The organism is Streptosporangium sp. NPDC000563, from assembly GCF_040299985.1.
Taxonomy (GTDB): domain Bacteria; phylum Actinomycetota; class Actinomycetes; order Streptosporangiales; family Streptosporangiaceae; genus Streptosporangium.
Map to the genome: position 1 here is coordinate 1 of NZ_JBEPDA010000037.1, position 53,467 is coordinate 53,467.

The window sequence follows — 53,467 nt, forward strand, 5'->3', positions numbered from 1 at the left end:
CTCCGGCCGGCCGTCTCAGTTGCTCCCCGGCGTTTCAGGCCTCCGGCCTGCTCGGGCGCGACGGTTGCGGGCTTTTATACGCCGGCCGGAGCACCCACCCACCTCCGCGCACCTCCACCCCGCCGTACCGCGTGCGGGCCGTAGTCGCTCACTCTCCGGCCGCCCAGCCTGCTCTCCGGCGCTGAAGCCCTCGTGACGGGACCGCTCAGGGCTGATCGCCGTAGCTGACGCGTGTCTCGCGCACCACTTCAGGGGCGATGCCGTAAGAAACCACTACGGGGCCGATGCCGTAAGAAACCACTGCGGGGCCGATGCCGTAAGAAACCACTTCAGGGGCGATGCCGTAAGAAACCACTACGGGGCCGATGCCGTAAGGACCGGCAAGGCGTCAGCGAGGAGAACTCGACCGGCCGTTCCTTCATCAGGTGCGGGTGGCATGGTCGACGTCACCAACAGGTGTAAGACACCGACCGGTTCGGTTTCCGGGCCGGGTCATTCGTCCAGGCCGGGGTCGCCGAGCCTGCGGCCCAGGTCGTCGACACCGAAGTCACCGCCCCTGTCTCCTCGGTCTCCCCTGCTGCCTCCGCCGCCATCGCCGCCGAGGTCCTCACCCCTGCCTGGCCCGGGACCGTCCGTTCCTCTGCCGGTGTCCTCGGGGGCCGAGGTCCGGTCGGGGCCTGGAGTCTGCTGATCGGGGGTGGCGCTCTGGTCGGGGCCGGGGGTGGCCGCCTCGTCGGGGCCGGGCGTGGTCGTGTCCTGACCGCCGGTCTGGTCGTCACCGTGCTGGTCGCCCGAGCTGTAGTCGTACGGGGCGTAGCCGTAGTTGGACGGCTCCTTGAACTCCTTGACCGGCTTGCCCTCCATCGCCTCGGTCATGAAGGCCCGCCAGATCTGCGCGGGGTAGGAACCGCCGTACAGGGCACTGCCGTTCACCGTCACCGGCTTGTTGTCGTCACGGAACATGTCGACCGCCACGGCCAGTTGCGGGGTGAACCCGGCGAACCACACGGCGGCCGACTCGTCGGTGGTGCCCGTCTTGCCCGCCACGGGACGGTCGTAGAGGCGGGCGGCGGAGCCGGTGCCCCCCTCCACGACCTGGGTGAGGGCGTAGGTGGCGTCGACGGCGGCCTGCTCGCCGAAGGCACGCTTGCCCTTGGTCGAGCTCTTGACGACGTTGCCCTCGGCGTCGGTGACCGAACGGATCACGTGGGCTTCGCGGTGGACGCCCTCGGCGGCGAAGGCGGCGTAGCCCGAGGCGTTCTGCACGGCGCTCACCGAGGCCACGCCGAGTGGGAGCGTGGCGGCGCCCCGGTGCGGGTCGAGCTGCTTGCGGGGGATTCCGACACTTTCCGCGACCTTGACGACCTTGCTCAGGCCGACCTTCTGGCCGAGGTCGACGAACGCGGTGTTCACCGAGCTCTGGGTGGCCTTGACGAGGTTCACTTCGCCGTAGGAGTAGCCGCCCGAGTTGGGGATGTCGGCGGAGGCGATCCTGAGCGGGGAGTTGCCGTCGACCCTGGTGTCGAGGCCGAAGCCGTTGTCCAGGGCCGCGGCCAGCGTGTACGTCTTGAACGTCGATCCGGCCTGCACCTTGGCCGAGAAGGAGTTGTCGAACTTGTTGGCGGCGTAGCTGCGTCCGCCGTAGAAGGCCACGACCTCACCGGTGGCGGGGTCGACGGCGGCGAGCCCGGTGCGGACCTTCTTGGGGGTGTCGTCCGGCAGGATCGAGGTGACGGCACGCTCGGCGGCGGCCATCAGGTTCTTGTCGAAGGTCGAGACGATCTTCAGCCCGCCCTGGTTGATGACCTCGTCGGTGTAGCCCCTGTTTTTCAGCTCGGCCGTCACCTGGTCGAGCATGTAGCCCTCCTGCCCCTTGGGCGCGAAGATCGCCTTGGGCTTGCGGAGGGTGGGGAAGGTCAGCGCGGCGGCCTCCTCCGAGGTGACGGCCCCGGTGGCCACCATCCCGTCGACCACCGACCTCCAGCGGTCCCTCGCCGCGTGCAGGTCGGGGCCCCGCGGGTCGGCGAACCTGGAGGGCTGCTGGATCACCGCGGCGAGGTAGGCGCCCTCGGCGACGCTCAGCTTGCTCACGTCCTTGCCGAAGTAGGCGTCGGCCGCCGCCTGGACCCCGTCGGCGCCCCGGCCGAAGTAGATCGTGTTGAGATACTGCTCCAGCACCCAGTCCTTCGACTTCGACTGGTCCACCTTCAAGGAGATCATGACCTCCTTGAGTTTCCTGATTATGGAACGTTCCTGACTGAGACCGCTGTAGTAGTTGCGGACCATCTGCTGGGTGATCGTGGAGCCACCCTGGAGCTGCCGGCCGCTGATCGTGGACCACATGGCGCGGAAGGTGCCGGAGAGGGAGACGCCCTGGTCTTCGTAGAAGGAGCGGTTCTCCGCGGCGATGACCGCGTTCCGCAGGCTCTGCGGCACCTTGTCGAGGGTCACGCTCTTGCGGTTGACGCCCTGTCTGGCCAGCACGGTCTTGCCGTCACGGTAGTAGATCACCGACCCCTGCGCGGTGGCCCTTGGCTGCGTGCTGTCAGGGATGGGAGTGATCGCCCACACCACCCCGAGCAGGCCGATCGCCGAGATGATACCGACACCGAAGACGATGAGTGTGATTCTCAGGAGTTTCCTCCTGCGACTGCTCGTCCCGCCCTTTGACACGCGTGACCCCCCGATAGGACCCGCCGCTGACCCCCGACGGTTGCGGACCGTTAAGGGTAAACGATGGATAACGGTGTCTGGCCCCTGCTTGGCATGGTACGGCTAGCCCTTCCCCTTGCGCGGGACATCGGCCACCAAAGGCAGAACACGGTATGGCACAGGGGTGTCCAAGGCGATCACCGACGAGGTTCTGACCACGCCCCGGACGTCAACGATCAGGTCAATTACCCGCTGCAGGTCGGCATTGCTGCGTGCCACCACCCGGCAGTGCATGTCGTCACCGCCGGTGATCGTGTGCACCTCCAGCACCTCGGGAATGGCGGCGAGCTGATCGGCGACCGGATCGTACCCGCTGACCTGGCGGATCTGCAGGGTGACGAACGCCATCACGTCGTAGCCGAGCGCGGCGGGGTCGACGTCGGGGCCGAACCCGGTGACCACCCCCCGGGCGGCGAGCCGGTCGAGGCGTGCCTGCACGGTCCCCCTCGCCACACCGAGCCGCCGTGAGCACTCCAGCACCCCCAGCCGGGGCTCCGCCGCCAGCAGGGCGATGAGCCGGGCGTCGAGCTGGTCGATCGTCATGATGTACAGATGCTCCGCGATGGACGGCGAGTAGGTGTGCATATTGTCTGGTCTTCGAAGACAGTGTTGCACAAACAGCCCAACAAAACAGACAGTATTCGCATGAGCGACAACTTTCCTGTGAACGGTATGGACTGCGTGGTCTTCGCGGTAGGCAACGCCAAGCAGGCCGCCCACTACTACTCCACCGCGTTCGGCATGCGGCTCGTGGCCTATCGAGGCCCGGAGAACGGCAGCCGCGACGAGGTGGCGTACGTCCTCACCTCGGGCTCCGCCAGGTTCGAGTTCCGGGGGGCGGTGCGGCCCGGAACCGGGGTCGCCCGCCACGTCGCCGAGCACGGCGACGGCGTGATCGACCTCGCCATCGAGGTCCCCGACGTGGAGGCCGCCTATGCCCACGCGATCGCCCAGGGCGCGCGAGGGCTCGTGGAGCCGCACGTCATGGAGGACGACCAGGGCAAGGTGGTGACGGCCGCGATCGCCACGTACGGCGAGACCCGGCACACCCTGGTCGACAGGTCCAACTACAGCGGCCCGTACCTGCCCGGCTACGTCGCGGCGAAGCCCCTGGTGGCGGCCCCCGACGTGCGCAACGGCCGCCTGTTCCAGGCCGTCGACCACTGCGTCGGCAACGTGGAACTCGGCAGGATGGACGAGTGGGTGGAGTTCTACCGGCGGGTCATGGGCTTCACCAACATGGCGGAGTTCATCGGCGACGACATCGCCACCGAGTACTCGGCACTGATGTCCAAGGTGGTCGCGGACGGCACCCGCAAGGTGAAGTTCCCGCTCAACGAGCCGGCGATCTCCAAGAAGAAGTCACAGATCGACGAGTACCTGGAGTTCTACGGAGGCCCCGGCGTGCAGCACATCGCGCTCGCCACCAACGACATCCTGAGCACCGTCGACCACATGCGCGAGGCCGGTGTGAGCTTCCTGGACACCCCCGCCTCCTACTACGACGACCCGGAGCTGCGCGCCCGCATCGGTGAGGTCCGCGCGCCGATCGAGGAGTTGAAGAAGCGCGGCATCCTGGTCGACAGGGACGAGGACGGCTACCTGCTGCAGATCTTCACCAAGCCGGTGCAGGACCGGCCGACGGTGTTCTTCGAGCTGATCGAGCGGCACGGCTCACTCGGCTTCGGCAAGGGCAACTTCAAGGCGCTCTTCGAGGCGATCGAGCGCGAGCAGGACCTGCGAGGGAACCTGTAACCGGCTTCCTCCCCACGTCCGAGGGCGAGGTCTCCGCGCCGAAAGGAAGACGATAACCGTCCTTGGCTTTGCGATGGCGACCCTGAGGTGATCATCCTTGGATGGGATCAGTACCGCCACCGCCGGATGACCGGGGATCGGACCCGTGGTCCGATCCCGAGCCGCTCAGGCCGGGCCACGAGGGCTCGAACCCCGGCCAGGGGCCCGGCTTCGGTCCCGGCCATGGCCGGGAACACGGGCGGGGGTTCGACCCCGTCTTCGGCTACACGGCCGAGGGGTATCCGCCCGGTGATTTTCCCCCGTCGGACGCCATGAGGCTGGGAGGCCGCTGGCGCCGCCTCTTCGCGGGAATCCTCGACCTTCTCATCGTCGGGCTCATCTCCTCGCCCTTCACCTACCGGACCGTCAACACCGTCACGGGCGCCGCGAGCGGGCTGTCGGTGCAGGTACCCTACGCGGAGACCTTCCTGGTCACGGTGATCGGCTTCCTGTACTACTGGCTGCTGACCGCCTACTGGAACGGGCAGACGCTCGGCAAGAAGATCTTTCGGCTGCGCGTGACGGACACCGAAGGGCGGAGGGCCGGTGTCGGACAGGTCGCGCTGCGCGAACTGGTCTCCTGGCTGATGTACTCCACCTGCTGCCTGGGCTGGATAGATGTGGCTTTCATCCTTTTCCACCCACGCAAGCAGGCCGTGCACGACCTCGCCGCCAGGACGCTTGTCATAGACGCCTGATCGACGCAGGTCGGTCGCGTAGTGTGCCATTCCACGGGGCTCGGCCGTCCGGCCGGGAAAGGGGCTTTAACGCATGGCGTCCAAACGGCTGGCCGCGGCGACCGCCGCTCTTCTCAGCACGCTCGCGACCGTTGGCACGGTCGCCTGCTCGGCGTCGAACGGGGAGAGCGTCCCGCCGACGGGCTCCGTGAAGCCGGTCGCCTCCGACGTCGTCGCCGGTGGCGGTGGTGGCGGTGAGGCCGCGCCCGGCGCCGCGGGGATCGGCGACCCCGACTTCCCCACCGACGGCAACGGCGGCTACGACGTCGGCCACTACGGGCTCAAGCTGAGCTATGACCCGCCCTCCAAGCACCTGTCGGGAGTGACCAGGATCGAGGCGCGGGCCACCCAGAACCTGGCGAGCTTCAACCTCGACCTCTCCGGCTTCACCGTGAGCCGGGTCACCGTGGACGGCAAGCCCGCGAGTTTCGACAGGGCGGGGACCGAGCTCAGCGTCACCCCGGCCGCGTTCATCCCGAACGCCGCCGCGTTCACCGTCGAGGTCGCGTACGCCGGTGAGCCCAAACCGGTCAGGGGTTCCTCCAACCTGGGCACGTACGGCTTCATCCCGACCAAGGACGGCGCGTTCGTCACCTGCCAGCCCAACGGCGCCAAGACCTGGTTCCCCGGCAACGACCACCCCTCGGACAAGGCGAGTTACGACTTCGAGATCACCGTTCCCGCCGGGCTGACCGCGCTGGCCAACGGCGAGCTCGTCGGCACGCCGAAGAGCGCCGGGGGCAGGACGACCTTCCAGTGGCGGGAGAGCCACCCGATGGCGAGCTACCTCGCCACCGTGACGCTGGGCAGGTTCGAGATGCTCCAGGGCACGACCCCCGGGGGTGTGAAGAACCTGGCGGCCGTCGATCCGAGGTTCCGCGGTTCGCTGAAGAAGCTGTACGACGTGTCGGGCAGGGTCACCGACTACTGGAGCACGGTCTTCGGCCCCTACCCCTTCTCCTCCACCGGAGGCGTGGTCGACGACTTCCCCGCCGGTTACGCGCTGGAGAACCAGACCAAGCCCATGTACGGCGGGTTCGACCCCGACGACGCCATCATCGCCCACGAGCTCGCCCACCAGTGGTTCGGCGACAGCCTCAGCATCACGCGCTGGAAGGACCTGTGGCTCAACGAGGGCTTCGCGACCTACGCCGAGTGGCTCTGGTCGGAGCACGAGGGCGAGGCCACCGCCGAGCAGCTCTTCCGCAGGCACTACGGCGCCGGGGCCGAAGATCCCATCTGGGGCTACACCCCGGGCCAGGCCAAGCCCGACGACCTGTTCAACGACTCCGTCTACACCCGGGGCGGCATGACGCTCCACGCTCTCAGGCAGCGGATCGGCGACCCGGCGTTCTTCAAGCTCCTCAAGGAGTGGAACGCCACCCACAGGTACGGAAACGTCACGACCCCGGAGTTCGTCGCGATGGCCGAGAAGATCTCCGGCAAGAAGCTCGACGCCCTCTTCGACGCCTGGCTGTTCACCGCGAGGAAGCCCACCACCTGGTAGGAAGGCCGTCCTGGTCAGGGCGGTCGTCCTGGCCGGGAAGGTCGCCCGTCCACTGCCGCGCCCTCACGTGACGATGATCTTGTATCCCTCGACGCGCAGGGAGCCCAGCACCTCCTCGGAGTGCACCGGCCCCTTGGTCTCCATCTGGAGCTGGACCTCGACCTCCCCCAGGTGCATGCCCAGCCGCCCGTGCACGATGTCGAGCACGTTCGCGCCGAGTTCCGCCAGCCGCGACAGCAGCGCCGCCAGCGCGCCTGGCCGGTCGGAGAGCCGGACCCGCAGGGTGAGATAGCGCCCGGCGGCGGCCAGGCCGTGCCTGAGGACCTTCGCCATCAGCAGCGGGTCGATGTTGCCCCCGGAGAGCACGGCCACCACCGGCGGCTCGAAGACGTGCGGGTGGGCCAGGATCGCGGCCACCCCGGCCACGCCCGCGGGCTCGACGACCTGTTTGGCGCGTTCGAGGCAGAGCACCAGCGCCTGGGAGATCTGGCTCTCGGTGACGGTGACGACGCTGTCGACCAGATAGTGGATCAGTTCGAAGGGCAGCTCGCCCGGACGGCCCACCGCGATGCCGTCGGCCATCGTCGAGGCGGGCCTGACCTCCACCGGATGCCCGGCGGCCAGCGACGCCGGGTAGGCGGCGGCCCTCTCCGCCTGGACCCCGACGATCCGCACGCCCGGCCGCAGCGACTTGACCGCGAGCGCCACCCCGGCCGCCAGACCGCCCCCGCCCAGCGACATCACGATCGTGCCGACCTCGGGCAGCTGCTCCACGATCTCCAGCCCGATCGTGCCCTGCCCGGCGATCACGTCGGGATGGTCGAACGGGTGGATGAACACGGCGCCGGTCCGTGTCGCGTGCTCCCGCGCCCGTTCCAGCGCGACGTCCACGGTCTCGCCCGCGAAGAGCACCTCGGCGCCGTACGACCGGGTCGCGGCCACCTTGGGCAGCGGCGCCCCCAGGGGCATGTAGACCGTCGCCCCGGCGCCGACCAGCCCCGCCCCGAGCGCGACCCCCTGCGCGTGGTTGCCCGCGCTGGCCGCGACCACCCCCCGACGCCGCTCCTGCTCGGTCAGCCCGGCGATCCTGACGTACGCCCCCCGGATCTTGAACGACCCGGAACGCTGCAGGTGCTCGCACTTGAGATGGACGGGCCCGCCGATGATCTCGGAGAGCACGTGGGAATGGAGCAGAGGGGTACGCAGAGCGACGTCGGCCAGCAGCTCACGCGCGGCGACCACGTCGTCGTAGGTCACCTGGGTGCCTGACATGCGGATCATCGTACGACGAGCGCACCCGCAGTCCGGACGGCGCGGTGGTCGCGGGAACCGGAGGTCCGGCACTCTCAAACTCATCGCCGACTTCGGGCGACGAACAGCTCAAGGTCGGCTGAGGTCAGGAGCCGCCGGCCGGTTGGTGGGAGGAGAAGACCAGGACCGAGGCGGTGAAGCCGTGGACGTGGTTGTGGCCGCCCACCGGGCCCACCTCTCCCGCGGCGAAGAACCCGGCCACCCCGATGGGACCCAGGGTGTCGCGGACGGCGACGGCGTCGTGGTCGGCGCTGCCGAACATGGCCGAGCCCCGGCCGTTGCAGGAGAACAGCAGCGCGCCGTCCACCCGGCCGAACTCCGCGCGGTGCGCGTCCAGCAACTCGTACAGGTCCTCGTCGGCGGTGGCGGCGTCGCGGACCTGGAAGCGGACGGTGCGGCCGATCTCGACGACGTCGCCGATCGCCACGGCCTCCCGCTCGGGGTCGATGCCGAGCACGCCCCGGATCAGGAAGTCGCCGCGCTCGTGCTTCTCGGCGTACTCGTCCATCGCGACGCCGATCTGCAGGCCCGAGGCGACCAGGTCGCGGTCGTCCTCGTCCAGGGCACTGACGATCTCCTCCAGCCGCGCCAGGGCGGGCTGCCCGGCGAGTTCGAGCAGGAGGTTGTCCTCGACGGAGGTGACCGTCATCGTCGGGCCGATCGGGCGGCAGCCCTGGCTGACCACGGTGCTGACGTTGAGGGCGCCGCTGAGCAGCACCCCGACGGCTCCCTCGGTGTGGATCTCCCCGTCGGCGAACAGCCGGACCGCGCCGCGGCCCTGGATCGCGTTGGCCAGGCCGCCGATCAGGGGAAGGTTCCCCATGACCTCCTCGGAGCGCTCGACGAAGCCGTCGGTGGGGAAGCTGTAGGGATCGGCGAGCAGGATGGCCGCGTGATCGTCGGGGGCGCGGTCGGGCAGACCCACCACCACGAAGCGGTCGTCGGCCCTCAGCGTGTCGAGCGCGAAGGTCGTCAGCCGGGCCCCGCCCAGGGAGGCGGCCCAGGCGCTCACCGCGGGGGTGACCTCGACCCCCTGCCCGTCGCCGATGACCCCGGTGGCGCTGCATCCGAGGACGGCGGCGCCGGGGGCCATGCTCATCGCGCGCAGCCCCGCGCGGGAGACGTCGTCGGGATCGTCGCCGCAGATGAAGAAACAGAGCAGGTCGGCCGGTCCGGACAAGCCGGACAGGGCTTGGCGTACCGCCGCCTCGGCCGCGGAGACCAGATCGGCCCCCACCGCGAGGCCGTCGGCGAAGCGGCTCGTCATCAACGCCACTTGTCTCGCCTCTCCCTCTTGTCCCTCGTCGTGTGGCTCGCCGGAGAGTGTCCGGATCTCGTCCGAAGCCCGTCCTGAAGCCCTGAAGCCTGCCATGAATCGTTGTGAACCGACGTTAGCCGAGAGCGTGAGGCCCGTCAGTGCCGTGCGACCGCGAATGCCGAAGACCCCACGTGGCGGCCCCTTCCGGGGTGCCCCGGCTCCCCGGCGGGGGAACCGGTCGATACCTTGTCTTGGAGCGATTCTCCCCACTGGGGAGACAAGCACTCACGTTGTCCCTCACGCAATCGTCAAGATCCGAAAGAGGGATGAGAGTGCCGGATCGGGCGTTGTGGACGTAGGCTCGGTCCCGTGCCTCAAATCCCAGAGCCACGTACTCTGCGCGAGCTGCGCGCGAGCGGCCATATTCACCGTACGGTAAAGGCCGAGATCCGTGAGAATCTCCTGACCCGCCTGCGGGCAGGAGAGCCGCGGTTCCCCGGCATCGTGGGCTTCGACGACACCGTCCTGCCATACCTGGAGCGAGCGCTGCTCGCCGGGCACGACCTGGTCCTGCTCGGTGAGCGAGGGCAGGGCAAGACCCGGCTGATCCGCACCGTGACCGGGCTCCTCGACGAATGGACCCCCGCCGTCGAGGGCTGCGAGATCAACGACCATCCCTACGAACCCTCGTGCGTCCGTTGCCGCCGCCTGGCCGACGAGATGGGCGAGGAGCTGCCGATCTCCTGGAAGCACCGGGACGAGCGGTACGGCGAGAAGCTCGCCACCCCCGACACCTCCGTCGGCGACCTGATCGGCGACATCGACCCGATCAAGATCGCCGAAGGGCGTACGCTCGGCGACCCGGAGACCGTCCACTACGGCCTGGTCCCCAGGAGCAACCGCGGGGTGTTCTCCGTCAACGAGCTGCCCGACCTGGCGGAGCGCATCCAGGTCTCGCTGCTCAACGTGCTGGAGGAGCGCGACATCCAGGTGAGGGGCTACAACCTGCGCCTGCCCCTGGACATCCTGCTGATCGCGAGCGCCAACCCCGAGGACTACACCAACCGCGGCCGGATCATCACCCCGCTGAAGGACCGCTTCGGCGCCGAGATCCGCACCCACTACCCGCTGTCGATCGAGACCGAGCTGGTCCTGATCCGCCAGGAGGCCGCGCTCGACCAGGTGGGCGCCGACCTGCCCGACCACCTGATCGAGGTGATCGCCCGCTTCACCCGGCTGGTCCGCGAGTCCACCGCGGTGGACGCCCGTTCCGGGGTCTCGGCCCGCTTCTCCATCGCGGCCGCCGAGACCGCGGCCGCCTCCGCCGTACGGCGTGCGGCGCTGACCGGCGAGGATCACGCGGTGGCGAGGGTCGCCGACCTGCCGGGGATCGTGCACACGCTGCGCGGCAAGGTGGAGTTCGAGGTCAGCGAGGAGGGCCGGGAGACCGAGGTGCTCGCGCACCTGCTGCGCAGGGCGGTGGCCGAGACGTTCCGCGGCACGCTCGGCGGCAGCGACCTGAACCCGCTGCTGGAGAAGTTCTCCGAGGGCGTCCAGGTCGAGTCGGGCGTGGCGGTACCCGCGGGCGAGCTGCTGCGCAGGGTCGGCCCCGTTCCGGGCCTGGCAAAGATCATGTCCCAGCTCGGCATCGGCGACGAGTCCCCCGGGCACGCCGCCGCCGCGCTGGAATTCGCCATGGAGGGCCTCTACCTCCTGCGTCGGCTGTCCAAGGACGAGGTGGACGGCACGACGGTCTACCGCACCTGAGGTGTCCGCATGAGCTATCGCTATGGCGAATACCGGGACGGGCCCGACCCGCTCGCCCCGCCGTACGACGTCCGTTCCGCGCTGGACCGGATGGGTGACGCGATCCTGTCCGGCTCCAACCCGTCCCACGCCCTGCGCGACCTGCTCAAGGAGGGCCTGCCGGGCGCGCAGGATCGTCGTGGCCTTGAGGAGCTTCTCCGCGAGGTGCGAAGGCGGCGCCGTGAGCTGCGCGAGCGCGGCCGTATCGACGGCACGCTGGAGCGGGCCAGGGCGCTGCTGGACAAGGCGATCGGCCAGGAGCGGGCCGAACTGTTCCCCGACCCCTCCGACGAGGCCCGGCTGCGCGAGGCGGAGCTGGCCGCTCTTCCCGACGACACGGCGAGCGCGATCCGGGAGCTGGGCGCCTACCGGTGGCGCTCGGCCGCCGCCGGGCAGACCTTCGAGGAACTGCGCGACCTGCTGCGCAGGGAGGTGCTCGACAGCCAGTTCCGCGGCATGCGGCAGTCTCTGGCCAACCCCGACCCGGCCGCCATGGAGCGGGTCAGGGAGATGATGTCCGATCTGAACGACATGCTCGACCGGGATGCCCGGGGTGAGCACACCCAGGCCGACTTCGAGCAGTTCATGTCGAAATATGGGGACATGTTCCCGGAGTCGCCCCGGAACCTGGAGGAGTTGGTCGACACCCTGGCCCGGCGGGCGGCGGCCACCCAGCGCCTGCTCGCCTCCCTCACCCCGGCCCAACGCGAGGAGCTCGACCACCTGATCGAGCAGACCCTCCAGCAGGCCGGGCTGGACGAGCAGATGCGCCGCCTGGGCGAGTCCCTCCACGCCCGTCGTCCCGACCTGGCCTGGAACACCCCCGAGCGGCTGAGCGGCGACGAGCCGATGGGGATGTCCGACGCCGTGAGCGCGCTGGACGAGCTCGCCGACCTGACCCAGTTGGAGGCCGCGCTCCGCCAGGACTACCCCGGCGCCCGCCTGGACGACATCGACGAGGCGGCGATCCGGCGCGCCCTGGGCCGCTCCGCCGTCGACGACCTGGAGGCGCTCAGGCAGGTCGAGCGCGAGCTGGAGCAGCAGGGCTACCTCCTGCGCCGGCGCGGCAAGCTGGAGCTCACCCCCAAGGCCGTACGACGCCTGGGAGAGACCGCGCTGCGCCGTGTCTTCTCCTCCCTGGAGAGCGGGCGCCGCGGCGACCACGACCAGGTGGACGCGGGCTCTGCCGGTGAGCTCACCGGGTCATCACGGCCCTGGCGGTTCGGCGACGAGCAGCCGATCGACGTGGTCCGTACCGTGATCAACGGGGTCCGGCGCGGCGGGGGCGGCGCGGTGACCCTGTCGGTCGACGACTTCGAGGTCGCCGAGACCGAGCGGCGCACGGCGGCCGCGGTGTGCCTGCTGGTCGACCTGTCCTACTCGATGGCGCTGCGCGGCACCTGGGCCGCCGCCAAGCAGACGGCGATGGCGCTGCAGGCGCTGGTGGCCTCGAAGTTCCCCCAGGACTCGGTGCAGATCATCGGCTTCTCCAACTACGCCAGGGTGCTGCAGCCCGACGAACTGGCGGGGCTGGAGTGGGACATGGTCCAGGGAACGAACCTGCACCACGCCCTGCTGATCGCCGGACGCCACCTGGACCGCCACCCCGACTTCGAGCCGGTCGTGCTCGTGGTCACCGACGGCGAACCCACCGCCCACCTGCGGCGCAACGGCTCGGCGGCCTTTGAGTGGCCACCGACCCAGGAGACGCTGGAGCTGACCCTCGCGGAGGTCGACAAGATGACCCGGCGCAGGGCGACGCTCAACGTCTTCATGCTCGCCGACGACGAGCGCCTGAAGGAGTTCGTGAACGAGGTCGGACGACGCAACGGCGGCCGGGTCTTCTCCCCCGGCGCCGACCGCCTGGGCGAGTACGTCGTCAGCGACTTCCTGCGGGCCCGCCGCACCCGCTGAGACGGGCCCGGGGTGATTGGACTCCCGGCCCGAGGCGGACCAGGCGTTGACGTGTTCCTGCGGGCCCGCCGCACTCGCCGAGGCGGGCCCGGGTCGACGTGGGCTCGCGGCCCGAGGCGGGCTCAGGCGTTGGCGTAGGCGGCGTATCCGTCGAGCGCCAGATCGAAGCCGTCGCGATAGTGGCGGTAGGAGCGGTAGCAGGGCCGCCATGCCGTGCTGTTGCCGACGCCCGCGCGGGCGTCGGCGATCGCGGAGGGGACCCGCTCAGGGGAGGGCAGGAGACCTCCGCCGAGATAGCGGGCGTCGGCGAGGACCGTGGGGGTGGCGGGGTCGCCGCTCGCGTAGCGGCCACGGCGCCAGCCGCTCTCCTCGTCCCAGACCAGCGCGTCGCCGCCGGTCAGGCGAATGGTGACGGTGCGCGGGTCGCAGGGACCCTGCCACCAGCTCTCGACCGCCTCGCCCAGCGCCTCGACGACGAGGCCGGCATAGCGGGACGGCTGGTCGCGCCACTCCTCGGTATACGGCTCAACATGTTTGACACCCACGGCGGGCACTCCCTTGTGCCGTCTTGCTCTGTCTGGTCGAACGCCCGTCCGGCACGACCACGGTTTCACCACCGCCGGTCTCATCACACGGTAACGAGCTCGCCCACGATCCTACTAACGCCTCGGACGTGCTCCGCGCGGAACGCGAAGATCGACAATCGCGTACCGTCAATTCCACCTCTCACCTCAACCGTGACCTTTTCGTGACAACCGCATCGATGTCCGCGCTGTCTACCCGATAAAGGAAGAACACCGTTGTGGAGGGGGAAGAAGTGAGCCCGATGCTCGCGGGAATTCTCGTGGTGCTGATGCTCATCGTCTGCGTCTGTTTCGAGGTGTGCATGGTGCCACACGCGCGCGAGGAGAACGCGATCTCGGACCATGAGCGCGATGACGACCGTCCGGGCAGGTACGACACCGTCGAGGGTGAACCGTCCCTGTCGTGAACGGCGGCGACATCTCGACCACGGGGCCGGCGAAAAGGCGGAGGACGAGGAGCACGTCCGCCCATTCCGCGGGAAGACCCTTCAAACGATCATCAAGGAAGACCACGCCGTCGGGTGACACCGTGCGAGCCGTACCCAGACGAGATCACCGGATACTAATGTCTGGCGCATGACAGACCACCTGCTGCTCTGGTTGCACATCGGTTTCGCGATCTTCGCCCTGGGGCCGATCACCGCCGCCACGATGTCGACTCCCAGATTCATCCGCACCAAGAACGTCGATGTCCTGCGTTATCTCCACAAGACCACGCGCATCTACGGTTTCGCGTCCGTCGGTGTCTTCCTGTTCGGGGCGCTGCTGGGCCGCGAATTCCTTGGAAGGCCGTATCTGTCGGTATCCATGACGCTTTTCATCGTCGCCGCGGTGCTGCTGGTCATGGTGGAGCGGGACCAGCGCACCGCCATCCGGGTCCTCACCAATGAGAGCCCGGACGACGACGCCAAGGTGCAGGTCGGCCGGATCGCCGCCCTCTCCGGCGTGATCGTGCTGATCTGGATGGTCATCCTGGTGCTGATGGTCTGGGGAAGCCCGGCCTGAGCCCGCGTTTTCCCACCGCGCCCCTTTCTTGGCCGCAGCCGTTTCCTGGCCACGGCCGCTTCCCTGCCGCGCCCGTTTCCGGGCCACGGCTGCCCCCTGCCGCGCCCGTTTCCGAACCCGGTGGCCGCCGCCTGCCCGGCGCCGGTTCCCGGCCGGGCGCCCGCACCCGGTCCGGCACCCGATCCCGGCCGGACGCCCGTTCCCGGCCCAGGATCCGGCTCCTGGACCGGCGCCCGCTCCTAGCCCAGCGCCTGGCTGAGGTCGGCCAGCAGGTCGTCGATCGACTCGATGCCGACCGACAGGCGCACCAGGTCGCCGGGCACCTCCAGCGGCGAGCCCGCCACCGAGGCGTGGGTCATCAGACCGGGGTGCTCGATCAGCGACTCCACGCCGCCGAGCGACTCGCCCAGGGTGAACAGCTTGGTCCTGTTGCACAGCTCGACGGCCTCGGCCTCGCCTCCGGCCATCCGGAAGGAGACCATGCCGCCGAAACGCCTCATCTGCTTGGCCGCCACCTCGTGCCCCGGGTGGTCGGCCAGGCCCGGGTAGAGCACCGAGGACACCCGAGGATGGGCGAGCAGCAGGTCCACCACCCGTTCGGCGTTCTCGCAGTGGCGGTCCATCCGCACCCCGAGTGTCTTGAGACCGCGTAGCGTCAGCCAGGCGTCGAACGGCCCGGCCACCGCGCCCATCGCGTTCTGGTGGTAGGCGAGCTCCTCGCCCACTCCGGCGTCCCGCGCGACGAGCGCGCCGCCGACCACGTCTGAGTGGCCGCCCACGTACTTGGTGGTGGAGTGCACGACGATGTCCGCGCCCAGCGCGATCGGCTGCTGCAGGTACGGGGAGGCGAAGGTGTTGTCCACCACCAGCAGCGCGCCGCACTCGGTCGCGAGCTGGGCGAGTGCCGCGATGTCGGCGATGCCGAGCAGCGGGTTGGTGGGCGTCTCCACCCAAATGATCTTGGTCTTCTGGGTCACGGCGGCCGCCACCGCCGTCAGGTCGCCCAGCGGCGCCGGGTCGTAGTGCAGCCCCCAGCGCTCGTGGACCTTCGCGAACAGACGGTAGGTGCCGCCGTAGGCGTCGTTCGGGATGATCACGTGATCGCCCGGCCTGCAGATCGCCCGGAGCACCGCGTCCTCGGCGGCCAGCCCCGAGGCGAAGGCCAGACCACGGCTGCCGCCCTCGACGGCGGCCATGGCCTCCTCCAGCGCGGTCCTGGTCGGGTTGGCGGACCGGCTGTACTCATATCCGGCGCGCAACCCGCCCACGCCGTCCTGCTTGTAGGTGGACACCGCGTAGATCGGCGGCACCACGGCCCCGGTGTAGGGGTCGGGTTCCTGACCTGCGTGGATGGCCAGCGTCTCGAATCCTTGGTTCATGGGGTCAACGTTACTCGCGGCGGCGGGTGCCTCAGGGCAGCCGAAACCACCACCTACGGCCCCGCCGCTATTCCGCGCGCTCCCCGCCGATCCGCGAGAGCAGGACCGGGTCGGCGAGCGTCAAGGCCGCACCGACCACGAGCCCGGCGAACAGGAGCACTATCCCGATGATGGTCATCTCTTTCCCCCTTCGACCTCTCAAGCATCGGCGACGAGTTCCCCGCGCCGCTTCCGCTGAAGGACCGGTTCCCCGGGGAACGATTCGGCCGAACGGCCGATATGACCACTCCTCCGCGAGGCTTAGGCTCGGGGACCGTGGGAGAGACGAACCGGCTGATCTACTGGGTCAAAAGACTCAGCGAGATCGCTTTGATCGGTTGGCTCGTCCTGCTCCTGCTGATCGACGTGATGGTGGTCTCGGCCATCATGTCGTCGAGGGGCGGCCTCAACCCGGCGATGCTGCTGAGCCCCGTGTGCGGCCTGGTGGGCGTCGTGGCGGTGGCGCGACGCCGCCGCCGGCGGGTCGGCGGGCTCGTCACCCTGCTGACGGTGTCGTTCCTGTCGTCCCTGATCATCGGGATCACCGACGGCGACGGCAGTCCCGGCGTGGCCGAGATCGGGTCGCTGCTGGTCCTCACCGTCGGCGGGCTGCGCGCGATCGAGCCGGTGCGGCGGGCCGCGCTGTTCTCCCTGGCGACGATGATCGTGCTCGAAACCTCCTCCGTCCGCCTGAACTTCATGAGCGGGGAACCGGCGACGGCCTCGGGCTTCCTGCTCTTCGTCTGCTGGTCCTGCGCCGCCGGTATCGGCGCCTACCTCCGCTTCCAGCTGGAGCGCCGCAGGGAGGCCGTCGACACGGTACGGCGGTCCGAACGCCTGGAGCTGGCCAGGGAGCTGCACGACCTGGTCGCCCACCACATCACCGGGATCGTGGTGCAGGCCCAGGCCGCCAAGGTCGTCGCCGAGCAGAAACCCGAGGCCGTGGTCCCCTCCCTGGAGGCGATCGCGAACGCGGGGGCCGACGCGCTCACCTCGATGCGCCGCCTGGTCAGCGTGCTGCGCGCGGAGGACGGGGCCGCCCGCTCACCGGGCAGCACGCTCATGGACATGCGCACGATGGTCGAGCGTTTCTCCGCCGCGGGCCCCCAGGTCACCTTCGACATCGGCCAGGGCATCGCCGAGGGCACCGTCGCCCCGGAGGTGATGACCACCCTCCACCGGGTCCTTCAGGAGTCGTTGACCAACGTCCGCAGGCACGCCCCCGGCACCGACTGGGTCGAGGCGGACCTGAAGCTCACCGACGGCTCCGACCTGCGCGCCTGGGCCGAGAGCGTACGCGTGAAGACGGGGAACGACCAGGACCCGCGGGCCCGGCGTACCGCCTCCGCCCCGGCGGGCCCCCCGCCTCGCGAAGGCGCCTCACCCACCGGGGGCGCCGTGCGGCTGCGGGTGCGCAACTACGGCTCGTTGGCCGACGTCAGGGTCGCCCGCCTCGGCGGCGGGTTCGGCCTGGTGGGCATGGCCGAGCGCGTCGAGGCTCTCGGCGGCCGTCTGCTGGCCGGCCCCACCCGCTCCGGGGCCTGGGAGGTGACGGCGGAGTTTCCCCTCTGACCCCGCCCTCCCCTGAAGAACGGGCTAGTGGCTGGCGAGGAAGGCGAGCAGGTCCTGCCGGGTGATCAGGCCGACGGGCTTGCCGTCGTCGAGGACGACCGCGGCGTCGGCCTTCTCCAGTGCCTCGACGGCGATGGAGACCGGCTCCCCCGCGCCGATCGTCGGCAGCGGCTGCGACATGTGGGCGGCCAGCGGGTCGGTCGGCCGCACCCGGCCCCGGTACAGGGCGTCGAGCAGATCGCGCTCCAGGATCGAGCCGACCACCTCGGCGGCCATGACCGGCGGCTCCTCCTTCATCACCGGAAGCTGCGACACCCCGTACTCGCGCATGATCGAGATGGCCGTGTCGACCGACTCGTGCGGGTGGGTGTGCACGAACTCCGGCATGCCGGAGCTCTTCTGGGTCAGCACGTCCTTGACCAGGCCCTCCTCACTGGAGGTGGTGAGGAAGCCGTAGTCGGCCATCCACTCGTCGTTGAAGATCTTCGACAGGTAACCACGTCCGCCGTCGGGCAGCAGCACCACGATCACGTCGTCCGGCCCGGCCCGCTCGGCCACGCGCAGCGCCGCGACCGTCGCCATCCCGCAGGAGCCGCCCACCAGCAGCGCCTCCTCACGGGCCAGGCGGCGGGTCATGGTGAAGGAGTCCTTGTCGGAGATCGCGATGACCTCGTCGCAGATCGTGGTGTCGTAGTTGGCCGGCCAGATGTCCTCGCCGACGCCCTCCACCAGGTACGGCCGCCCGGTGCCGCCTGAGTAGACGGAACCCTCGGGGTCGGCTCCGATGATCTTGACCCGGCCGCCGGAGACCTCCTTGAGGTAACGGCCGGTGCCGCTGATCGTGCCCCCGGTGCCGACGCCCGCCACGAAGTGGGTGATCCTGCCCTCCGTCTGGTCCCAGATCTCCGGCCCTGTGGAGTGGTAGTGGCTCTCGGTGTTGCGCGGGTTGGAGTACTGGTCGGGCTTCCAGGCGTTCGGCGTCTCCCTGGCCAGCCGGTCGGAGACCGAGTAGTAGGAGTCGGGGTGGTCGGGGGAGACCGCCGTCGGGCAGACCACGACCTCGGCACCGTAGGCGCGCAGAACCGAGATCTTGTCCTGGGCCACCTTGTCGGGCACCACGAACAGGCAGCGATATCCCCGCTGCTGGGCCACGATGGCGAGGCCGATCCCGGTGTTACCCGAGGTGGGCTCCACGATCGTGCCCCCGGGACGCAACTCTCCCGACTGCTCGGCGGCGTCGATCATCCGGACCGCGATGCGGTCCTTCACCGACCCTCCAGGGTTGAAATACTCCACCTTCGCCAGCACTTGGGCGGAAATGCCCTCTGTCACCTTGTTCAGTCGGACGAGAGGGGTGTTGCCCATCAGTTCGACAAGCGAGTCATGTACGCGCACCGGGATATCACCTCGAAATACCAAAGCTCGGTCGGCTTGTTGTCGTAATCGCCGCGATCCCCGTAGGGGTGGCAGGGACTCGGCTGTGTCACCAAAGGCAACGCTACCGCCCCGTACGGAGGGAGCGACGCCACGTGAGCTGGACACCGGGTACGGCGCGAGTCGCCCGCCGCGTCGCCGCGGCGGCCGCCCTGGGCGGAGGGGGCCTCACCGCGCTCGGCGCGGCGACCTACGGCCTGCTACTGGCCGAGGCGCTGGTGGCCCGCCGCACCGTCGGCCGCCCGCACGGCATGGAGGGACCGCCTTCGGACGGGGTGTACGGGGCCTTCGACGGCGAGCCCGTCAGGATGGTCATGCTCGGCGACTCCACCTCCGTCGGCCTGGGCACCTCGGAACCCGCGGAGACACCCGCCGTGCTGATCGCGAACGGGCTGGCCGTGATCGCCGAGCGGCCGGTGCGGCTCACCGTGACGGGCAGGTCGGGAGCGACCTCCGCGGAGCTGGGCGAGCAGGTGGACAAGGCGTTGAAGGCCAGGCCCGAGATCGCGGTCATCTTCATCGGGGCGAACGACGTCACCTCGCAGAGCAGGCCCGCCCACGCCGTACGGCACCTGCGCAAGGCGGTCGAACGGCTGCGGAAGGCGGGGGCGGAGGTGGTCGTGGGCACCTGCCCCGACCTGGGCACGGTCCGGCCGATCGCACAGCCTCTGCGCTGGGTGACGCGGCGATGGAGCCGCCAGCTCGCCGCCGCGCAGACCGTCGCCGTGGTCGAGGCGGGTGGGCGGACGGTGGCCTTCGCCGACCTGCTGGGGCCGGAGTTCGACACGAACCCCACGGAGATGTTCGGCCTTGATCGTTTTCACCCATCTACCCAAGGCTATCTCCAGATCGCTTACGCGGTGCTACCTTCCGTATGCAGTGCGTTGGAACTCTGGCCCGAGCCCCGGGTCCGGCGCACTGAGTCGATCTACCTCGCGGCGGCCAAGGCCGCGGAGGAGCCCGGCGCCGAGGTCTCCGCGACCCGTGTCGCCGGGCGAGCGACCGGACCTCACGGACGGTGGGTGACCATACTCGGCCGAAGGCCGTGGATGCGGCCCAACGACGCCTGAACACGGTCACCCTCCGCTGCGAAGCCGTAACGCCTCGCCCGCATTGGAGTGGAATACCCGTGATCCGGCCCCTCGCGAAACCGGCCCTGGTGCTCGCCGGAGCTTTGACCCTGGGCGGCTGCTCCGGCACTGAAGCGGCCACCCCCGACCATCCCACCTGGCACAACACCGAGGTGAACGCGGTCAGCCGCACCACCGCCGCCGGTGGCGTCGCCACGACGACCTCCATGAAGCCCGACGGCACGCTGGAGACGGTCGCCCTCGACCTCGCCACGGGCAGGAAGCTGTGGGCTCACCCCTCGACCATGGCGGGCCGCCTGCCGGGCATGGGGGTGCCCGCCCCCGCGATCGTCGAGACCTCCACCGGACAGACCGTCGCGGTGACGATCGACCCCGCCAGACGGGGCCGCTGGAAGGCCACGCTCGTCGGCCTGGACGCCAGGACCGGGGCCCGCAGGTGGCGTCGCCCGGTGCACTCCACCTTCGGCCCGCAGCGGTGCGGGGCGTTCGTGTGCGTGTCCGAGAACACCGCGCTCGCGAGCGCCCGCGTCGTCGTCCTCGATCCGGCCACCGGCAAGGCCATGTGGAAGATCCCCGGCATCGCCGAGGCCGAGTGGTCCGACGCCTCGCGCGTGGTGTTCCTCCGTCTGGCCCGCCACCCCGTGCTGGAGGCGCACGACCTCAAGACCGGCAAGGCCGTCTGGCGGCTCCCCGTCGAGCAGCCCCTCGGCGCCGGAGTCGACCTGTCGGGAGGCTGGTCCTTCGGCGCGACGGCGGGAAACCTCGTCGGATACGTCGCCCCCTACACCAATCCGAAGACGAGCAAGGTCTCCGCCTTCGGCCTGTTCTCCGTCAAGCTCTCCGACGGCACGGTCAACTGGATGCGCCCGTCGGTGGTCCGCGTCTATCCCAGCGGCAGTCCCGGCTTCGCCCCGGTGGTCCGCCCGGTCGACCAGGAGGGCCGGTACGGCGGGTTCGCCAGACTGGAGGCGGGGAGCGGCCGGGTGCTCGGCCAGATCTCCGCCGATCAGGTGCCCGAGGCGGGCTGGTGGCTCGCCTTCCCGCCTCGCATGGAGAAGGTCGGCTTCCTGCGGCACGGCGAGCCGGGTAGCGCCTTCGACCTTCCCACCGCCCGCGCGGCCGACGTCAAGGACGAGCGCGCCTGGTCCTTCTGCGTGACCGACCCCAAGCCGCTCGCGCTCAAGGGCCAGAACCCCGGTTTCTACTCGGTGGCCTCGCTGTGCGAGTACAGGCTGGCCGACGGCAAGCGGGTGTCCGGCTCGGGCGCCCCGCCCCTCTGGTTCACCGGCAGTCAGAACGGCTGGCGGATGTGGCGCGACGAGAAGGGCGCTCTGCACGGGATCAGGGACGGCGACGGCACCTCCCCCGGCATGTACGGCTGACATCCGGCCGTACCGCCGTCACCCGTCACCGACAGGGCGACCGGGCCCCTTCCTCCGGTCGGGAAGGGGCCTCGCGCTCCCCGTACAAAGTTCTGTTTCAACGCCCCTGGGCGCGGTTTTGGGCATACCGCGCGGTACGCTCCGCAGGAGGAGCAGACATCAACCCAGGAGAGCCACATGCCCGAGGCAGTCATCGTCGCGACCGCGCGCTCGCCCATCGGACGCGCCTTCAAGGGGTCCCTCAAGGACATCCGCCCCGACGACCTGACCGTACAGATCATCCAGGCCGCGCTCGCCAAGGTCCCCCAGCTCGACCCGACCACGATCGACGACCTCATGCTGGGCTGCGGCCTGCCGGGCGGCGAGCAGGGCTTCAACATGGGTCGTGTGGTCGCCACCCTGCTCGGCCTGGACGGCGTGCCGGGCACCACCGTGACCCGCTACTGCTCGTCCTCGCTGCAGACCACCCGGATGGCCCTGCACGCGATCAGGGCGGGCGAGGGGGACGTGTTCGTCTCCGCGGGCGTGGAGTGCGTCTCCCGCTTCGCCAAGGGCAGCTCGGACTCGCTGCCCGACACGACGAACCCGCTCTTCCTCGACGCCCAGGCCCGCTCGGCGAGTGCCGCGGAGGGCGGCAGGGGAGTCTGGCACGACCCGCGCGAGGACGGCCTGATGCCCGACGTCTACGTGGCGATGGGCCAGACGGCGGAGAACCTCGCCGGGCTGAAAGGCGTCTCCCGGCAGGAGCAGGACGAGTTCGGTGTCCGCTCCCAGAACCTGGCGGAGAAGGCCATCGCCAACGGCTTCTGGGAGAAGGACATCACCCCGGTCACCCTGCCCGACGGGACCGTGGTGAGCAAGGACGACGGCCCTCGGGCGGGGACCACCTACGAGGCGGTCTCGGCGCTCAAGCCGGTCTTCCGGCCCGACGGCACGGTCACCGCGGGCAACTGCTGCCCGCTGAACGACGGCGCCGCCGCCGTGATCGTGATGAGCGACACCCGAGCCGCCGAACTCGGCATCACCCCGCTCGCCCGGATCGTCTCCACCGGGGTGACCGGCCTGTCCCCCGAGATCATGGGCCTGGGCCCGGTCGAGGCCTCGAAGCAGGCCCTGGCCAGGGCGGGCATGGCCATCGGCGACGTGGACCTCGTCGAGATCAACGAGGCGTTCGCCGCCCAGGTCATCCCGTCCTACCAGGACCTGGGGATCGACATCGACCGGCTCAACGTCAACGGCGGCGCCATCGCGGTCGGGCACCCCTTCGGGATGACCGGCGCCCGCATCACCTCCACGCTGATCAACAGCCTCGCCTTCCACGACAGGTCGATCGGCCTGGAGACCATGTGCGTCGGCGGCGGTCAGGGCATGGCGATGGTCCTGGAACGCCTCAGCTGAACCCGGCCGGGCGCGGTGTCGTCGGGGCACCGCGTACCGGGGGATCTCCCGACGCGGGGCGCCCCGGCCGGGCGAGCGCGGCCGGGGTGTGTCCGGGACGCGGTCAGCCGTGCACGTCGGGGCCGGCTCGGGTGATCGCGATCCTCAGGATCACCCGCCGCTCCCGCTCCATCGCGGCCCGGTAGTCGTCCCAGTCCGGGTGCTCGCCGGAGATGTCACGGTAATAGCCGACCAGGAGATCCATCGCCTCGGGCAGGGAGACGATCTCCGCGACGCCGTCGATCTGGATCCACTCACCGAAGAAGGCGTCGGTCGTCACGCAGAGCGAGACCTGCGGATTCCTGCGGAGGTTGCGTACCTTCGCCGCCGTCTCCCTGGTGCTGACGATCGCGTTCCCCTCCGCGTCGAGCCCCACGGTGACCGGGGAGAGTTGCGGACGGCCGTCGGCGTGTGAGGTCAGCATGACCGCTCGGTGGTTGGCGCGGATGAACCCGCGCGCCTTGTCATGATCCATGACTCCATCATGACCCACGCCGAAGCCCGCACCACCGGAGCGGCGCGGGCTTCACGGAGATGGACGGCTTACAGGTGGCGGGTACGGCGGTGCCGCTCGTGCTCGTGCACGATGGCCGCGGCGTAGCCGTGGGTCAGCCCGTGCTCGTTGGCGAGCCAGGTGGCCCGCTCGTCACAGCGAAGGAACGACGGGCCGTTGTCGATGGCTTGAAACCACTCTGGGAGTGCACGTCCGGTGATGTCCGGAACCCTGGCGATCAGCTTGCTCTGCGTCTCCATCGAGTGGTTCAACGACATGGGCACCTCCACGGATAGGCTCCTTTGCTCGACAGTGCATCACGAAAGCCCAGATAGCAAGCCCTGAGATGCTCTCTTCCTTCGCGGTTCGTCCATCCCCCTTTGCCTTCCGTTCACTCGTCCGTCGCCGGAAAAACGAGAGGGCCCCGCCGGAACGCGTCCGGCGGGGCCCTCTCCGTGCTGTCGTCAGTCGCTACTCGAGAAGTAGCTCAGCAGGCGCAGGATCTCCAGGTAGATCCAGACCAGGGTGACGGTGAGGCCGAAGGCCATCAGCCACGAGTACTTCTCCGGGGCTCCGTTCCGCACGCCCTGCTCGACCTGGTCGAAGTCGAGGAGGAGGAAGAAGCAGCCGATGAGGATCGTGGCGATGCTGAACACGTAGGCCAGCGGGCCGCCCGACCGGATGCCGATGCCGTCCTCGATGAAGAACCCGGCGACCAGGTTGATGAGCATGAGACCCATCAGGCCCAGCCCGGCGGCCACGACGAACTTGGTGAACTTCGGCGTCACGCGGATGATGCGCAGCGAGTAAACGGTCAGCATGGCGGCGAAGGCCAGAGCCGTACCGACCACCGCCTGGAAGACGATGCCGCTGTACAGATCGTTGTAGACGTGGCTGATCACACCGACGGCGACACCGTAGGCGACCGAGTAGCCGAGGATCAGAACGGGGTTGGTGCTGGACTTGAACGAGATGACCAGGGCGAGGATCAGACCGACGATGACACCGGCGATCGCCGCGACCATGCCGAGGTTGAGCACCCAGGCGACCGCCGCCGAGACGACAAGCGTGCCAAGCGTGATGAAACCACGCACGACCACGTCGTCGATCGTCATCGTCCGCTGTGCGGGCGGCGCGTACGACGGCGTGTTGTACATGCCCTGAAGCTGGTCAGGGGTGGGGGTCGGCATGCCCCAACCTTGCTGCTGGCCCTTGGCCTGCCGACTGAATACGGGGTTCTTGCTCTCCATCGCTGCCTCCACGCTGCGACCTACGCGATCAGCGTATTAGATCGGTTGTCACACGGCCGTATCGTGCTGATATCCATGTTGTCCAGGCGACCGTACGGCTACCGCCGATGGTGCCAACGAACAGGTGGCGCCTTCGGTTCCCGGGCCTCACGTCTGTCTTGCCGCTCGCTCGTCGAAGAGCCGCTGCGACGCCTCGACCTCTTCGAGATTGCGGCGCGCCCACTCGCAGATGCCGGTCACGGCCACCGACAGGTCGCGCCCCATCCTGGTGAGCACGTACTCCACCGTGGGCGGCGAGGTCGGGTAGACGTTGCGCTCGACGATGCCGTCACGCTCCAGGGCCCGTAGCGTCCGGGTCAGCATGCGCTGGTTGATCCCCTCGATCCGCGCCTTGAGCCGGGAGAAGCGCTGGGCCTCGTGCCCCAGCGCCGCGATCACCAGCAGGGACCACTTGTCCCCGATATGACCGATCAACTGCCGGGCGACCCCGTTCGCCCCCAGCACGGACTCCAGGTTCGCCTCGCTACTCATGGTTACTATTTTATACCAGGGATACATCGAATCCCGGCCCTCGGCACTCTACGGAGAATGATCACAGTTATGTAACTCCAAAAGTTTTGCGAGCACATTTGGGAGGGGTACTCCCGACCGTTCGGCACGGGTCACACGGAGCCGGATAACACGAAAAGACCCGCGACCACGTTTTCACTGGTCGTGGGCCTTGTTCCGCAGATCATCATGAGTGCCCCCGGAGGGACTCGAACCCTCACTCGAACCCTTTTAAGGGGTTTGCCTCTGCCATTGGGCTACGGGGGCGCCGTAATCATACGTAACGGACCACTCATGCGTAACTGCTCAAGGCAACCGTCGCATCACTTCCGCTGAGAATCTTATGGATCGTCCCGCCTTCGGGGGACCCGGTCAAGGAATAGCACATCGCCGGGAACGGCGAACCCGGAGGTGGGCCTCGTCGGCCACCTCCGGGTTCGGGAGTTCCGTTCACTCTCCGGGTTCGGACGTCCGGTTCACACTCGGAGTCTGTTCGCCCTTCGGGCGTTCAGTTGCTCGCCGCGGCGCGGAACTCCGTGCGCGGTTCCTCGATCTCTCCGAGAGAGACGGTCTCGCGCTTGAAGAAGAGCGCCAGGGTCCAGTCGGCCGTCACCCGGACCTTGCGGTTGAAGGTGGGAACCCGCGACAGGTGGTAGGTGCGGTGCATGAACCACGCGGCGAGCCCGCGCAACTTGATCCCGTAGACGTTGGCGACCCCCTTGTGCAGGCCGAGCCCGGCGACGGAGCCGACGTACCTGTGCCGGTAGTCGACCAGCTCCTGCCCGCGCAGGCTCCGGGTGATGTTGTCCGCGAGGACCTTGGCCTGCCGTACGGCGTGCTGCGCGTTGGGCGCGCAGTACTGGCCGGGGTTGGTCAGGTCGGGCACCCCGGCCACGTCTCCCGCCGAGTAGGCGTCCTCGACGCCGACCACGGTGAGACGGGCGGTCGTCTTGATCCTGCCTCGCTCGTCGAGGGGCAGGTCTCCGGCGTTGACGACCGGGCTCGGCTTCACCCCGGCGGTCCACACGATGGTGGCCGACTCGAACTCGTCGCCGTCGGAGAGCTTGACCAGGCCGCCCTCGCAGGAATCGAGGCGGGTGTTCATCTTGACCTCGATGCCGCGCTCACGCAGCTGCTCGGCGGTCCACGCACCCATCTCGGGGCCCACCTCGGGGAGGATGCGGTCGGTGGCCTCGACGAGGATCCAGCGCATGTCCTCGCGGGAGATGTTGCGGTAGTAGCGGGTGGCGTCGACCGCCATGTCCTCCAGCTCGGCCAGCGCCTCGACGCCGGCGAAACCCCCGCCGACCACGACGAACGTCAGGGCACGCCTGCGCAGGGCCTCGTCGTCGTCGCTCTCGGCCCGGTCGAGGAGTTCGAGCACCCGGTTGCGCAGCGCGATCGCCTCGCCGACCGTCTTGAAACCGATCGCGGCGTCGGCCAGGCCGGGGATGGGGAGCGTACGGGAGATCGACCCGGCGGCCATCACCACGATGTCGTAGTCGATCTCGTGCGGGGTGCCGACGTTGGGGGCGAAGGTGACGGTCTTGGCCGCGTGGTTGACCTTGGAGACCTTGCCGTTGAGGATCGTCGCCTTCGAGAGCACGCGGCGGAGCGGGACGACGACGTGCCGGGGCGAGAGGTTTCCCGCGGCGGCCTCGGGGAGGAACGGCTGGTAGGTCATGTGGGATTCGGGGGTCAGGACGGTGATGCGCACGCTTCCATCGCGGAGCTCCCTGCGGAGGGTGTGCTGCAGGCGCAGCACGGTGTAGAGGCCGACATAGCCTCCACCCACGACCACGATGTGCTTGGAGTTGCGGTTCACTTCGACACTGTCCTTAGCTTCGAGGCTTGTGAAACCTTTCACAAGGATACGCTCACGCTTCCCGTCGCACCAGCCGCCCATCTGGCAAGCCGGCTCTAATTTCCGTCATCAGCTAGAAACATCACTCTTCTCAGCAGAATTCCGATCAATCTTCTCTTTGTGATCGACTTCACAAGCCCCGTAGCGCGTTCGCCCTGCTGAAGAGATCGTCGAGCATCTGTGCGGTCACCCTGCCGGTGAAGGTGTTCTGCTGACTGGGGTGATAGCAGCCGAGAAGGTGCGCGGGATTTCCCCGGGGAGAGGTGATCTCCACCTCGGCGCCGTGCCCGAAGGGCGGTCTCGGCCGCGGCAGGGCGTACCCGGCGTCCCTCAGCGCGGGCCAGATCGCCTGCCAGGCGAAGCCACCCAGCGCGACGACCACCCGTATCTCCGCCGAGACCAGGGCGACCTCGCGGGAGAGCCAGGGCAGGCAGGCGGCCCGCTCGGCGGGCTCGGGCTTGTTGGCGGGCGGTGCGCACCGGACCGCGGCCACCATCCGCGCGCCGACGAGCCGCTGGCCGTCGTCCGCGCGAAGGCTCGTCTCCTTTACGGCCAGGCCCGTCCGGTACAGCGAGGCGAACAGCCAGTCGCCGCTGCGGTCTCCGGTGAAGATCCTTCCGGTCCTGTTGCCGCCGTGCGCCGCCGGGGCGAGCCCGACGATGAGGACCTCGGGCCTCTCGTCACCCCATCCCGCGATGGGCCGGCCCCAGTAGGTCTCCTCCGCGAACGCCCGCCTTCGCACCGTCGCCACCTCCTCGCGCCACTCCACCAGGCGCGGGCAGGCCCGGCAGACCGACTGCGCGGCCGTGAGCTCCGCGAGGGTACGGCTCTCCCCCGCGAGTTTCCGCACTTCGGCGGAGTCGTGGGCGACGGGGGTGCCGGGCTGGGCGGGGTCACCGGGCCAGCCGGATCCGGGAGGAACGTAGCTCATGTCCTCGATGGTGCCCGACACGCGAGAGTGCCGGGTCCACGCTCGCGACGCCCGGCACGCGAGACCACCCGGTTCACGCCCTCACGGCGTCCGGCACGGGAGCACTCGACTCACGCCCGCACGGGAGCGCCCGGCCCGCCTCCCGCCTCGGGGAAGCCGGAAGACGGCGCGGGAAACGAGAAGCGGCGCCCGCTGGGTGCGGGCGCCGCCTGTTTCACTCGGGACACGGCCCGGCGTCAGCCGCCGGGCGCGCTACCCCGACCTACCGTGTCCTCGACGTTCTCAGCCAGCGGTCTCGGTGACGGTCGGGGTGGGAGTGGGAGTGGGGGTGGGGGTCACGGTCGGCGTCGGCGTCGGGGTCGGCTTCGGCGGGTGCTTGCAGAAGACCTTGCCGACCGCGGTGCCGGTGGTCGGGCCACCGTAGATCTCGATCGCACGCTTGGACTCACCGGAGGCAGAGGCGGTCCAGCTGTCGGACACGCTCTGGCTCTGCGAGCCGTAGCCGCTGAAGTGGGCGTACTTCCAGTCGCCCGCCACACCGTCGCTGATCCAGCGGTACTTCACGGTGGTACGGCCGCTCGCGCCGATCGTGCCGGTGAAGGTGCGGGTCGTCGGGCAGGTGCCCGCGTAGAAGGACGGACCGTCCACGGACGCCCAGACCTTCGGCGACGTGTCCTTGCACCAGATCTTGAAGTGGACGCGGTTGGAGGACGCCTTCACCGGGCCGACGACCTGCAGCACGGCCCAGCCCCTGAAGTTCTCACCGGGCTTGATCACGTGGACGACCTTGCGCGAGCCGTTGACGCGCACGGTGTCACGGTCGACCACCTCGCCGTTGACGACCCAGCGGTAGTGCACCCAGCGGGTACCGGTCGCGGTGATGCGACCGATCAGGGCAGCCTGGCAGTTGCCCTCGTCGACCCACGCGTCGGCGTCGACGCGGCGAGGAACGACGACCTCTTCCTTGTCGCCGTTGGAGCCACAGGTGACCGAGAACTTGCCCTTCGCGGAGGTGGCGCCACGCGGGGACAGGACCTGAATGGCCTGCCAGCCCTTGACGTTGCCCTTGAAGGTGGCCTTCTCCTTGACCGTGAAGCTCTTGACGCCCTTGCCGCGGAAGGTGAAGGACTTCACCTTGCTCTTCGAGCCGTCACCGTGCAGCCACCGGTAGGCGACCGTGGTCTTGCTCTTGACGGCCTTCACCTTGATCTTCGAGGAGAAGGTAACGCCGACGGGGCACTCACCCTTGTACTTCGAGGGCGATGCCTTGGGGGTTCCGACAGAGACGGCCGGCTTCGGCTTGCCGGCGGCCGAGGCCACCGTACCCGCCTGGCTCGAACCACTGGCCGCCGCTGCGGGCGTGGCCAGCATGCCTACTGCCATCGTCGCCAGCATGGCCGCGCTGGCTCCTGCTGCGGCTAGCTTGGTGGCTAGTCCGGACTTCATGAGGGGATGCTCCGTTCGTTGGGAAGCAAGATTGCTCGGGAGACGGTTGCCGCCCCGACAACAGTTGCGCCGGGCCCTACGGCAAAGCCTCACTAAAGCTTCTTTACCTAACCATAAACGGGAAGCTTTCCTCAATACTCCCTAAACGGGTTAATTGTCTAGATCTCGCTACGAGTCAGCAATCGACCACGCGATGCCATCGAGGATGTCGTGCTCGCTGGCGACCACGTCTCCGAAGCCGTAGCGGGTCACTATTCGGTCCAGGATGAGCGCCCCCGCCCCGATCACGTCGACCCTTCCCGGGTGCATGAGGGGAATCGCACCCCGCCGTTCAACGGTCATTCCAAGCAAGCGCTTGGCAACGTCATGCACCTGACCTGCGGAAATTCGCGAATGATGAATTTTCTTCGGATCGTATTCCGGCAGATCAAGCGCTATTCCCGCGACGGTGGTCACGGATCCCGCGAGCCCGACCATCGTCAGCGCCCGCTCCACGGGCACCTCGGCCGCGACCCGGTCGAGCGCGTCGTCGATGTCGGCGGTCATCGCCTCGACCGCCTCCGCCGACGGAGGGTCGCCCGCGTCGCGCAGGTGGCGCTCGGTCAGCCGGACGCACCCGATGTCGACCGAGAGCGCGGCCTCCACGTGCGTCGAGCCGAGCACGAACTCGGTCGAGCCGCCACCGATGTCGACCACGAGGTACGGCGGGCGGGTGCCCTCGGGGGCGGGCAGGCCCGTCTCCTCGGAGAAGCGCACCAGATCGCGGGTCGCCCCGGCGAACGACAGCTCCGCCTCCTCCGCACCGGTGATCACCTCGGGCTCCACGCCGAAGATGTCGCGTACGCCGTCCACGAAGTCCTGCCGGTTGGCGGCGTCCCTCGTCGCGCTGGTGGCGACCACACGGACCGAGGAGGCCCCGAGCCCGTCGATGAGCCCCGCGTAGCCGCGCATGGCGGCGAACGTACGCTCCAGGGCCTCCGGCGCCAGCCTGCCGGTCCTGTCGACCCCCTGACCCAACCGGACGATCTCCATCCGGCGCTCCAGGTCGATCAGCCTGTCCCTGCCGACGTCGGCGACGAGCAGACGGACGGAGTTGGTGCCACAGTCGATCGCGGCGACGCGGATCACTCGGTCTCCTTCGAGGTCGGTGCCACGGCCTCGGCACACGGGGCTACGGACTGGTCGACGCACGGCCCGGCGGACCACCAGTCGCCGAGCGCGTCGAGGGCCTCGCGGCCGAAGGGGTTGCCGCCCGGCACCGCGAGTTCGTGCCCGACCAGGGCGTGCAGGCACTTGACCCGGGTCGGCATGCCCCCGGTGCTCTGCATGTCGCGGGGCAGCGGCTCCAGGCCCTCCTCGGCGGCCGCCCTGTCACGACGCGCCACATAGTCGTCGTGCGCGGCCCGGTACGCCTCGGCCAGCTTCGGATCCTCGGCGAGCCTGGCCTGCATGTCCCGCATCATCCCCGAGGTCTCCAGCCTGCCGATGGCCGAGGCGGCCCTGGGGCAGGTGAGGTAGAACAGGGTCGGGAAGGGCGATCCGTCGGGCAGCCTCGGGGCGGTCTCGACGACGTCGGGAAGCCCGCACGGGCAGCGATGCGCCACCCTCCGCAGTCCTCGCGGCGTCCGGCCGAGCTGTCGCTCCACCGCCGCCACGTCGCGGTCGTCAACCATTCGTGGACCCCCCCTGAAAGACGACAACCAGGGTATCGGCGTCACCCGGCGGACTTGGCCGCCTTCTGTCCCCCGCCGCTGTCGGCGGCCTTCACCGAGTCCCACAGCGTCTCGTACCACGGCGGCCTGGCGACGGCCTTGCGCTCACCGGTCGTGCCCTTGCCCGTCGAGGGGGAGTCTCCCATGACGACGTAGCACTTCTGCCCCGGATCGCAGTAGAAGAGGCGCTCCCTGCCCTGCCGCTTGATGAAGCCCGGGTCGAGGAGCTGCTTGGAGCGGTCGTCCAGGGCCTTGATCGCGGCGATCTCCCTCGCCTTCTCCTGCTCCAGCTGGGCGATCTGGCGGCGCTGGGCGACGTACTCCCTGATGGGGTAGGCGAGGCTCATCGCGATCGCGCACACCACGATCGCGAGCACCGCGGCCCGTCCCGTCAACTGTGGTCGTGCCGCCATGCGTCCCCCTCCGTCTCCACGCTCCGTATCGACGCTCGTCCGCGGTGTGGCTCGCGCCCGGATCCGGGCGCGAGCCGCCAGCAGAAAACTACCGCCGGAAGCGCGGGAACGCGGCGCGACCCGCGTAACGGGCCGCGTCGTCCAGAAGCTCCTCGATGCGGAGCAACTGGTTGTACTTGGCCACCCGGTCGGAGCGGGCCGGGGCGCCGGTCTTGATCTGGCCGCAGTTGGTGGCCACCGCGAGGTCGGCGATCGTGGTGTCCTCGGTCTCGCCCGAGCGGTGGCTCATCATGCAGCGGTAACCGCTGCGGTGGGCCAGGTCCACGGCGTCGAGGGTCTCGGTCAGCGTGCCGATCTGGTTCACCTTGACCAGCAGCGCGTTCGCGGTGCCCTCGGCGATGCCGCGGCCCAGACGCTCGGGGTTCGTCACGAACAGGTCGTCGCCGACCAGCTGGACCTTGTCCCCCAGGGCGCGGGTGATGGCGTTCCAGCCCTCCCAGTCGCTCTCGTCCAGCGGGTCCTCGATGGAGACCAGCGGGTAGTTGGCGACCAGATCCTCGTAGAAGGCGATCAGCTCGGTCGCCGACAGGCCCTTGCCGTCGATGGTGTAGACGCCGTCCGAGTGGAACTCGGAGGCGGCCACGTCCAGGGCGAGCCCGATGTCCTCGCCCGCGACGTATCCGGCCTTCTCGATGGCGACCAGGATCAGGTCGAGCGCGTCACGGTTGGAGGGCAGGCTCGGCGCGAAGCCGCCCTCGTCGCCGAGGCCGGTGGCGTACCCCTTCTCCTTGAGGACCGACTTGAGGGCGTGGTAGACCTCGGTGCCCATCCGCACGGCCTCGCGGAACGTCTCCGCCCCGATCGGGGCGATCATGAACTCCTGGATGTCGACGTTGCTGTCGGCGTGCGCGCCGCCGTTCAGGATGTTCATCATCGGCACCGGCAGCACGTGCGCGTTCGGACCGCCGAGGTAGCGGAAGAGCGGCAGCTCGGCGCTCTCCGCGGCGGCCTTGGCCGCGGCGAGCGAGACACCCAGGATCGCGTTGGCGCCCAGGCGGGCCTTGTTGGGCGTGCCGTCGAGGTCGATCATCACCTGGTCGATGCTGCGCTGCTCGGCGGCGTCGAACCCGAGGATCTCGTCGGCGATCTCGTCGGTCACACCGAGAACGGCCTTCTCGACACCCTTGCCGCCGTAGCGCTCGTCGCCGTCACGCAGCTCGACGGCCTCGAACTGGCCGGTGGACGCGCCGCTGGGAACCGCGGCGCGCCCCTGGCTGCCGTCGTCCAGGAGGATGTCGACCTCAACCGTCGGGTTGCCCCGGGAGTCAAGGATCTCTCGGGCGGTAACGCCCTCGATGGAAGCCACGAAGCGCTCCTAAAGTCGCAGGACAGTTTGCCTCGGAAGCCTATCGAGATCCCCATACCGACACGGCGACCGGGCCACCGCCGAACAATGTTCGCGCAATTTCCATACAAACCTCCCAACACACCCCACCCCCACCTCAGACCCCGCCCATCTCCACCTCACCAAGAACCGCCCCAAGAACACGTCTGACTCGATCGGGGCAACCGCCGCCGAATGGCCTCACCGCCACATCCCCAGAAACCCCGGGAACATCCCCAAGGCCCCCTGAGGACATGCCCAACCCGCCTTTCCTCGCGGGACTACCCGTGAGGCCGCGCCGGCGACTGGACTGAGGAGAGGAAGGTCGTGAGGAACGAGCGACCTTCCCCGACGAGGGAAGGAGCCGGACAAAAGCGGCCGAACCGCGACGCGTCAGCGTCGCCAACAAACCGGTGAGGCCGCGCCGGCGACTGGACTGAGGAGAGGGAGGTCGTGAGGAACGAGCGATCTTCCTCGACGAGGGAAGGAGCCGGGTAAGAGCGGCCGAACCGCGACGCGTCAGCGTCGCCATGTAGCAGCGTCGCCGACAACACTTCTCACCGCGACGCGAAGCGTCGCTTATAGGCACGCGCCACGGCCCGCAGTTCCGCCTCAGGGTCGATTCCGGCCGCCTGAGCCTGCCGTACGAGCTCGAAGAGCCTCGCCCCCAGACCGTCGGCGGGTACCCCCTCGGGAAGGGTCGTCGGGGCTCCGACGCCCTCGGCGCGGCGCAGGAGCTGCGCGACAAGAGAGAGCGCCGGCTGGCCCATTGGGACGCCGTCGACGACCGAACCGGGGTCGCCGCCGTTCTTGGCCGCGCGCTCGGCGGCCTTGATGGTCTCCCAGTTGGCGCTGACCTCTCCGGCGCCCTCGACCCGGGTGTCGGCGAAGACGTGCGGGTGCCGGCGGACGAGTTTGGCGACGATGCCCTCGGCCACGTCGTCGACGTCGAACCCTTCCGGTCCCTCCGCGGCGACCCGCGCGTGGAAGGCGACCTGCAGGAGCAGGTCGCCCAGTTCCTCGCGCAGCGCCGCGCGGTCGCCCTCCTCGATCGTCTCCAGGACCTCGTAGGCCTCCTCGATGAGGTACGGGGCGAGGGACTCGTGGGTCTGGCGGGCGTCCCACGGGCATTCGACCCGGAGCCGGTCCATCACCGAGACCAGGTCGAGCAGTCGCGCGCCCGGCAGGTCGTACGAGCCCGGCACGACCTCGATCACCGGCGGGTCGTCGAGCACCACCGCGGCGTGGCCGATGGAGCGCATCAGCGCCTCGTCGGCCTCCAGCCACACGACGGTCCCCGAGACGGCCTCGCGGACCAGCGCGGCCGGGTCGCAGACGACCACCTCGACCTCGACCCCCGCCTCCGCCAGGTAGGGCAGGTGCGGGTGGTCGGCGGACCCGGTGCGCACCGGGCCCTCCTCAAGGACCTGCCACGCGCGGCGGCTGAGCAGCCCGGGAGCGACCCGGGGCGAGGTGGTGACGACGATCAGCGACATGCCGAGCTACTGCTGCGGCGGCGCGGGCGGCGCGTCGGCGGGGCCGGGAGCGCCGGCGGTGCCGAAACGGCCGGCGTCGGCGAAGACGCCCGGCTGCTGCTCGCTCCGCTCCTCGTTCAGCTTGCCGTACCGGGGGTTCCAGGTGATCGGCATCGCCTGCAGGTCCTGGAGCGCCTGCTTCTGGCCGCGCTGGATGGCGGCCTCGTCCGTACCGCCGCCGTACTTGGCGACGAGCTTGCTGACCATCACCTGCGACTTCAGGAACTCGCGTGCCTGCGAGGGCGCCACGGCCTGCTGGAGCATCTGCTGCTCGAACTTCTCCTGGCCTCCCTGGCCCGCGATCACCTGGTCGACCTCGCCCTCGGTGACCGTGATGCCCTTGCTCGTCGCGACCTGCGCGTACTGCTTGGCGTTGGCCAGCTGGAAGAGCACGAGCTGCGGGACGCTGTCCTGGAACTGCAGCTGCGAGGCGGACAGGCCGGCCTTGGCCAGCGCCGCCTCGTACTCCCGCACGTTCCTGTCCAGCTCGCCCGAGCTGATGCGCTCCCCGCCCACGATGGCCGCGGCACCGGCCTGGTTCGGAGAGCAGGCGGTCAGCGCGACACCGGCGGCGACGACCGCCAGGATGACGCGGATTCGAGTCGACTTCACATGCGTTCCCTTCACGACAAACGCCGCTTACTCTACCCGCACGGTTTCGAGGAACATCGCCTCGACAAGATCACCGCACCACTTGAGCAGATCCAGGTCGCGCAGCGGCTGGCCGCCGAGGGGCCTGGTCTTGGGCACCGGCACCAGCAACGTACCGGCCGCCTGCTTCAGCAGCGCCTTCGGGTAGAGCCTTTGCAGCCTGACCTGCTGGGAGTCCTTCAGGTCCACCGGCGCGAACCTGATGTTCTGCCCCTGCAGGGTGACGTCGGTGAGCCCGGCGCGGCGGGCGCGGACGCGGAAACGGGCGACCTCCAGCAGGTTCTCCACCGGCTGGGGCGGCCGTCCGTACCGGTCGACGAGCTCGTCGCGCACCGCGCCGATGTCGGAGTCCGAGCCGATCGCGGCGATCCGCTTGTACGCCTCCAGCCTCAGCCGCTCCGAGGTGACGTAGTCGTGCGGGATGTGGGCGTTGATCGGCAGCTCGACCTTGACGTCGGGCCGCTCCTCCTCCTGGTAGGTGCCCGCCAGCTTCGCCTTCTGCTCCTGCACCGCCTCGGCCATCATGCGCACGTACAGATCGAAGCCGACGCCCGCGATGAAGCCCGACTGCTCGGCGCCCAGGATGTTGCCCGCGCCGCGGATCTCCAGGTCCTTCATCGCCACGTACATGCCCGCGCCCATCTCGGTGTGCTGGGAGATCGTGGCGAGGCGTTCGTGGGCGGTCTCGGTGAGCGGCTTCTCCGGCGGGTAGAGGAAGTAGGCGTAACCGCGCTCGCGGCCCCGGCCGACCCGGCCGCGCAGCTGGTGGAGCTGGGACAGGCCGTAGTTGTCGGCCCGGTCGACGATGAGGGTGTTGGCGTTGGGCACGTCCAGGCCCGACTCGACGATCGTGGTGCAGACGAGCACGTCGAAGTCGCGCTCCCAGAAGCCCACCATGATCTTCTCCAGCTGGTGCTCCTGCATCTGGCCGTGTGCGACGGCGACCCTCGCCTCGGGCACGAGCTCGCGCAGCATGGCCGCGACCTTGTTGATGCTGGCCACGCGGTTGTGGACGAAGAAGACCTGACCGTCGCGCATCAGCTCGCGCCGGATCGCGGCGCCGATCTGCTTCTCGTCGTACGGGCCGACGAAGGTGAGGATCGGGTGCCGCTCCTCGGGCGGGGTGAGGATCGTGGACATCTCCCTGATGCCGGTGAGGCCCATCTCCAGCGTGCGGGGGATCGGGGTGGCCGACATGGCCAGCACGTCGACCTGGGTGCGCAGGTGCTTCATCGCCTCCTTGTGCTCGACGCCGAACCGCTGCTCCTCGTCGATGATGATCAGGCCGAGCTGCTTGAACCTGACCTCCGGCGAGAACAGCCGGTGCGTGCCGATCACCACGTCGACCGAGCCCTCCCGCAGACCCTCCATGGTCGCGGAGACCTCGCCGTCGCTCTGGAACCGCGACAGCGGCCTGACGTTCAGCGGGAACCCGGAGAACCGCTCGGCGAAGGTCGACATGTGCTGCTGCACCAGCAGCGTGGTCGGCACCAGGACCGCCACCTGCTTGCCGTCCTGCACGGCCTTGAACGCCGCCCGCACCGCGATCTCCGTCTTGCCGTAGCCCACGTCGCCGCAGATCAGCCGGTCCATCGGGATCGGGCGCTCCATGTCGCGCTTGACCTCGTCGATCGCCTCCAGCTGGTCGCCCGTCTCGGCGTAGGGGAAGGCGTCCTCCATCTCCCGCTGCCAGGGGCTGTCGGGCGCGAAGGCGTGTCCCGGCGAGGCCATCCGGGCGGAGTACAGGCGGATCAGCTCTCCGGCGATCTCCTTGACCGCCTTCTTCGCCTTGGTCTTGGCCTTGGCCCAGTCGGCGCCGCCCATCCGGTTGAGCGTGGGCGACTCGCCGCCGACGTAGCGGGTGACCTCGTCGAGCTGGTCGGTCGGCACGTAGAGCCGGTCGCCCTTGGCGTACTCGATCACCAGGTATTCGCGGGTGGCGCCCTGCACGGTCCGCTGCACCATCTCGATGTAGCGGCCCACGCCGTGCTGCTCGTGCACGACGTGGTCGCCGACCTTGAGCTGGAGCGGGTCGACCATGTTGCGGCGCCGGGAGGGCAGCCGCCGCATGTCCTTGGTCGACGCCTTCTGGCCCACCAGGTCCAGGTGGGTCAGCACGGCGAGCGCCGGGGTCACGAACCCGTGCTCGACCAGGCCCGTGGTGACGTGGACGACCTTCCTGTCCGGCACGGCGTCGAGCCCCGGCTCCAGGCGCGCGGGCAGGTCGACGCCCTTGAGCAGCTCGACCATGCGCTCGGCGGGGCCGTGGCCCTCGCTCAGCAGGACGACGACCCGATCGGAGTCGAGCCAGCCCTTGATGTCGGACAGCGCCCGCTGGGTGTCGCCACGGTAGGACTCGACCTCGTGCGCCCGCAGCGCCGTACCCCCGCCGAGGCCCTCGGCGGCGTCACCGTCGGCGCCGGCGCCGAACGGCGCGAGCGACCACCAGGGCCGGCCGAGCCGCCGCGCGTGGTCGCGGACCTCCTCCAGGTCGCGAAAGGCCGCCGCACCCAGGTCGATCGGCGCCTCGCCGCCGGACGCGGCGTTGATCCAGGACGCCTCCAGGAACTCCTGACTCGTCCGCACCAGCTCGTCGGCACGCCCCCGGATCCGCTCCGGGTCGCACACGAAGATCGCCGACTGGCTCGGCAGGTGGTCGATGAGCAGGTCCATCTCCCCGGCGAGCACGGGCGCGAACGCCTCCATGCCCTCCACCGGCACGCCCTCGGCCAGCTGCTCCAGCGTCTCCACCAGCGAGGGATGCGCCTCGGCGAGCTCCCTCGCCCGCTGCCTGACGTCGTCGGTCAGCAGCAGCTCACGGCAGGGGGCGGCGAACAGCCCGTCCTCGGCCACCTCCAGCGAGCGCTGGTCGGCGACCTTGAACCAGCGGATCTCCTCGACGGTGTCACCCCAGAACTCCAGCCGGAGCGGGTGCTCCTCCGTCGGCGGGAAGACGTCGAGCAGGCCGCCCCGCACCGCGACCTCGCCGCGCTTCTCCACCATGTCGACCCGGTGGTAGCCGTTCTCCACGAGACTGTGGACGACCGTGTCGAGGTCTGCGTCGTCCCCCGCGCGCAGCCGCACCGGCCGCAGGTCGCCCAACCCCCGGACGATCGGCTGGAGCAGCGCCCTGATCGGCGCGACGACCACGTGCAGCGGCCCCGCCGAGTGGTCGCCCTCGACCGGATGGGCGAGCCTGCGCAGCACCGCCAGACGCTGCCCCACGGTGTCGCTGCGCGGCGACAGGCGCTCGTGCGGAAGCGTCTCCCACGCGGGGAAGACCGCGACGGTGCTCTCGTCCAGGAGGCTGGTGAGGGCCGAGGCGAGATCCTCGGCCTCGCGCCCGGTGGCGGTCACCGCCAGGACGGTCCTCGCCTCCCCCTTGGCCCCCTCCCTGGCCAGCGCCGCCACCGCGAAGGGGCGCAACGCCGGCGGCGCGACCAGCGACACGTCGGACGAGTCGCCCCCGCGCACGTCCTGAAGAAGGGAAGCCAGCTCAGGCTCCCCGGCGACAAGGTCCAGAAGTCCGGAAAGACTCATCAGATTCGCCCACAGCCCCACGATGGCAACACGACAACCCCGAGCCGAGAGAACACGGGGGGTACCCGCCCAAGGCTACCGAATAGCGGGCCGGTGCTCCGGCCTTCGGATACGCGGGACCAGCCCGTGAGGCCGCGAGAGACGAACGACCTCCCTCAACAAGGAAAGGAGCCGGACAAGAGCGGCCTCACCGCGACGCGCCAGCGTCGCCAACCAACACGAGCCGGACAAGAACCGTCTCACCGCAATGCCCCAGCGTCTCCAATTGCGGGACTACCCGTGAGGCCGCGCCGGCGACTGGACTGAGGAGAGGGAGGTCGTGAGGAACGAGCGATCTTCCTCGACGAGGGAAGGAGCCGGACAAGAGCGGCCTCACCGCGACGCGCAGCGTCGCCATGTAGCCGAATCGTGCCGACTTGACTACTCTCGGTTACATGGCAGAGGTGAGGTCGGTCGTCGATCAGGACGACCTGTTGAGTCAGCGGATCAAGGAGCAGTGGAGCAGCCAGCTCGGCCGGCGGCTCGACATCCTGATCGCCGGGTGCGGATGGCCTGAGCCGCTCGATCTCGCGCAGACGGAGTCCAGGGTCATCGGGATCGACGAGGACCTGCCCGTGTTGCGTACGAGCACGTCCGCGCGCAAGGACCTGGACTCCTGGGCTCTGGGCGACCTGCGCTCCGTGCCGGTGCCCCCGCGGGCGTTCGACGTCGTCTACGTGCCGTTCCTGCTGGAGCGGATCGAGCACGCCGAGCTGGTGCTCGACCGGCTGCTCACCGGGTTGCGGCCCGGCGGGCTGCTGCTGGTGAGGATGCGTGACCGGGCTTCGGCGTACGGGGCGTGCGACCGGCTCACCCCGACGGGGCTGCGGCGATGGCTGTGGCGCAGGTTCGTTCCCGCCGGGACCGTGGGCCCGCTGCCCGCCGTCTACGAGCAGATCGCCTCGCGCGAGGGGATGCACTCGTTCTGCCTCGTGCGCGGGCTGATGGTGACCGAGGACATCTCCACCGCCAGTGGTCCCGCGCTCCGCGGACCTCTCGGTAAGCTTGCCCGCGCCACCTGCTCGGTGGTGGAGGCCCTCTCCAGGGGGAGCCGGCCCGCGTCTCACGACGAGATAACTTTGGTGATCCGCAAGCCCCAGAGTCACTTCGCCCGGTTGATCTGAGATCCACCGGGCCGGGGCACCTGGGATTTCACCGGGCGGCCGGATCCCAGGCTCGCCGGACGGGGTCGTCCATCGTGAGCGGGCGGAGCAGGAAAGTTCCGACGACCGCGATGGTGGAGCAGATGACGGCGCCTTTCGAGTGGACCCCAGACGCCCGCGAGCTGGCCGACCTTGAGCTGCTGCTCTCCGGCGCCTTCAGGCCGCTGGAGGGCTTCCTGAGCTCGGCCGACGCGCACGCCGTGGACGAGCACGGCGCGCTCGCCGACGGCACCCCGTGGCCCGCGCCGGTCACCCTCACCCTTCCCGACGACCACCCGGCCGCCCCCGGTGACCGGATCACCCTGCGCGACCCCGAGGGCGCGGCGCTCGCCGTGCTCACCGTCACCGAGCGTGCGGACGGCTTCGTCGCCGGGCCTGTCGAGGCGCTGGACGCCCCCGAGCACGGGCCGTTCGCCCGGCTCCGCCTCACCCCGGCGCGGGTCCGCGAGCAGCTGAACGGGCGGGAGTCGGTCCTCGCCGTCACCATGCGCGGGCCGCTCGGCGACCTCGGCGAGATCACGGCGACCGCACGGGAGCTGGAGGCGTCGATCCTGCTGCTCCCGCTCGCGTACGGCGAGGGCGGGCCCGCGGTGGTCCGCGCCGCGCTCAAGGCCCGTGAGGGGCTGCCGGAGGGCACGCTCGTCGCGGTGGTGCCGCTCGCGCCCAGGGAGCCGGCCATCGACCTGGAGCTGCGCGAGCGCGTGGCCGAGGCCTACGGCGCGACCGAGCACCTGGCGGGTCCCGAGCCCGTGACGCTTCCCGGTCCCCCGCACCGCCGGGGGCTGGTGGTCTTCTTCACCGGCCTGTCCGGCTCCGGCAAGTCGACCGTCGCCCGAGGGCTGCGTGACGCGCTGCTGGAGCGCGGCAGCCGCACGGTGACCTACCTCGACGGCGACGTGGTCCGCCATCTGCTCTCCGCGGGGCTCACCTTCTCCAAGGAGGATCGCGACCTCAACATCCGCCGCATCGGTTTCGTCGCCGCCGAGGCCGCCAGGCACGGCGGTCTGGCGATCTGCGCGCCCATCGCGCCGTACGCCGCCACCCGCGAGGAGGTACGGGAGATGGTCGAGGCCGTCGGCGCCGACTTCCTGCTCGTCCACGTCTCCACCCCCCTGGAGGAGTGCGAGCGCCGCGACCGCAAGGGCCTCTACGCCAAGGCCCGCGCGGGGATCATCCCCGAGTTCACCGGCGTCTCCGACCCGTACGAGGAGCCGGACGACGCCGACCTGGAGATCGACACCACCGGCATCAGCGTGGACCGGGCGGTGCACCAGGTGCTCGATCCGTTGATCCAGGGCGGCTGGATCCGCTGATCCCGCCCCGACGCCCAGGCCCGGAAGCCCCTGCCGGACGCCCCGGTGGCCGCCGTCAGCGGGCGGGGACGACGGCGTCGAGGCGTGGGTCGCGGGCGAGTTCGCCGAAGGCCCTCCGGCCGCCGGGCGTGGTGTCGAAGCGGGTGTCGCCACGGGGGGCGCGCGGCGAGTCGAAGTAGATCAGAGCCTTGATCCGCGGGTATTCGCCGATCTCCCCGCGTACCGAGTCGAAGAACGACTCCTTGAACCCCGGCCGGTCATGACGCTCGAAGACGCCCCACTCGGCGAGCATGACGGGCTTGTCGGGGAAGCGTTCCCCCATCCAGCGGTAGAACCCCGACCAGCGGGGGAACTCGGGGCGGGTCTTGTTCACCAGCCCGTCGAAACTGTGGACCCTGTGGTCGACGTAGGGGTCCATCGCCACCCAGTCGACCACGTCGTCACCGGGGTAGAGCTTCTCGAACCAGGGTTCCGACGCCCAGTTGGGCGCTCCCATGTAGGTCATCACCGTGACCGCGTTGGTCACGCCCCCCTGCCGCAGGCGCTTGACCACGTGGCGGAACATCGCGGCGTAGTCGGCCGCCGTCATTCCCCTGCCGCGGGCCTCCCGTACGTCGTCCTCCGGCTCGTGGTGGACGGTGAGGAAGAACCGCTCGGGGAAGGTTCGCACGATGTGGGCGGCCAGCCGGTCGATCCGCTCGTCCAGCGCCCCACGGGCGATCTGCCCCCAGGTGTGGTCGAGGGACGGCTTCCAGTTGATCAGCAGGAGCCTGCGGCCGGCCGGGTCACGGGCGATGGCGCGTTCCGCGGGGGTCGGGAAGAGCTCGTCGCCCCGGTGGTAGACGTGCATGATGTCGGCCGGCCGGCCCATGCGTCTCTCGGCCCTCTCCAGGGCCCGCTTCTGCGGCCGTCCCGTGAAGATCTCGGGTGCGATGCCCCACCAGGCGCCGCAGGAGGGCACGAGCTTGGCACCGACCTCGCAGGCGGCCCGGGAGCGCCCTTCGCGTGCTCCCGGGGCGCCGACGGCGCCCGCCGCGGCACGGGCCTCCCCCGTGTCGGCGGTACCCGGGGCGTCCACGGCGTTGGAGGTCCTGCCGCCTCCGCTCAGCCCGGCGATTCCCAGCGCGAGGGTGCCCAGACCCAGCGCCAGCACGAGGCCGGAACCGGCGATTCTTACCACTCGCGGAATTACGTCTATAGGAGCATTTGTCTGATGCACCGTTTCCTCACAGCCGTCGCGCGTACGCATTCGTGGGCCGTCCTCGACCGTCACGGGGGAACACCTTCCCATCGCCCGGACGTGCCTCGTCCCTGACTTTGCCGGTCCGTGCCACAGCTGCCTCGCGGACGATAGGAAATATCGGATAAACCGCTGTTATCTCCCTGTGATTGGCGCGGCCAACGCAAAGAAAATCTTGCGTATCGGTTCGGGGAAACGGAAAGCCGACCTATAGTTCCAAGGGTTCCCAGCGTCTGTTCGCCGGAGAGGCACCAGCGACACATGAGCCCGTCACCGGACGCCCCCGTCCGCCGCGGAGGCGAGGATCTGGCGGACTACGCGTCGCTTCTCCGCCGCCGGTGGCTGATCGTCCTCTCCCTGTTCCTCACCGGAGCCGGTGGCGGCATCGCCCTGATGTGGCTCACCCCGCCCTCCTACACCGCCTCCGGGCAGGTCCTGGTGACCGCTACCGGAGCGCAGGAACAGACCAACCAGGTCACCAGCCGTCAGCGCGAACCGCTCAACCTCGACACCGAGGCCCAGGTGGCCAGGTCCGCGGTGGTCGAGGCGAAGGCGAGGCGGTTGTTCGACGGCCTCTCCTGCCCCGCCGAGGTCTCGGTGCCGCCCAACACCTCGGTCCTGGAGATCTCCTGCAGCGCCGCCGACCCGGCGACCGCGGCCTCGGGAGCGAGCGCCTACGCCCTCGCCTACCTCGCCCAGCGCCGCGAGTCCTCCGCCCAGACGCTCGCGGCCCAGACCAGGGCCGTGCTGGTCAAGCTGAGGCAGACCAACGCGGGTCTCACCAGGGTCGCCACCGAGCTTCCCGGCCTCGGCAGGGGGACCACCGAACGGGCCCTCGCCCTCCAGCGGCAGAACGTCCTCGCCAGGCAGGTTCACAGCCTCACCTCCAAATACGACGCGCTCAAGACCGTCGCCGTCACCCCCGGCTCCGTGATCAGCCAGGCGACGGCGCCGGCCGAACCCACCACCCCCCGCCCTCCCCTCTACCTGGGCAGCGGCCTCATGGCGGGACTGATCTGCGGCGTCGGCGCCGCCTGGCTCCGCGACCGCCTCGACACCGCCCGGCGGCCCCCCGCAGCCGTCGGCCGCCTCACCGGCCTGGACACCCTCGACGGTGTCCGGGCGCACGGCCCGGCGGGCGCGGTGCTCGTGGTCGCGACACCCGGCACCTCCCCGCGCGAGGTCAAGCACGCCGTACGGGCGCTGAACGATCGCGGGATCCCCGTGGTCGGCACGTTCGTCATCGGCGACGACGTCCCCTCGCTCCCCGCCGGGCGGGGCTCTCACGCGGCGCGCGCTCCACAGGGACCGTACGCGTCACAGGGACCGACATCGCAGGGACCGTACGTCCCGCAGGTCGCGTCCGCGCCGCGGGCCGGAGGAGGGTGGAGCCGCGAGGGCGCCCAGCGAAGGGCCGACCGGCCTCTGGCCGGCCTGGCGGGCGGACCCGCCCTGCTCGGAGCGCCGGGCGAGAGCCTGGAGGCACCCGCCAGGCCGGGAGCGCACGGACCCCCCGGCACACCGGAGGCGCGGCAGGCGCCCAGGGCGTACGGGAACGGAGCACACCGGGCGGCCGAAAGACCGGAGGCGCCGAAGACGTCCGGAGGGCACGGGAACGGCACACGCGGGGCGGCCGAAAGACCGGAGGCGTCCGGAGGGCACGGGAACGGCGCACGCGGGGCGGCCGAGAGGGCGGAGTCGTGGCTCACCCCCGAGGCGAACAGGGACGGGGCGCGCGGACCCGCCGACGGGCCGGAGGTGCCGCTCGCGCTCGGGGCCAACGGGAACGTTCCAACCACCGGGCAGACGGCCGACGGCCGGAGGGGGCGCAGGCTGTGAGGTGTCCGCGTCCGGCCGTCTGGCCGATCGCCGCCCTCCTGGTGGGCTATCCCATCTGGTGGGCGCTCGGTTTCGGAGGCCTGTCGGTGATCTTGGTGGCCCCGGCGATGGCACTGGTCCTGTGGCGGAGGCGGCCGATCAGGGCGCCGCGCGGTTTCGGGCTCTGGCTGCTGCTCCTCGCGGGTTACCTGATCAGCGCGCTCATGCTCGGCGAGATGCCTCCGGGCACCTACGGCGAGTTCGGCGCCGGGCGGCTCCTCGGCTATCTGATGCGCCTGTTCCTGTACGTCTCGCTGCTGGTCATGGTGCTCTATCTGGGCAACCTGACGGAGGAGGAGCTGCCGCAGCTCACCCTCGTGCGGATGCTCGGCGCGCTGTTCCTCACGACCGTCGCGGGCGGCCTGCTGGGCGTGTTCGCCCCGCGCGTGGAGTTCACCTCACCGGTCGAGACGGTCCTCCCCGACTGGATCGGCGGCAACCCCTTCGTCCACAACCTGATCCACCCCACCGCCGCCCAGATGCAGAAGGTCCTCGGCCACGCCTCGCCGCGCCCCGAGGCGCCGTTCGAGTGGGCCAACGCCTGGGGTGGCAACCTCTCGGTGCTGCTCGTCTGGTTCGTGGTCGGCTGGTGGGTGTACGGCGGGCCGCGCAGACGCCTCGCCGTCGTCCCGCTCGTCGCGCTCGCCGCGATCCCCGTCGTCTACTCGCTCAACCGAGGGCTGTGGATCGGGCTCGGCGTCGCCGCCGCGTACGTCCTGCTGCGGCTGGGCACGCGGGCCCGCGTCGCGACCTGCGCGGCCCTGACCGCGGGGGCCCTGGTGTTCGCCCTCAGCCCCCTGCAGGCGATGGTGGCCCAGCGGCTCGACAACCCGCACAGCAACGGCATCCGCGCCTTCACCGTCTCGGCGACCCTCGCCGCCGCGAGCACCGCGCCGCTCATCGGGTACGGCAACACCCGCAACGCCACGGGCAACCACCGGACGATCACCACCGGCAAGAGCGGCTGGTGCCCCACCTGCGGCCATCCGCCTCTGGGCGGGGACGGCCAGCTCTGGCACCTGATGATCACGCAGGGTTTCACCGGGGCCGCGCTCTACGTGGCGTTCTTCGCCGGGGCCGTCCGCCGCCACTGGCGTGACCGGAGCCCGATCGGCGTCGCGGGGGTCCTCGTGATGATCCTCACCCTCCTCTACATGTTCGTCTACGACGGGCTGGTCACACCGCTCAGCCTGTACCTCGTCTCGTTCGCACTGCTCTGGAGAAACTCGATGGCGAGCACGGCCTCATGAACGACGCCCGCGCCCGTCTGCGCTACCTGGACCAGACCCTCGACCTGCTGTTCCCCGGCCCCGGCGACCCGAGCCCCTACACCCTGCTCCCCCACCGGCTGCTCCCCCGCAGGCTGGTCCCCCGCGCCTGGTGGCACCCCGGCGGGAGGGTCACGGTGTCCTCGGGCCGGGACGGCATCGAGAGCCACCTGAGCGAGGTGTTCGGCACCGCCGTCCGTGTCACGCTGCGGGTGCGCCCGGCCCGCCGGGCCAACCGCAAGCCGATCCTGGAGGCGCGCGCCGCCGACGGGCCGATCGCCTTCGTGAAGATCGGCGACACCGACCTGACCAGGGAGCTCGTCTCCCACGAGGCGCGGACCCTCGGCCTGCTCGCCGGCGTACCGCTCAAGACCGTCGTCCCGCCCGCCGTGCTGCACCACGGAACCTGGCGCGGCCTGTCCGTGCTGGCGCTCACCCCGCTCCCCGTACGGCGGGGGCGGATACCGGGTGACATCCTCGTCGACGCGATCGACGAGATCGCCCGCATCCCCGGGGGCGACGTCCCGGATCGCGCCCCCGCCGCTTCGGACCCGGCTTCGGGAGACCCCCCTCCCGGAAAAACCGCCCGCGCGGGCCGGCCCTCCCTCGGCAATCCCGTCGCGGGAGACCCGCCTACCGGGAAACCCGCCCGTGCCGGCCACGCCCCCCTCGGCGTCCCCGCCGGAGGGAGCCCGGCTCCTGAAAGCGGAGGGCTCGAAGAGCGGTCGTTCTCCTGGCACGGTGACCTGACGCCGTGGAACATCTCGCGCGGCCCCGACGGACGGTTGCTGGTCTGGGACTGGGAGCGGTTCGGCACCGGGGTCCCGCTGGGCTTCGACGCCGTCCACCACTTCTTCCAGCGGGCCCTGCGCCGCGCCGATCCGGCCACCGCGGCGAGGGCCTGCGTGGCACGGTCCCTGCGGATCCTGGCACCCTTCGGGCTCTCGGCCGCCGAGTCCCGGCTCACCGCGCTCCGCTACCTGATCGCCCTCGCCGACCGCCACGCCGCCGACGGCCACGCGCCCCTCGGACCACCGGAGCTCTGGCTCACCCCCCTCGCCGACTCCCAGGAGACCCTGCTGTGAAGGCTGTGAAGGCCGTGAAGGCCGTGAGACCCGCGCTGAAGCGTTCGGTCCACACGGCCTCGTGGGCGATAGGGCGCCTCACCTCCCGCAGCCGGGTGCTGCCCTCCTTCCTCATCGTCGGAGCACAGCGCTGCGGCACCACCTCGCTGTACCGCGTCCTGTCCCAGCACCCGCTCATCCTGAAGCCCGTCCTGCGCAAGGGCGTCCACTACTTCGACACGGCGTACGACCGGGACCTGTCCTGGTACCGGGCGCACTTCCCGCTGCGGGTGTCGGCCTCCCGGCCGGCCCGCAGGTACGGTTTTCCCGCCCAGGCCTTCGAGTCGTCGCCCTACTACCTGTTCCATCCACTGGCCGGTCCCAGGATCGCCCGCGACCTGCCGGGCGCCAAGCTGATCGTGCTGGTCCGCGACCCCGTCGAGCGGGCCTTCTCCGCGCACGCCCACGAGCTGGCGAGGGGCTTCGAGACGGAGCGCTCCTTCGCCAGGGCCGTGCGGCTGGAGGAGGAGCGGCTCGCCGGGGCGGAGGAGCGGCTGCGCACCTCGCCGTACTCGACGAACCTCGCCCACCGCCACCACGCCTATCTCGCCAGGGGCCGCTACGCCGAGCAACTCGCCCGGCTGGAGCCGCTGGTCGGCCGCGACCGGCTGCTCGTCATCGACAGCGGCCGGTTCTTCGCCGAACCCGATCTCGCCTACGACCGCGTGCTGGCGTTCCTCGGGTTGCCGCACCTCGGTGAGCCGGTGTTCGAACGGCACAACGGCCGGGCCAGGCCGGGTCCCATGCCCCGCAAGCTCCGTCGCGAGCTGAGGGCCCACTTCGAGGAGCAGGACACCCTGCTGACCTCGTGGCTGGGCGCGGAGCCTTCGTGGCGCCGCTGATCCCCACCCGCCTGGCGGGCCGCCTGACCGGGGCCGCGCGGGGCGGGGTGGCAGGGCTCGCGGGAGCGGGGACGGGGGCCGCCGCGCAGTTCCTCACGGTCGTGCTGGTCACCAGGGGGGTGGAGCAGGAGGCGGCCGGTCTCTTCTTCTCGGCGACCGCGCTGTGCCTCACGGCCGCCACGGTCCTGCGGCTGGACGCGGGGAACGGGCTGGTCCACTTCATCGCCAGGTCCCGGTCCCTCGACCACCACCACGCCTCCGGCTACGTCCGCGCGGCGCTCGTCCCGGTCGCGGCGCTCTCGCTGGCGGCCGGCGCGGCGGTCGTCCTCACCGTCTCCGACCCGGCGCTGCGGGTGCTCGCGGTCGCCCTGCCCGCGGTGACGTGCTCGGGTGTCGTGGTGAGCGCGACCCGCGGGTTCGGCTCGATGCGGCCGACCGTGCTGCTGGACGGGGTGCTGCAGCCGGTGTCCCAGTCGCTCCTGGTCGGGGCGGTGGTGCTCGCGGGCCACGGCTCCGTGCCCCTGCTCGCCGCGGCCTGGGCGCTGCCGTACCTGCCGGTCCTGTTGCTCGCCTCGATCTGGCTGCGGCGGCGGCTGCCCGGGACGCCCCTGCAGCCGGGCGCCGCGCACGAGCTGTGGCGTCACACCTGGCCACGGTCGCTGGCTGCCGGGATCCAGGCGGTGTTCCAGCGGCTGGACGTCGTGATCGTGGCGCTGCTCGCCGGCCCGGCCGAGGCCGCCGTCTACACCGCCGCCACCCGCTTCAAGATCGTGGGTCAGCTGGCCGGTCAGGGACTCGCGCAGGCCATGCAGCCGAGGCTGGTCCGGGCCCTCGCCGAGGGCGACCTGCCGCGCGCCGGGGAGCTGTACCGGTCGGCCACCCGCTGGCTGGTCCTGCTCACCTGGCCGGTCTGGCTGGGATACGCCGCGTTCGCGCCGTGGCTGCTCGGCGCCGTCTTCGGTGACGGTTACACCGGCGGTGCGCCGGTGGCGTTCGTGCTGGCCGCGACGATGATGCTCGCCACGGCGTGCGGTATGGCCGACGTGGTGCTGACCTCCGCCGGGCACACCGGCTCCAGCCTGGCCAACCTGGTCGCCGCCGTCGCGACGGTGGTGGCGCTGGACCTGCTGCTCATCCCGTCGCTGGGCTCGCTCGGTGCCGCCCTCGGCTGGGCGGGGGGCACGGTGGTCAAGAACCTGCTGCCGCTCTGGCACATCCACCGCCGGTACGGCCTGCGGCCCTTCGGCACCCCGCAGCCCGGCCGCCCGGCGGGCGGCATGACCTCCCTTCCTTCCCCGCCCCCTACGGCCCTGAACGCGAGGTGGACGCCATGACCGCGCGGCCCGGGTGTTCCGGAAGCCTGGACACGTGATGGGCACCGTGACACCCGTACTGGTCACCGGGCTGCCCAGGACCGGGACGAGCTGGACGGGCAGGATGCTCGCGGCGAGCGGGGAGCTGGTCTACGTCAACGAGCCGCTCAACCCCGAGCACCCGCCGGGCCACTCCCCCGGTGTCCTCGACGCCGTGGTCGGCCACCGGTTCCAGTACATCTGCCCGGACAACGAGCGGGCCTGGCTGCCCGCCTTCACCCGCACGGTCGCGCTGCGCTACGGGTTCCTCGCCGAACTGCGCCGCAACCGGTCACCGTACGACCTGGCGAGGATGGTCCGGTACGGCACCGCGTTCACGCTGGGGCGGCTGGGCGGGCGCCGGGCGCTGCTGGACGACCCGTTCGCGCTGTTCTCCGCCGGGTGGTTCGCCGACCGGCTCGGCTGCCGTGTGATCGTTCTGCTGCGCGATCCGGTGGCGTTCGTCGGCAGCTGGCAGCGGCTCGGCTGGACGGTCTACTTTCACGAGTTGCTCGAACAGCCGCTGCTGATGCGCGACCAGCCCCACCTGGAGGCGTTGCGCCCGCTGGTCGGCTCCCAGGACCGTGTCGCCAAGGCCGTGGCCCTGTGGCGGGCGGCCGGGACCACCGCCGCCGACCTGGCGGAACGGCACCCAGGGATCATGCTCGCCCGCTACGAGGACCTGGCCCGCGAGCCCCTGGCGGGCTTTCGCCGCCTGTACGAGTGGGCGGGCCTGACCTGGACGGCCCGCGCCGAGGCGCGTATCCGCCGCGCGTGCACGGGCGCGTCAAGCACCAGGGCATCAAGTACGGAGGCGTTAAGCACAGGCACGGGCACGGGCACCGGCACCGGCACATCAGAGGGCATGAGCGCAGGCACAGGCACATCGGAGAGAGGCGTTGGCGGCTTCGCCTGGAGCGGCCTGTCCCGCACGGCCTACCGGCCGATGGACTCGCGCCGCGCCCTCGCCGAGGCCGACGCTCGGCTGAGCCCGCAGGAGGCCCTCCGGGTCAGGAGACTCGCCTCGGCGGAACGTTGAGGTCCGCACGGGAAACACCGTGGAGTCGTGAGGCTCCGGCGCTCCGGAACTTCACGACTCCCATGCCTTCACGGCGCGTGACCTCACAGGGTCACGACCTCACGAGAACACGGCCCCACAGCCCCACGCCCCCACGGCTTCGAGGCGACACGGCTTCAGGAGAAGAGGCCGCGTACGAGGGAGACCGTGAGGAGCCGAAGCGCGTACGGCAGGTCGTCGACCAGATAGCGGCGGGCGAGCCTGCCCGGCTCCCGCGTCAGCCGGAAGACCCACTCCAGGCCGCCGCGGCGCATCCACGCCGGTGCCCGCCGCACGGTGCCCGCGGCGAAGGCGATCGCCGAGCCGCAGCCGACGAACCAGGTGCCCGGCAGGTCACGGCGGAGTGAGGCGATGAGGCGCTCCTGTCTGGGAAAGCCGAGCCCGACGAAGACCAGCCGAGGCGCGGCGGCGATCACGTCGTCGCGCACCCGGGCGTAGCTCTTCGGATCGTTCTCGAATCCGTAGGGCGGGGCGCCGACCCCGGCGATCACCAGCTCCGGATGGCGGCCCACCAGCTCGCGGGCCGCCTGCGCGGCCGTGCCCCGGGGACCGCCCAGGAGATACACGGGATGGCGGTAGAAGGCGGCGGCCTCCGACAGGGACCAGATCAGGTCGGCGCCGGTGACCCGGCCGGGGAGAGGGGTGCCGAGCAGCCTCGCCGCCCACACCAACGGCATGCCGTCCGCCACCGCGAGATCGGCGCGCTCGACGAGTCGGCGGGCCCGGGGATCGCGGGCGACGGTCCGGCTGATGTCGACGTTCGGGGTGACGAGGTGGCCGCCCTCTCCGCGTTTCAGAGCCGCGACCACGTGCTCGACGACCTCGCCCTCGGTCATCGGGTCGATCGCGACCCCCGCCACCCGCACGCGCCTGCGCAGACGCCTGCGGGTGGCCTTGTCGGGTCGGGGCCTCCTGCGGGAGACGGCCGGGAGAGCCTCCCGCCCGGTGACCGGCGTCCCGGCCTGCCCTGCGACGGCGGGCAGGCCGGGCGCCGAGTCGTGACCGGTGGTCGCGGACCGGTGGTCGGTGCGGGGCGGGGAGGGAGGCACCGTCGGGCGCTCGACGGCCTTCACCGTCAGGAGCGGGGCGAACGGTGGGTCGTGGCGCTCGGCGGCGACCTGGCTCGTCACGGGCGGAACGATCAAGGCGCCGTGGCGGAGCACGACCCGCGGATGCCGGGTGACGGGCGCCATCAGATGCCGTGTCCCCGGTGGTGCAGGACGCTGAGCAGGGTCCGCGCGGGGATCAGGCCCGTCGCCACCGCGAGCGCGATGGGTGCCCGGGGTTCGCCGTGGCGGGCGGTGAAGGCCCGCCAGGCCCAGCGGCCCGCCTCCCTGCGCTGGCCGAGGGCCGCGTGGTGGAAGGCGAGCTGACCGTAGACCCGCGCCGCGCCGCGCGGATCCACGGCCAGATCAGGGTGCCGGGCGAGCATCCACTGCAGCCCGGCGATCCGGTCGGCCCAGCGGGCCACGTACGAGGAACCGCCCCAGCGCACCCGGACCAGGGGCCGGTCGACGTGCACGATGGGGTGCTGGGCCGCGGCGCGCAGTGCCAGGTCCCAGTCCTCGTTCTGTCCCCCGGGGGCGCTCTCGTCCGCCCAGAGGCCGCCTCGCCGGAACAGGAACGTCGAGGAGTGCACCATCACCATCCGCGAGCGCACCAGGTGGCGGTAGGTGACACGACTGGTCCCGGCCAGCCGGGCGATGCGCCGCGATCCGTACTCGACCTCGATGGCGCAGCTGGAGAAACGCGCCTCCGGCTCCGCCTCCAGCGCGGCGACCTGGGCCTCGATCTTTCCTGGCAGCCACTGGTCGTCGTCGTCGCAGAAGGCGACCAGGTCGGTGCCGAGCGCGGCGATGCCGGTGTTGCGGGCGCCGGGCAGGCCGGGGGTGAACCGGTTGGCCATCACCCGCACGCCGCGTGAGGACGGCCCGTGCCGGCCGGGTGTCACCGCCCGGCTGGCGAGGAGGTCGGCCACCTGGTCGGCGACCCAGGCGGGATCGCCACCGTCCACGACGACGACGACCTCGACGGGTCCTGGATGGTCCTGGCCGAGCACGGCGAGCGTGGCCGCGCGCAGCTGGTCGGGCCGGTGTCCCCGGGTGGGGATGACGACACCCACCGATGTGTTCACGCGATTCTCCGGTAATAGCCGTATTTGATCATGAGGGGCCAGGTCAGCGCGGTGACCAGGCGCGCCTGCCGGGGCGACGCGACGTCACGCCAGCTGTCGTCCCTGGTCAGCTCCGTGCGGCCGACCGTGAAGCGCACGGGGTTGCCCGAGGCCGTGTGCGCCGTCGAGAGTTCCGCCCACCTGCCCGAGAGGAAGTCGAGACGGCAGGGGAGCCCGATCCTGGCGACCACCCGCCTGAGCGTGTCGGCGGGGGTGTCGAGCAGGTCCTCGTAGCGGACCCGGGTGACCGGGACGCCCCTGCGGGCGAGGAGTTCGAGTCCGAGGTTCTCGCTCAGCCAGTGCAGCGAGGTGCGGGAGGGCGACCAGTGGGTCATAGGGCGCCCGTCCTCGGGACGGGCGACCCTCCTCCGCCAGGAGTGGGCGACCGCTCGGGGGTCGCGGACCATGTGGACGACCTGAACGTCGACTCCGGCCGCCGCGAGGCAGAAGGCGAGCGAGGCGTGCTTGCTGGAGTCGATCACGACCGGGCAGTCGGCGACCTCGCCCGCCGCGTCGTACAGGTCGCGGTGGATCGCGACGTACTCGTCCAGCTCCGCGGTGCCGGGCGTCGGCCATCGGCCGGTGCCCGTCTGCTCCTCGGCGAGGAGCCTCGCCAGCGTGGGGATGCGCCGGGTGCGGTCCACGCGGGACCTGAGCGCGATCATCCGGTGGGCGAGGCCCTCTGACCAGCCGCCGAACGCGCGCTCGCCGACCTTCTCCCAGAAGGGGCACGATCCGAAGGGCTCACCGCACCCGCATGCCTCGTCCGCGAGCGCGCTCCTCGCCCAGAGGTGGACGACCTCACCGAGCGGAACGATGCCCGGGATCTCCCCCAGCAGGCGCTCCAGCAGTGTGGTCCCGCTACGGCCGAGGCCGCCCAGGAATACCACCCGAGCAGGTGACGGACTATCAGACACAGGCACGAATCCTTACCCGGCGGATACGGAACGTGTCGAGGCTAGCGCGGAGCGTAACAGAGGGGTCGGAGAACGGACAAAGGATCTACCCAACGGGTGCGACGCCGCCCGTCCCCTGAATCCCGGCCACCGAACGGGGAGTGGCCACGACCTCGCGACCGACGGGGAGATCGAGCGGGGAAGGGACCGCGACCTCGCGACCGGCCAGGGAGGTCGGGGAAGGGGAGGACCGCGGCCTCGCGATCCGACGCCGGGCGGACCCACGGCCGGCCCCTGGAACGACGAACCGCCCGTGGCCCGCGCCACGGCCCCCTCCCGTACGCGAAGGGAGGAGATGGAAGAGCACACGT

45 protein-coding genes and 1 tRNA gene are annotated in these 53,467 nt (G+C 70.4%); 19 read left to right on the plus strand and 27 right to left on the minus strand.

From position 1 onward, the window contains the following. Positions 1-205: 205 nt before the first annotated feature. The 3 genes from ABT352_RS38405 to ABT352_RS38415 form a co-directional block, all read right to left on the minus strand. The gene (locus ABT352_RS38405) at positions 206-355 is read right to left on the minus strand and encodes a hypothetical protein (RefSeq protein WP_350949974.1); all 150 of its coding nucleotides are present in this window, start codon (positions 353-355) and stop codon (positions 206-208) included. Positions 356-492: 137 nt separating this feature from the next. Continuing rightward, positions 493-2,673, minus strand: a complete 2,181-nt coding sequence (locus ABT352_RS38410; RefSeq protein WP_350949975.1) for a transglycosylase domain-containing protein — start codon at positions 2,671-2,673, stop codon at positions 493-495. A 102-nt stretch (positions 2,674-2,775) separates the two neighbouring features. After that, positions 2,776-3,255 (minus strand): Lrp/AsnC family transcriptional regulator, encoded by a 480-nt coding sequence (locus ABT352_RS38415; protein ID WP_350950016.1) that lies wholly within the window; start codon positions 3,253-3,255, stop codon positions 2,776-2,778. 102 nt (positions 3,256-3,357) lie between these two features. Here ABT352_RS38415 and hppD point away from each other — a divergent pair, with 102 nt between their 5' ends. The 3 genes from hppD (at position 3,358) to ABT352_RS38430 (ending at position 6,750) form a co-directional block, all read left to right on the plus strand. Beyond that, entirely contained in the window at positions 3,358-4,467 is a 1,110-nt protein-coding gene (hppD, locus tag ABT352_RS38420) for a 4-hydroxyphenylpyruvate dioxygenase (protein ID WP_350949976.1), read from the plus strand. Positions 4,468-4,568: 101 nt separating this feature from the next. Continuing rightward, on the plus strand, positions 4,569-5,204 hold the full coding sequence (locus ABT352_RS38425; RefSeq protein WP_350949977.1) for an RDD family protein: 636 nt from the start codon (positions 4,569-4,571) through the stop codon (positions 5,202-5,204). Positions 5,205-5,277: 73 nt separating this feature from the next. Beyond that, positions 5,278-6,750: a M1 family metallopeptidase gene (locus ABT352_RS38430; RefSeq protein ID WP_350949978.1), complete on the plus strand. Its 1,473-nt coding sequence runs from the start codon at positions 5,278-5,280 to the stop codon at positions 6,748-6,750. A 63-nt stretch (positions 6,751-6,813) separates the two neighbouring features. Here the strand turns inward: ABT352_RS38430 and ilvA are convergent, their stop codons facing one another. Then, positions 6,814-8,022 carry a threonine ammonia-lyase gene (ilvA, locus tag ABT352_RS38435; RefSeq protein ID WP_350949979.1) on the minus strand — a complete coding sequence of 403 codons (1,209 nt, stop codon included), beginning with the start codon at positions 8,020-8,022 and terminating at the stop codon, positions 6,814-6,816. A 124-nt stretch (positions 8,023-8,146) separates the two neighbouring features. Further along, entirely contained in the window at positions 8,147-9,328 is a 1,182-nt protein-coding gene (locus ABT352_RS38440; RefSeq protein ID WP_350950017.1) for an FIST signal transduction protein, read from the minus strand. A 360-nt stretch (positions 9,329-9,688) separates the two neighbouring features. Between ABT352_RS38440 and ABT352_RS38445 the strand changes: the two genes are divergently transcribed. Beyond that, on the plus strand, positions 9,689-11,086 hold the full coding sequence (locus tag ABT352_RS38445; RefSeq protein WP_350949980.1) for a sigma 54-interacting transcriptional regulator: 1,398 nt from the start codon (positions 9,689-9,691) through the stop codon (positions 11,084-11,086). Positions 11,087-11,095: 9 nt separating this feature from the next. Beyond that, the gene (locus ABT352_RS38450; protein WP_350949981.1) at positions 11,096-13,039 is read left to right on the plus strand and encodes a vWA domain-containing protein; all 1,944 of its coding nucleotides are present in this window, start codon (positions 11,096-11,098) and stop codon (positions 13,037-13,039) included. A gap of 122 nt (positions 13,040-13,161) precedes the next feature. Here ABT352_RS38450 and ABT352_RS38455 read toward each other — a convergent pair whose 3' ends face one another. Then, positions 13,162-13,584 carry a DUF6292 family protein gene (locus ABT352_RS38455; protein WP_350949982.1) on the minus strand — a complete coding sequence of 141 codons (423 nt, stop codon included), beginning with the start codon at positions 13,582-13,584 and terminating at the stop codon, positions 13,162-13,164. A 272-nt stretch (positions 13,585-13,856) separates the two neighbouring features. On the opposite strand from ABT352_RS38455, the gene ABT352_RS38460 reads away from it, so the two are divergent. Together ABT352_RS38460 and ABT352_RS38465 are read left to right on the plus strand one after the other, a co-directional pair. Then, the gene (locus tag ABT352_RS38460) at positions 13,857-14,030 is read left to right on the plus strand and encodes a hypothetical protein (protein WP_350949983.1); all 174 of its coding nucleotides are present in this window, start codon (positions 13,857-13,859) and stop codon (positions 14,028-14,030) included. Between the two features lie 169 nt (positions 14,031-14,199). Next, positions 14,200-14,628 (plus strand): hypothetical protein, encoded by a 429-nt coding sequence (locus ABT352_RS38465; RefSeq protein WP_350949984.1) that lies wholly within the window; start codon positions 14,200-14,202, stop codon positions 14,626-14,628. A 239-nt stretch (positions 14,629-14,867) separates the two neighbouring features. Here the strand turns inward: ABT352_RS38465 and ABT352_RS38470 are convergent, their stop codons facing one another. Further along, positions 14,868-16,007: a cystathionine gamma-synthase gene (locus tag ABT352_RS38470; RefSeq protein ID WP_350949985.1), complete on the minus strand. Its 1,140-nt coding sequence runs from the start codon at positions 16,005-16,007 to the stop codon at positions 14,868-14,870. Between the two features lie 315 nt (positions 16,008-16,322). Between ABT352_RS38470 and ABT352_RS38475 the strand changes: the two genes are divergently transcribed. Continuing rightward, positions 16,323-17,618, plus strand: coding sequence for a sensor histidine kinase (locus tag ABT352_RS38475; protein WP_350949986.1), 1,296 nt, complete (start codon positions 16,323-16,325; stop codon positions 17,616-17,618). Positions 17,619-17,642: 24 nt separating this feature from the next. Here ABT352_RS38475 and ABT352_RS38480 read toward each other — a convergent pair whose 3' ends face one another. After that, positions 17,643-19,013, minus strand: a complete 1,371-nt coding sequence (locus ABT352_RS38480; RefSeq protein WP_350949987.1) for a cystathionine beta-synthase — start codon at positions 19,011-19,013, stop codon at positions 17,643-17,645. A 134-nt stretch (positions 19,014-19,147) separates the two neighbouring features. On the opposite strand from ABT352_RS38480, the gene ABT352_RS38485 reads away from it, so the two are divergent. From ABT352_RS38485 to ABT352_RS38495, 3 genes are all read left to right on the plus strand, one after another. Beyond that, entirely contained in the window at positions 19,148-20,122 is a 975-nt protein-coding gene (locus ABT352_RS38485; protein ID WP_350949988.1) for an SGNH/GDSL hydrolase family protein, read from the plus strand. 59 nt (positions 20,123-20,181) lie between these two features. After that, complete coding sequence (locus tag ABT352_RS38490) at positions 20,182-21,525, plus strand: outer membrane protein assembly factor BamB family protein (protein ID WP_350949989.1); 1,344 nt, start codon at positions 20,182-20,184, stop codon at positions 21,523-21,525. A 177-nt stretch (positions 21,526-21,702) separates the two neighbouring features. Then, positions 21,703-22,923 (plus strand): acetyl-CoA C-acetyltransferase, encoded by a 1,221-nt coding sequence (locus tag ABT352_RS38495; protein WP_350949990.1) that lies wholly within the window; start codon positions 21,703-21,705, stop codon positions 22,921-22,923. 103 nt (positions 22,924-23,026) lie between these two features. Here ABT352_RS38495 and ABT352_RS38500 read toward each other — a convergent pair whose 3' ends face one another. The 15 genes from ABT352_RS38500 to mfd all read right to left on the minus strand — a co-directional run bounded on the left by ABT352_RS38500 (position 23,027) and on the right by mfd (position 38,730). After that, complete coding sequence (locus tag ABT352_RS38500; protein ID WP_350949991.1) at positions 23,027-23,437, minus strand: PPOX class F420-dependent oxidoreductase; 411 nt, start codon at positions 23,435-23,437, stop codon at positions 23,027-23,029. Positions 23,438-23,505: 68 nt separating this feature from the next. Next, a complete protein-coding gene (locus tag ABT352_RS38505; RefSeq protein WP_350950018.1) occupies positions 23,506-23,733 on the minus strand; it encodes a DUF4287 domain-containing protein in 228 nt (75 codons plus the stop codon). Positions 23,734-23,919: 186 nt separating this feature from the next. Further along, positions 23,920-24,705 carry a Bax inhibitor-1/YccA family protein gene (locus ABT352_RS38510; RefSeq protein ID WP_350949992.1) on the minus strand — a complete coding sequence of 262 codons (786 nt, stop codon included), beginning with the start codon at positions 24,703-24,705 and terminating at the stop codon, positions 23,920-23,922. A 147-nt stretch (positions 24,706-24,852) separates the two neighbouring features. Then, a complete protein-coding gene (locus ABT352_RS38515; protein ID WP_350949993.1) occupies positions 24,853-25,236 on the minus strand; it encodes a winged helix-turn-helix transcriptional regulator in 384 nt (127 codons plus the stop codon). A gap of 212 nt (positions 25,237-25,448) precedes the next feature. After that, positions 25,449-25,521 (minus strand) — tRNA-Leu (locus tag ABT352_RS38520). 241 nt (positions 25,522-25,762) lie between these two features. After that, the gene (locus ABT352_RS38525) at positions 25,763-27,079 is read right to left on the minus strand and encodes an NAD(P)/FAD-dependent oxidoreductase (protein WP_350949994.1); all 1,317 of its coding nucleotides are present in this window, start codon (positions 27,077-27,079) and stop codon (positions 25,763-25,765) included. 169 nt (positions 27,080-27,248) lie between these two features. Next, positions 27,249-28,049, minus strand: coding sequence for a uracil-DNA glycosylase (locus tag ABT352_RS38530; protein WP_350949995.1), 801 nt, complete (start codon positions 28,047-28,049; stop codon positions 27,249-27,251). A gap of 282 nt (positions 28,050-28,331) precedes the next feature. Further along, positions 28,332-29,495 (minus strand): hypothetical protein, encoded by a 1,164-nt coding sequence (locus ABT352_RS38535; protein ID WP_350949996.1) that lies wholly within the window; start codon positions 29,493-29,495, stop codon positions 28,332-28,334. 168 nt (positions 29,496-29,663) lie between these two features. Then, positions 29,664-30,623 carry a Ppx/GppA phosphatase family protein gene (locus tag ABT352_RS38540; protein WP_350949997.1) on the minus strand — a complete coding sequence of 320 codons (960 nt, stop codon included), beginning with the start codon at positions 30,621-30,623 and terminating at the stop codon, positions 29,664-29,666. Next, positions 30,620-31,168: a DUF501 domain-containing protein gene (locus ABT352_RS38545; protein ID WP_350949998.1), complete on the minus strand. Its 549-nt coding sequence runs from the start codon at positions 31,166-31,168 to the stop codon at positions 30,620-30,622. The genes ABT352_RS38540 and ABT352_RS38545 overlap by 4 nt, the downstream gene beginning before the upstream one ends. Positions 31,169-31,209: 41 nt before the next feature. Beyond that, positions 31,210-31,620: an FtsB family cell division protein gene (locus ABT352_RS38550; protein WP_350949999.1), complete on the minus strand. Its 411-nt coding sequence runs from the start codon at positions 31,618-31,620 to the stop codon at positions 31,210-31,212. Between the two features lie 88 nt (positions 31,621-31,708). Beyond that, positions 31,709-32,986 carry a phosphopyruvate hydratase gene (gene eno, locus ABT352_RS38555; RefSeq protein ID WP_350950000.1) on the minus strand — a complete coding sequence of 426 codons (1,278 nt, stop codon included), beginning with the start codon at positions 32,984-32,986 and terminating at the stop codon, positions 31,709-31,711. A 575-nt stretch (positions 32,987-33,561) separates the two neighbouring features. Next, positions 33,562-34,500, minus strand: a complete 939-nt coding sequence (locus ABT352_RS38560) for a nucleoside triphosphate pyrophosphohydrolase (RefSeq protein WP_350950001.1) — start codon at positions 34,498-34,500, stop codon at positions 33,562-33,564. A 6-nt stretch (positions 34,501-34,506) separates the two neighbouring features. Continuing rightward, positions 34,507-35,151: a SurA N-terminal domain-containing protein gene (locus tag ABT352_RS38565; RefSeq protein WP_350950002.1), complete on the minus strand. Its 645-nt coding sequence runs from the start codon at positions 35,149-35,151 to the stop codon at positions 34,507-34,509. Between the two features lie 27 nt (positions 35,152-35,178). Next, on the minus strand, positions 35,179-38,730 hold the full coding sequence (mfd, locus tag ABT352_RS38570) for a transcription-repair coupling factor (protein ID WP_350950003.1): 3,552 nt from the start codon (positions 38,728-38,730) through the stop codon (positions 35,179-35,181). Between the two features lie 434 nt (positions 38,731-39,164). Between mfd and ABT352_RS38575 the strand changes: the two genes are divergently transcribed. Then, entirely contained in the window at positions 39,165-39,893 is a 729-nt protein-coding gene (locus ABT352_RS38575) for a class I SAM-dependent methyltransferase (RefSeq protein ID WP_350950004.1), read from the plus strand. A gap of 122 nt (positions 39,894-40,015) precedes the next feature. Continuing rightward, complete coding sequence (gene cysC, locus ABT352_RS38580; protein WP_350950005.1) at positions 40,016-41,245, plus strand: adenylyl-sulfate kinase; 1,230 nt, start codon at positions 40,016-40,018, stop codon at positions 41,243-41,245. Between the two features lie 55 nt (positions 41,246-41,300). On the opposite strand, the gene ABT352_RS38585 is transcribed toward cysC, so the two are convergent. Then, positions 41,301-42,425, minus strand: a complete 1,125-nt coding sequence (locus tag ABT352_RS38585) for a glycoside hydrolase family 26 protein (RefSeq protein ID WP_350950006.1) — start codon at positions 42,423-42,425, stop codon at positions 41,301-41,303. 321 nt (positions 42,426-42,746) lie between these two features. Between ABT352_RS38585 and ABT352_RS38590 the strand changes: the two genes are divergently transcribed. The 6 genes from ABT352_RS38590 to ABT352_RS38615 are packed head-to-tail and all read left to right on the plus strand — an operon-like array spanning position 42,747 to position 49,988. Continuing rightward, positions 42,747-44,324 carry a Wzz/FepE/Etk N-terminal domain-containing protein gene (locus tag ABT352_RS38590; RefSeq protein ID WP_350950007.1) on the plus strand — a complete coding sequence of 526 codons (1,578 nt, stop codon included), beginning with the start codon at positions 42,747-42,749 and terminating at the stop codon, positions 44,322-44,324. Beyond that, the gene (locus ABT352_RS38595) at positions 44,321-45,613 is read left to right on the plus strand and encodes an O-antigen ligase family protein (protein ID WP_350950008.1); all 1,293 of its coding nucleotides are present in this window, start codon (positions 44,321-44,323) and stop codon (positions 45,611-45,613) included. Before ABT352_RS38590 ends, ABT352_RS38595 begins: the two co-directional genes overlap by 4 nt. After that, positions 45,610-46,716 carry an NADH-quinone oxidoreductase subunit E gene (locus ABT352_RS38600; protein ID WP_350950009.1) on the plus strand — a complete coding sequence of 369 codons (1,107 nt, stop codon included), beginning with the start codon at positions 45,610-45,612 and terminating at the stop codon, positions 46,714-46,716. The genes ABT352_RS38595 and ABT352_RS38600 overlap by 4 nt, the downstream gene beginning before the upstream one ends. Then, on the plus strand, positions 46,713-47,597 hold the full coding sequence (locus tag ABT352_RS38605; protein WP_350950010.1) for a sulfotransferase family protein: 885 nt from the start codon (positions 46,713-46,715) through the stop codon (positions 47,595-47,597). Before ABT352_RS38600 ends, ABT352_RS38605 begins: the two co-directional genes overlap by 4 nt. Further along, positions 47,585-48,931, plus strand: a complete 1,347-nt coding sequence (locus ABT352_RS38610) for a lipopolysaccharide biosynthesis protein (RefSeq protein WP_350950011.1) — start codon at positions 47,585-47,587, stop codon at positions 48,929-48,931. The genes ABT352_RS38605 and ABT352_RS38610 overlap by 13 nt, the downstream gene beginning before the upstream one ends. 37 nt (positions 48,932-48,968) lie before the next feature. After that, on the plus strand, positions 48,969-49,988 hold the full coding sequence (locus ABT352_RS38615; RefSeq protein ID WP_350950012.1) for a sulfotransferase: 1,020 nt from the start codon (positions 48,969-48,971) through the stop codon (positions 49,986-49,988). 155 nt (positions 49,989-50,143) lie between these two features. On the opposite strand, the gene ABT352_RS38620 is transcribed toward ABT352_RS38615, so the two are convergent. The 3 genes from ABT352_RS38620 to ABT352_RS38630 all read right to left on the minus strand — a co-directional run bounded on the left by ABT352_RS38620 (position 50,144) and on the right by ABT352_RS38630 (position 53,117). Further along, on the minus strand, positions 50,144-51,157 hold the full coding sequence (locus tag ABT352_RS38620) for a WecB/TagA/CpsF family glycosyltransferase (protein WP_350950013.1): 1,014 nt from the start codon (positions 51,155-51,157) through the stop codon (positions 50,144-50,146). 62 nt (positions 51,158-51,219) lie between these two features. Then, positions 51,220-52,161, minus strand: a complete 942-nt coding sequence (locus tag ABT352_RS38625; RefSeq protein ID WP_350950014.1) for a glycosyltransferase — start codon at positions 52,159-52,161, stop codon at positions 51,220-51,222. Then, a complete protein-coding gene (locus ABT352_RS38630; RefSeq protein ID WP_350950015.1) occupies positions 52,158-53,117 on the minus strand; it encodes a sulfotransferase in 960 nt (319 codons plus the stop codon). The genes ABT352_RS38625 and ABT352_RS38630 overlap by 4 nt, the downstream gene beginning before the upstream one ends. Between the last annotated feature and the right edge of the window lie 350 nt (positions 53,118-53,467).

What these genes read in the sequence shown, in the direction of transcription:
- ABT352_RS38415 (WP_350950016.1), bottom strand. Translation starts at nt 3,255, where the DNA reads ATGACGATCGACCAGCTCGACGCCCGGCTCATCGCCCTGCTGGCGGCG.
- hppD (WP_350949976.1), top strand. Translation starts at nt 3,358, where the DNA reads ATGAGCGACAACTTTCCTGTGAACGGTATGGACTGCGTGGTCTTCGCG.
- ABT352_RS38425 (WP_350949977.1), top strand. Translation starts at nt 4,569, where the DNA reads ATGGGATCAGTACCGCCACCGCCGGATGACCGGGGATCGGACCCGTGG.
- ABT352_RS38430 (WP_350949978.1), top strand. Translation starts at nt 5,278, where the DNA reads ATGGCGTCCAAACGGCTGGCCGCGGCGACCGCCGCTCTTCTCAGCACG.
- ilvA (WP_350949979.1), bottom strand. Translation starts at nt 8,022, where the DNA reads ATGTCAGGCACCCAGGTGACCTACGACGACGTGGTCGCCGCGCGTGAG.
- ABT352_RS38440 (WP_350950017.1), bottom strand. Translation starts at nt 9,328, where the DNA reads ATGACGAGCCGCTTCGCCGACGGCCTCGCGGTGGGGGCCGATCTGGTC.
- ABT352_RS38450 (WP_350949981.1), top strand. Translation starts at nt 11,096, where the DNA reads ATGAGCTATCGCTATGGCGAATACCGGGACGGGCCCGACCCGCTCGCC.
- ABT352_RS38465 (WP_350949984.1), top strand. Translation starts at nt 14,200, where the DNA reads ATGACAGACCACCTGCTGCTCTGGTTGCACATCGGTTTCGCGATCTTC.
- ABT352_RS38470 (WP_350949985.1), bottom strand. Translation starts at nt 16,007, where the DNA reads ATGAACCAAGGATTCGAGACGCTGGCCATCCACGCAGGTCAGGAACCC.
- ABT352_RS38495 (WP_350949990.1), top strand. Translation starts at nt 21,703, where the DNA reads ATGCCCGAGGCAGTCATCGTCGCGACCGCGCGCTCGCCCATCGGACGC.
- ABT352_RS38500 (WP_350949991.1), bottom strand. Translation starts at nt 23,437, where the DNA reads ATGGATCATGACAAGGCGCGCGGGTTCATCCGCGCCAACCACCGAGCG.
- ABT352_RS38505 (WP_350950018.1), bottom strand. Translation starts at nt 23,733, where the DNA reads ATGTCGTTGAACCACTCGATGGAGACGCAGAGCAAGCTGATCGCCAGG.
- ABT352_RS38510 (WP_350949992.1), bottom strand. Translation starts at nt 24,705, where the DNA reads ATGGAGAGCAAGAACCCCGTATTCAGTCGGCAGGCCAAGGGCCAGCAG.
- ABT352_RS38515 (WP_350949993.1), bottom strand. Translation starts at nt 25,236, where the DNA reads ATGAGTAGCGAGGCGAACCTGGAGTCCGTGCTGGGGGCGAACGGGGTC.
- ABT352_RS38530 (WP_350949995.1), bottom strand. Translation starts at nt 28,049, where the DNA reads ATGAGCTACGTTCCTCCCGGATCCGGCTGGCCCGGTGACCCCGCCCAG.
- ABT352_RS38535 (WP_350949996.1), bottom strand. Translation starts at nt 29,495, where the DNA reads ATGAAGTCCGGACTAGCCACCAAGCTAGCCGCAGCAGGAGCCAGCGCG.
- ABT352_RS38545 (WP_350949998.1), bottom strand. Translation starts at nt 31,168, where the DNA reads ATGGTTGACGACCGCGACGTGGCGGCGGTGGAGCGACAGCTCGGCCGG.
- ABT352_RS38550 (WP_350949999.1), bottom strand. Translation starts at nt 31,620, where the DNA reads ATGGCGGCACGACCACAGTTGACGGGACGGGCCGCGGTGCTCGCGATC.
- ABT352_RS38560 (WP_350950001.1), bottom strand. Translation starts at nt 34,500, where the DNA reads ATGTCGCTGATCGTCGTCACCACCTCGCCCCGGGTCGCTCCCGGGCTG.
- mfd (WP_350950003.1), bottom strand. Translation starts at nt 38,730, where the DNA reads ATGAGTCTTTCCGGACTTCTGGACCTTGTCGCCGGGGAGCCTGAGCTG.
- ABT352_RS38575 (WP_350950004.1), top strand. Translation starts at nt 39,165, where the DNA reads ATGGCAGAGGTGAGGTCGGTCGTCGATCAGGACGACCTGTTGAGTCAG.
- cysC (WP_350950005.1), top strand. Translation starts at nt 40,016, where the DNA reads ATGACGGCGCCTTTCGAGTGGACCCCAGACGCCCGCGAGCTGGCCGAC.
- ABT352_RS38590 (WP_350950007.1), top strand. Translation starts at nt 42,747, where the DNA reads ATGAGCCCGTCACCGGACGCCCCCGTCCGCCGCGGAGGCGAGGATCTG.
- ABT352_RS38600 (WP_350950009.1), top strand. Translation starts at nt 45,610, where the DNA reads ATGAACGACGCCCGCGCCCGTCTGCGCTACCTGGACCAGACCCTCGAC.
- ABT352_RS38615 (WP_350950012.1), top strand. Translation starts at nt 48,969, where the DNA reads ATGGGCACCGTGACACCCGTACTGGTCACCGGGCTGCCCAGGACCGGG.